Raw genomic sequence first — 57,671 nt, forward strand, 5'->3', positions numbered from 1 at the left:
CACGGTACTAGTTCGCTATCGGTCTGGTAGTAGTATTTAGGGTTGGAGGGTGGTCCCCCCATATTCAGTCAAGATAACACGTGTCCCGACCTACTCGTTCGTTAACCTAGTACCACATAAATATTTTCGCTTACGGGAGTATCACCCTCTATGCCGAGTCTTTCCAAACTCTTCTGCTAATAAATATGCTATCGCTAACCGCCCTAATCCCATTTCGCTCGCCGCTACTCTGGGAATCTCGTTTGATTTCTCTTCCTCTAGGTACTGAGATGTTTCACTTCCCTAGGTTCGCCCCCCGAAGGGTAACATGATTCGCACCATGCTGGGTTGCCCCATTCAGAAATCCCCGGATCAAAGCTCATTGGCAGCTCCCCGAGGCTTATCGCAGCCTATTACGTCTTTCATCGCCTCTACCAGCCAAGGCATCCACCTATGGCCCTTAATATCTTTTTTTTTCTAATTTGCGTTCACTACCTTATTTAATGTATCTCTACACTTCAATAAGATGAATGATCTGTTTATTGTAGTTATTTAGTTTAATTATATTTCTATAATTAAGTTGTTGACTTTAACAATTGTAATTTAATGAACTTTTTGGTTTAAAAACCAAATATAAACTTTCTATTTAAAAGCTTATATTTAATTTTAAAACTTGTTTTTGTGCTAGTTGTGCTTTAAAAGGTGACGAAGCATCCTTGAGGATGTGAGTTAACTTTTAAAGTGCAAATAGTGCAAAAAATGGTGGGCCTACCAGGACTTGAACCTGGGACCTCACCCTTATCAGGGGTGCACTCTAACCAGCTGAGCTATAGGCCCTAAAGTGTCTATTAATAGTCCGATTAAGGAATGAAATCCCTTTATCTCGCTTGGACCGCTGTGGTCACTAAAGCTTAACTCTAAAGAGTTAGAATACTAATTTCTATTTCAAATGAACATAGATCACTGAAGACTAAGCAAGTAGAAGAACTAAATAATAACATCTCTCGTGAGATTTTCTTTGTAAGATAAACAATCGAATGTTTACTCTTTACTCTAGAAAGGAGGTGATCCAACCGCAGGTTCTCCTACGGTTACCTTGTTACGACTTCACCCCAGTCGCTAATTCCACCGTAAGTGGTAGCCTCCCGAAGGTTAGCTTCCCAATTTCGGGTGAAATCAACTCCCATGGTGTGACGGGCGGTGAGTACAAGACCCGGGAACGTATTCACCGTAGCATTGCTGATCTACGATTACTAGTGATTCCAGCTTCATGAAGTCGAGTTGCAGACTTCAATCCGAACTGAGAGACGCTTTATGAGATTGGCTCCACCTCGCGGTATCGCAACTCTCTGTACGCCCCATTGTAGCACGTGTGTAGCCCTAGCCATAAGGGCCATGATGACTTGACGTCGTCCTCACCTTCCTCCTCCTTGCGAAGGCAGTCTCCTTAGAGTGCCCAGCTTAACCTGCTGGCAACTAAGGACGAGGGTTGCGCTCGTTGCGGGACTTAACCCAACATCTCACGACACGAGCTGACGACAGCCGTGCAGCACCTGTTTTCAAGTTCCCCGAAGGGCACCACTCTATCTCTAGTGTGTTCTATCAATGTCAAGGCTAGGTAAGGTTCTTCGCGTATCTTCGAATTAAACCACATGCTCCACCACTTGTGCGGGTCCCCGTCTATTCCTTTGAGTTTTAATCTTGCGACCGTACTCCCCAGGCGGAACACTTAATCTGTTAAGTGCATCACCGAGATGACTAGCATCCCGACGACTAGTGTTCATCGTTTAGGGCGTGGACTACCGGGGTATCTAATCCCGTTTGCTCCCCACGCTTTCACACCTTAGCGTCAGTAATGTTCCAGGAGATCGCCTTCGCTTTCGGTATTCCTAGTGATATCTACGGATTTTACCCCTACACCACTAATTCCATCTCCCCCTCCCATACTCTAGGTAACCAGTTTCCAATGCAGTTCTACAGTTAAGCTGTAGGATTTCACATCAGACTTGGCTACCCGCCTACGTGTCCTTTACGCCCAGTGATTCCGAGTAACGCTTGCACCCTCCGTATTACCGCGGCTGCTGGCACGGAGTTAGCCGGTGCTTATTCATAAGGTACCGTCATTTTCTTCCCTTATAAAAGGAGTTTACACACCGAAATGCGTCATCCTCCACGCGGCGTTGCTGCATCAGAGTTTCCTCCATTGTGCAATATTCCTCACTGCTGCCTCCCGTAGGAGTCTGGTCCGTGTCTCAGTACCAGTGTGGCGGATCATCCTCTCAAACCCGCTACCCGTCATTGCCTTGGTAGGCCATTACCCTACCAACTAACTGATGGGATATAGACTGATCTCTTAGCGAAAAACTTTCCCGACTTCAATTAGAAGAAGAAGGAGTATCTAGTATTAATCATCGTTTCCAATGGCTATCCCAGACTAAGAGGTACATTATCTATATATTACTCACCCGTGCGCCACTAATCCACCTAGCAAGCTAGGCTTCATCGTTCGACTTGCATGTGTTAAGCACGCCGCCAGCGTTCACTCTGAGCCAGGATCAAACTCTCCATAATTGTTGTCCGAAGACTTGATTATGTAAAGATCACATTGCTGTGATTATTTACTGATCTTTTGCCCAAGAATTAAATTCATTGGCTTTGTTTTTATTCGTACTAATCTGCTTAAAGAATTAGTCAGAAATTCTAACACTAATTAAAGTGTTAGAGTATAGTTATCTACACTATTGGGAAACCATAAAAGCTATAAAGCTAATGTGGATTTCAAAATAGAATAGACGGTTGTTGTTATATTAGTTATTTCTAAGTAATACCAACTGATTCGTTAAAATCTAGTCTTCTTACTTGCTTAGTTTTCAATGATCTTCAAACAATCTCTTAACTCTTCAACATGAAGGGTTCGTATCCTCATTTTAAACAAGGTGTCTCTGTTTGTGGATGGGAATTATAGGAGGATGTTGCTTAGAGATTGCTTAATATTAATGGGTTGAGAAAAAGAATTTTATTAAAATGCAACAGTAGCATATCCAGTTTCTGGTCTAACTATAATAGATACATTATTATCATCTGCATCTTTGAGTACTATTATACAATTATCTTGAATTAAATTATCACTTTCATATGCTTCCGCATTTCCTCCACCACTGGCTCCACCAAGTTTACCTTTTATTGGTCTACCCAGATGATCAAATGCTATTCTTGTACTTCCACTAACCTTACATGTTGATGACAATGTTATAGAATCTACTCCGTAACTTAAGCCAAGATTTAATTTTTTCATACCTATAAAATCTGCATGATTAATATCCATTTTGTTATCACCGCTATATCCACCGGTCATAAGTTGAGCAGAATTTTCAGGATTTAGTGCCACTTCTTCTTTATCTGCATCACCAGTACTACTTCCTGATGTGTCAGCATAAATAGTATATGCTGGTTGATTATCAGCTGCAGCTGATGCTGAGAATGCAATTTGCCATCTTTGCTTATACCAATTGGTATCGGTTGTACTAAACTGATCATTAACTAATGCCAAATGCTGTGTGTACCTAATATGTGAAACAAGCTGTATCGCAGCTTCTTGAAGCGGATTTGTTTTAACTGTGGGGATTATTGTTGCGGCAAGTATTCCTATAACTACAATAACGAATACTAGTTCTAACATAGTGAATGCTTTTTTCATGTTTAAAGTATATCGAAAAAGAGTGGAATTTAAAAGTATAGTAAGGATTAAAGAAAGTTATTTTTAATCAAAGAGAGTAAACTCTTAGATTAAAAATTTTATATAGTAGTAATTATATCTTTTCAGCTACAGGAACATCATATAAGATATCATCCATTGGATGTCTATACATTGGCATAGCAAGACGTTTTTCATCTAGTACATGACCGATGAAACCGATTGAACGACCAACAATAAAGAATGCGTTCAGCGTACCAGAAGAGATAAATTCATTTATATCTTCTTCAGAATAACCTAAAGCTCTCCACATATCTACCATTAAGATACCAATAGTACCATCAACATTTAAGATAAGGTTCTCTTTTTTAGATGTAGTAAGAGCTTCAACAGTTCTTGCATAGTCTAATAGTGGAGTTGATGGAAAATGCTCTGCTGCATAATTCATAAGACCAGTTACACGTAAGTCTGGATTTTTAAGTGACTTAATACGGTGACCAATACCTGGAATTGGAATACCTTCTTTTTTCATATAACCTAAGAATTCTTTTGGAGTTAGTCCATTGTCATCTGCATATTTGAAGTGCTCAGCTGCACCATCTATAGCTCCACCAAAACGTGGACCAATTGTTAAAAGACCAGTTACAAGTGACTCAACAACTGATTTACCAGCACGTGCAGTTACTTTTGCATTGTGAGCACCAGAAACAGCAGGACCATGATCTGCAACAGTTTTAATTACAGTTTCGATAAAGTCTGTAGCCCATTTTGGATACTGTTTTTTGAACCATAAAAGTGATACAACATCACCAATGCCTTTGCCAGTATCTGGAGTAGCAACTGAAGATATTGGGAAACCTGCATAAGTAGCCTCATCACCACGATCATCAGAAATAGTACAGATAAACTCTTTACTTCTTCTAACAGTAGGACATACACTCATAGCTGGCTCTGGAATATCTGCTAAGTTAAGATCAGTAAATACTTTTTTTATCATTGCAGGTAGTTCATTGAATGAGGCTGGTACATGTATACCTGCTTCAGCCATTGCTCTGTTTTTAAACTCAGCAGTTTCAGACTCAGCATTTGCAGATGCACCTGCATGACCAAACTGAACGCCAGAGTCATAATACTTAGCGATTGTACCAATACACCATGCAATAACTGGCTTAGTAATACGACCATCTTTGATAGCTTCAATTACTTTATACTCTTCCGTACCACCAACTTCACCAAGAAGAATCATATATTTAACTTCTGGATTTTTCTCCATTCTAAGAAGATTGTCAATGAAAACCGATCCAACAAATCTATCTCCACCAATAGCAACGCCCTCAGCAATACCATCAGCGTTAATAGCGATTATGTTAGAAAGCTCATTAAACAGACCACCTGAACGAGTAACAAGTCCACAAGAACCTGCACGGTGAAGTTTAGAGTTAACGATATTTGTAATAGTACCACCAATATTTGCAACTTTAAACGCACCTGGAGTTATAGCACCAACAGTTGCTGGCCCGATAACAGTTACACCTAATGCTCTTGCTTTTTCATTCATACCACGTGCTAGACGCTCAGGAATACCTTCAGCAGTAATCATTATAGATGAAAAACCACCAATTTTTAAAGCTTCCATAGTTACATCATAAGCAGTTCTAAATGATGCAAAGTTTAAAAGTACATCAGCTTGTGGCTGAGCAGCTTTAGCATCCGCAGTAGTTTTGAAAAGAGGAATCATAACTTCATCTGGTCCAAAAAAGAACTTCTCAAATTTATTTCCACTTGTTGGTGCAACAATTGCAGCTACTGAAGGAGTTTTTCTTTGAATTGTATAATCGTAATCTAACATTCTTTGGATAGCAGTTTTATTATTATTCCAAAAAATAGCTTGTGTGTCTTTTGTATATAGTTGTTCCATTATTTCTCCTTACTTCTCTAGTGCCATACGAACGATGTCTGTAACATGTGTTTCTGGTCCGTAAACTTCTATGTATAGACCTAGTCTATCTGCAGCTTCTTTAATATCTTTAAGACCTTTTTCATAGTTTGGTCCACCACGTCTTACATAAATTTTAAGATCTACTGCTTTCATTTTTTCAGCATATACTTCAAATGCTTGAATAATACCTGTAAATGTTTTTGCAACATCCGTAAAGTTTGCAATAGCTCCACCGATGATCATAACTTTACCACGACCTTGAGGATCTTTTTCTCTAGTCATTAAGTCAAGAAGTGTTTCAGCATAAAACTTTGTCTCACCAGTAGTTGGACCACCTGAGTACTCACCGTAGTTAGCAAGGTCATCAATACCCGCCATATCAGCAATAGTATCTGCATAAACAACAGAAGCACCACCACCAGCAACCATAGTCCAGATTCTAGCTTCTGGTTTAAGTAGTGTAAGTTTAAGTGAAGCACCTGTTTTAGCATCAGCTTCTTCAATAGCTTCAACTTCAGGAGATTTAGCTTCCATACCAAATGCAGTAGGATACTCAATGTCACCCCACTCCTCTACCATCATGAAACCAGCTGTATCATCAAGCTTAGCAACCATGTCTAATAGCTCGATTTTGTTACCTTGCATAACAAAAGGGTTGATCTCTAAATATGCGAAATTTAATTCGCGGTATGCTTTAAAGAAACCAATAGCAAATTCAGCATAAGCTGCTTTGTCTTTTTGGGCAACATCAGCAGGAATATTTGCCTTGATTTTACTAGCTATTTGTTCTTCAGTATCAGTAATTGCAAAAGCTACTTCAGTAACTTTATCATCCCAACCCTCTTCAACTTCCATACCACCTTCAGCAGACATATAAAGCATGTCCATATCTCCAACTACAGTTGCAGAGATATAGTACTCTTCTGCTTGTTCATGTGGAGTAAATGGCTCAACAATAAAATGTGTTAACATATCTACAGATGGCTCACCAGTTGGTGTATCTCCATCAAATGAGAAATAAACTGATTGTTTTTCACTAGATTTTTCATCAATCCATGAAGTAGCCTTAGCTAAAGAAACATCACCTGGTTTAGTATCTCTAAATAAAACTAAATCATTTTTACCACGTTTACCAAACAACATATCTGGTTTAGCAACTAGTGCTTTCTCATTTAACCACTTTTTATCTTTTGCTGCCTCAGTTAATTCTGATCCATTTTGAACCATAACTGTTTCGTATGCATAAGTAAAGTCTGGAAAATATTTATCCCAGTGTTTTGCTAAGATAGACTTAGCATCATATTCGCGTATCGCTTTTTGAGCCATAGAAACTCCCTATTTTGATATTTATTCAACATTTTATCATAATATCATTTAAATAATAAGGGTAGTTATATTTAGTATTAAATAGATTTATAGATTGTTTATTTTAGTAACGTTTGCCTTATATATATCTCTATTGTTGTAACTAATTGTTACATCTGTATTTTCATGAGTATTTAACGGCATATCTATTAGTTTATGCTCCTTACAAAAATCTATCTCATAAAATCGCAGTCTTAGTTGCATCCCTTTAGTTGTACTTACACATTTAATGCTTTTACTTTTTAAATCTTCTGAGAGCTCTTTTGCCACATGCATATTGTATGCGAAATGGCGTTTTGGATTATCGATATAGTGATATAGTTCTTTATTGTATGAGACAACAAACGTGTTTAAAAATAAAAAGATAAAAGAAAGTACAAAGGCTAGCTTGTAACTCTTTCTAAAACCCTTCAGCCTGACTCTATATGAGCTAATAAAAGATTGTGCAGCTAAAGGAAGAGCAATAATTAAATAGGGTGCAAAGTGTTCTATCGCTATTTTTTGTCTAAAAGAGAGTATCAAAGAAAGAAGCAGTGCAGTAGAAGATATATACCAGAGCATATCGACATTAGAAGTTAAGTACCTTCTAAAGAGTGTATAGGATAAGTAAATAAAGATTATTGGGGTAAATATTGCACCATATACACCTATAGTATCTAAAAAGTGTCCTTTAGGGTAGCCGTATGCATCAAATCCATATAGATAACTTGTTAAGAGGTAAAGAGCTATAGTATAGATAAAGAGTAGACTTTTTTTGTTTAAAACATAATAAACAGACAAGCCTAAAAATAAATATGCAAAACCGATATCAATAATTGAGTATAGTAAAAGTAACACATTAAGTATATATTGTGGTACTTTTTTACTCAGGTAGATAAAAAGAAGTAAGCCAAAGATTACCATACCTGCACTATTAACGACTATTGCAGAACTTACAACTCCGGGTAATAATAGAAATACCAACAAAAGCCATATCTGATTTCTCTGTTGCGATATATACTCTTTAGAGATTTCATAGACTAGTACAGCACTCATTAAATGAAAGAGTATCATCACAAAACGCAGACCTAAATCATTATTTCCTATCAGTGCTAAAGAGGCTTTTGTTAATAGTTGTAAAAATGAAAATTCTCCATAAAGAAGAGAAGCTTCAGCGGCAGAGATAGATACATTGAAAGTTTGAAGAAAAAGAATTAAGGCATCGATTCCAATAATGGAAAAGACGATGTACCTATGACTCATAGTTTTAAGAAGTTACCTATCATTTCATGGCCATATTCACTCATGATAGACTCAGGATGAAATTGAACGCCATAGATATCTTTATCTTTTATTTTGAGTGCCATGATTTCACTATCGTCCGTGCTATATGCTTTTGGTTCTATAATAATAGGCAGAGTGTTTTTATCAACTATTAGAGAATGATAGCGTGTGGCAACAAACTCCTCAGGTAAATCTTTAAATATCTCACAGCTACCATTTTGCTTCATAATTGATGTTTTTCCATGCATCATATTTTTTGCACGGACAACATCTCCACCAAAAACTTGTGCGATGCTTTGATGACCAAGACAAATTCCAAGTATAGGAAGTTTATCTGCAAAGTATTTTATAACTTCGAGTGTAACACCTGCTTCATCTGGAGAGGCTGGACCAGGTGAAATGATGATTTTTTCAGGATTTAGCTTTTCTATCTCCTCAACACTCATCTCATCATTTCTTATAACTTTTAAATCTGCACCAAGTTCACGACAATACTGAACTATGTTATATGTAAAACTATCATAATTATCAATCATTAATATCATACTATTATTCCATTCAAAAATTTATCTTTGAAGAAATTATACCAAGATATGATTAAAACTATTTTTTACACTTGCTAGCAGAGAGGTTCTTTTTATTATTATCTATAAACTTAGCCCCAATACCCTTAACTGACGTTAAGTCATTTACGCTTTTAAAACAATGCTTTTTTCTATAAGTAACTATTGCTGTAGCTTTTTTTGCACCTATGCCTTTAAGTGTCATCAACTCTTTCTCTTTTGCAGTGTTAATATCTACTGCTCCAAACAAGAAACTCGCCCCTAATGCTACAATCGCTAAAATTTTCATTTTAACCCCTTTAATTTTATTTACAAGTATTTTACATATATTTTTAATTAATCAAAAAAAATATTTCATGTTGTCAAAATAATTTGAATTTTTTTATAATAATCGAGTAGTTTAGTTACATATTTTTAAACATATTATCATTTTATTTTATGTTTTACTATTTCATTTTTTTAGATTGATATACTTTTTAGATGAAATCACTTATTTTAACTTTACTCTTTTCTACCCTTTTATTTGCTCAAAAACCTGATTTATTGCTCTTGAGTAACTATGAAGAGGAACAAAATATCAATGGTTGGTATATGAGTGAGAAGCTAGATGGTGTGAGAGCTTATTGGGATGGGAATAAACTTATTTCGAGGAGTGGCAAACTGTTTGCTACTCCCGACTTTTTTACAAAAGATTTTCCAAAGCACAACCTTGATGGTGAACTCTGGAGTAAAAGGGGCGATTTTGAGGCTATAGTTTCCATTGTAAATCAAAAGTCACCTCACCCAGGATGGGACAATATCACTTATAATATTTTCGAAGTTCCACAAAGTGATGGAAATTTAACAACAAGACTTTCCAAAGTTATACAAAGCAACTATGTAAAATTAATACTACAGATAAAAATACAAAACAAAGAACATCTAAAAGAATTTTTACACAAAATAGAAAGACTCGGAGGAGAAGGAGTAGTCATACGGGATGGATCACTCCCCTACTTCACTGGACGAGGGAAAAATGCTTCTAAAGTAAAAAGCTACATTGATGATGAATGTATTGTTGTTGGATACAACAGAGGCAATGGAAAGTTTCAAGATATGGTCGGTTCTCTCTCTTGCAGACTAAAAGATAAAAGAGTTATTAAGATAGGAAGTGGATTGAGTGAAAAAGAGCGAGTAAATCCTCCAAAAATTGGAACACTTATAACTTTTAAATATTATGGTTTGACTTCAAAAGGAAATCCTAGATTTCCCGTGTTTATGAGAGTAAGAGAATTAACTACTTCGACTGACTCCCATGAGTAAACTAATCTTAAAAATCAAGTTTCTCCTTCAGAAAATGACAAGCACATTCTTTGTACAATTTTAATAATTAAAAAGCACTAAAGCAAAGTCTCTAAGGACATCATATCTTAAAATATATAACACTATTTTTCTTAACTATCTCTCACTTGTTTGCTCTTGTAGATTTAAACAATGCTACAGCTGCTGAGCTTTTACAATTAAATGGTATAGGAAAAGCAAAATCTCAAAAAATTATAAACTACAGGGAACTAAATACTTGCTTTAAAAGTTTAGATGAACTTGGAAATATTGAAGGTATTAGCAAGAAGTTAATCGCTAGCAATAGATCTAATATAACTCTTGGCATTTGTGCAATAGTTAAAGATAAAGAGAACACTTCAAGTTCAGCCATAAAAGATGTTCTGCTAGACCCTGTAAATATCATCTTTGTCATATTTATTTTTATACTTGCACTACTTGATATAAAAACAGGTAAAGACTTTAAGAGTCAAATCGTAAGCATTGGCGTACTAGGTACATTTGTTGGTATATTTATAGGTCTGCAAGGTTTTAATCCTACTGATATAGTGAATAGTGTCAATGAAATTCTAGTTGGGCTAAAAACAGCATTTTTCACCTCTATAGTTGGTATGGGAGTGTCAACAATACTCTCTATCACTCAAAAGCTAAAGGCTAACTCTGAAAACTAGTAATAGCGAATGGATGAGTATATCTGACATGATGTCAGGACTCATGCTAGTTTTTTTGTTCATAGCTATAAGTTTTATGATAGAGGTTGAAAAAGAAAAGCAAGGAATGAAAGATATAGCCATCTCATACAGAGACACAAAAGCAAATCTAAATGAAGCTCTTTACTCTGAGTTTGAAAATGATCTGGAAGCTTGGGGTGCTACTATCACACAAGAAAACAGCATCACATTCAATTCTCCAGAAGTTCTGTTTGAAGTAAGTAAAAGTAATATCAAAAATGACTTTAAAACCATTTTGGAAGAGTTTTTCGTAAGATATGTAAAAGTTTTAACTTCAAAAGAGTATAAAGATGAGATAAAAGAACTAAGAGTAGAGGGACACACATCTGATAAGTGGGGAAATATCCTATCTGAAAAAGAGATATATCTTAAAAATATGCAACTTTCACAAAGCCGCGCCTATGAAGTTCTCTCCTACTGTTACTCTTTAGAAGATGAAACTATAAAAGAAAATAGAACTTGGCTAGAAAAACATTTCAGAGCGAATGGAATGGCGTTTTCTAAGTTAAAAAAGAATGATAAAGCCAGACGTGTTGAGTTTAGCATCCAGATGAAAAGTGAAGATAAGGTTTATGAGATATTAAAATAGCCTACTTTAACAATCTAATCTACATCCTTAAAGCAATGTATTTGCCCATAGACAACAATATCCTCTGCTTTTTCTTACCAATGCCTTTGAGAGTATTAAGCTCTTTTTTAGTTCCATTATTTATATCTACTGCAAAAAAATTGACTCATTCCTAAGAGTAAAATTATTATGATTTTCATTATAAATATTTATCAAATTTAAATTAATTATAACAAAAAAATGTGTATAAGTCATGCTATGATGTTATTAGTGGTAAGATTATAGTTAACAAAAGAACTGCAGTTTTGCACCATACAGAATTTTGCAAAGATCACCTACCTTATAGTAGAAATATTGAATCTAGAATCATTTTTAATAGCAACATGAGATTTCATAAAACAAAAAAAGTTCATATTTTAAGTGAGCTAAGTAAAAATCTTAGTGCAGAAGATGCAATTGAGATTTTATTACTTGCTGTTAACAATAATCCTACTTCAGTACACATTTACGATAAACTTATAAAACTTTTAGGTAAACTTAAACGGTACACATCTATACATTTACTTTTGGATGATGCAACAAAAAAATTGTCAGCAGAATTGCGATTACTCAAGAGGGGAAACTACGACATAACTGTGAGTTAGTTACGAGAGGGAGGTTCAACTCTTCCAAGGTCCACCAAAACTTATACTATTAAAAACTCTTGAATATTGAGTACCTCAATATTTTCAATTACTCTACTTTGATCTTCAAAATATTTATTTTTTGCACTTATTACCAACAGACAGGTACTGATTATCCATGATGAAGCAATTTACCCCCCCCCCTCCCTCTCCTTTAGAAAAGGCAATTGCTTTAAAGCCATTGACGAACTTAAGTGTTTCGAAGTGTAAGAAGTAGATTGCTTCGTCCCTCGCAATGACGGGTTTATATCACTGACAATAACGGGATGGCGTCACTGCAAGCGATGACGGGTTTGTGTCACTGATAATAACGAGATACCGTCACTGCGAGGCTTTAGCCGTGGCAGTCTAGTTACAAAGTAGATTGCTTTGTGCTACATAATGACTGCTGACTAACTATAAAGTCGTACCATCAAATATGATAGATGTAATAAATCCAAGTTTTCAATTACCGCTTACTTATCCCTGATTGAGTCAGATATAAATTAACAAAATCGTGGCTATTTAAGACTTTTACTTCGCCTTTATAAAATCCTTTATTATTCGTAATGATGAGCTCACATTCATTTTCTAGAGAACAAAGATATTGAATGTTTTCTTCTATATCAGATCAAGGAAGATATTCGTATCGACAAATATCTTCAAAGTACCATCCTATTGTACTTCTCGTCATCAGTTTTAAAATCACTGTTTAAAATTCCTGTAAATTTATTAAATGCACCTTCACTTAAATCTTTTTTCGAGATAACAGCTTTTTTAATATGAGATTTTTTATCTACTATGAGTACCGTTTGGTTTAATAACTTCGTAAATTGATTTTGCACTTGTGATATGCCTAATTCTAACATCATCACATCCTTTTACTTTAGTAGTAAACCTAAAAGCATAGAGAGTATCAATGATCTCTGAGAGTTTGCATAGGATGATATGTTTTAATAAACTCATTAGACTGCCGCGCTTCGCTCGCAGTGACAAAGGGTTGTTATCGCTCGTAGTGACGGCATCCCATTATTGCTAGTGACACAAGCCCGTTATTGTCGGTGATGCAAGCCCGTCATTGCTAGTGACACAAACCCGTCATTGCGAGGAACGAAGCAATCTCACAAGTCCGTCATTGCGAGGAACGAAGCAATCTAATCATATTAATTTGATACAATACCTTACAAAAAATCATTACACGAGTTTAAAATGAAGCAAGGCTATGTCTATATAATGACAAACAAAAAAGATGGAACACTCTATGTAGGTGTAACTAGTAACCTTGTAAGACGAGTTTATGAACATAAAAACGGATTAGTAGATGGTTTTACAAAAAAATACAACTTAAAACAGCTAGTATATTTTGAAGTATATGACGATATTAGTGAAGCTATAAAACAAGAGAAGCAGTTAAAAGCAGGTTCAAGGAAGAAGAAGAAGGTAGAGCTAATAGTTTCTGTAAATGAGTCTTGGGATGATTTGTATGGGAGTATAACCTAGACTGCCACGGCTAAAGCCTCGCAGTGACGGAGGGTTGTGTCATTGCGAGGGACGAAGCAATCTCACAAACCCATCATTGCGAGGGACGAAGTAATCTACTCTGTGCAGAACGGTACATTAGAGGAAACTCTAGCTGATGTTATAGATAAAGTATATACTCGTGATATTTTCCAAAGTGATAGTTAGAGGTTTTTGAAATCTTTTTTACCCTCAATAGAATAGTTAAAATTATTAGAATTTATAAAGTAGGTATTTGACTACCTATAAATAGGATATAGTAACTTATCTAATACCGACTAAAGGAAGTCACGATTTAAGTAGGCGCGCACATATTTTAAAAATGCATGGAATGAGTTTTAGAGAGTATTTAGAACTTATGTTAGATATAGAACTTCCAATCATTAAACTCGAAGATATATTAAAAAGTCATGAAGATATTATTTTTGATATAACGGCTAAGCTTGAAAAACTAGATGTAAGAGTTATCCCCTTGTTTAAAAGATATTTAAAAGTTGGTTATTATCCATATTCATTAGATATTGATGATGACGATGTATTTATTGATACTTTAAAACAAAATATACATATATCAATCTCTTACGACTTACTGTCCGTTTACCCTAGCTTGGATGGCAATAGTATAAAAAAATGAATTTACTTTTGAAAATTATAATGCACTCAGTTCCTTTTGTGCCTGTAATTGAAAAACTAAAAACTACTCTAGAAATTGGTGATGGAAGAACACTTAAAGAGTATTTTATAAAACTTGAAGATGCCGGAATCATAAAACTTTTAATGAAGTCATCTTCAAAAGGGCTCCAGCAATTAGAAAAACCAGAAAAAATTTATCTAGATAATACCAATTTACTAGGTATTGCAGAAAGTAATATTGGGACACTCCGAGAAACATTTTTCCTAAATGCTGTAGCAGAAGTTCACAATGTAACTTATCCAAAAAAAGGAGATTTCTTGATAGACAATAATTTCTTATTTGAAGTTGGTGGACGAAATAAGGGGTTTACTCAAATAAAAGATATTCCTAATAGTTACCTTGCCTGTGATGATCTTGAAATAGGTTATGGTAACAAGATTCCACTTTGGTTTTTTGGCTTTTTATACTAGAAAACATAATAGCTGCATATATAGATCTGCATGAGCTAATTAGTTTGACAAATAGCTCATATAATGATACGATTATTAAATTAATCAGCTCATGAGGTATAAATGAAAAATAAACAACAGTGGATTTGGCTACATCAGGACTATCCAAAGTTTCACTATAACATTCATAAACTTCTTCCTAAAGTTACACAAATAGCTCAAAATATTGGTCAAGTAAAGGCTCTTATCAGTTTACTTGATACAGATTCTCAGAACACTATAAAAGTAGATCTCTATACTAATGAAATAGTATCAACTTCTGCGATTGAAGGAGAGAAGCTCTCAAGAGAGAGTGTAAGGTCATCAATAAGAAAAAAATTAGATTCACCATTTGATACAGTACATGATAAGTCAACTGATCACACCGATGCACTTGCTGATATACTTATGGATACACTTTTAAATGCAGCACCTCTTGAGTTAGAGCGTTTACATAAATGGCATATTGCACTTTTATCTCATACACCAAGTAATTTTAACAAAGTCAAACTTGGAGAATTTCGAGACTATGACGATATGCAAATTGTCTCTGGACCGATAGGCAAAGAGAAGGTACATTATGTAGGGTTGCCCCATGGAAGAATTAGTGAGGACATTAAGTCCTTTATAGAATATATAAATAACTCTAAAGACGATATGTATATCAAAAGTGCAGTAGCTCATTTATGGTTTGTAACTATCCACCCTTATGATGATGGTAATGGTAGAATAGCAAGAATCATAAGTGATTATATAGTATCTCAAAGTTTTGGATTAGAATATAAATATTTTTCTATTTCTACAGCTATTGCGAGTGATCGTAAAAATTATTATGAAAAGTTAGAAATGTCTCAAAACCTTACAGATAATCCAAGCCTAGATTGCACATCTTGGATAGCTTGGTATTTAGATAGATTTAATGATTCACTTCAAGAAACACTAAATTCTATAGATAAAGTTATGAGTAAAACAAAATTTTGGGATAAGGTAAGACATGTTACTCTTAATCAACGCCAAATAAAAGTACTTAGTAAATTATTAGAATATAATGCAGGTGAGTTTCAAGGTTCTCTAACAACTAAAAAATATGTAGCAATAACAAAAACTTCATTAGCAACTGCAAAAAGAGATATGCAAGAGCTTCTAAAATATGGATGCTTATATCAAATTGAAGGCACACAAGGAAGAAATATTAAATATGACCTTCTGTATGAATGAAAAAATTGCAATGAATGAAAAAATTACAACCATTTTGAATTAACATCTTTACCAGCTAATCTTTTAACGTCTCCATCTGGTAAGTTCTGAATCGCAGTAAATATTTTCATAAAATAAATTTACTTTTAAAATCATCATTTGAACTAGATTCTTCAGTGACGGCCTTTCGTCATTGTCACGGACTTGAAGTGACACAAAGCCCGTGATTGCGAGGAACGAAGCAATCTACTTTGCATAGAACAGTATACTAGACTGCCACAGCTAAAGCCTCGCAGTGACGGAGGGTTTGGACTGCCGTGCTTTGCTCGCAGTGGCAATAAACCTTAAACCCCTGAAAATAGGGATATTGTCTCAAAAATCCCAAGTAAAACAAAAATAAAAATCGCTATTTTTTCTTCGAAACTTAAACGATTGAAGCAAATTCAAAGTTTGAATAGAGTATTATTCCATTACAAATATTTAATAACATCAGGAAACAAGATTTGAACCACGAAGAGCTAGAGCTTACTATACTTAAGAATGTTGAAGAGATGCATTCTCAAAAGTCTTTGGCTAGCGAGATAGGCTTTAGCGTTGGAAAAGTCAACTATGTTTTAAAAGCTCTTGTAGACAAAGGTTTTGTAAAAGCGGATGTGTTTTTAAACTCTCAAAACAAGAGAAAGTATACTTACCTTCTAACCGATGAGGGTATAAAAGAGAAGATGACTCTTACAAAAAAGTTTATAGTGAGAAAAAAAGCTGAGTATGAAGAGCTTCAAAGTGAACTCGAAGCTGATAAAGTTAAATGGGGGGGGGCAAGTTAAATGAGTAAGACTTCTCATAGTAATCTAACTGTTAAAGAACTAATTAAAAAACTTTCTGATTTGCCACAGGATGTGCCCTTGGTGACAGATGGTTATGAAGATGGCTTAGATGCAATCATAAATGTAGAATTGATTGGGATTGAAAAAAATAGCAGTGATAAATGGTGGGATGGTTTCTATGTTAACAAAGAAAATAATGAGAAAAATGCTGTTTATCTATTAAGCACAAGAGGAAGCAAGTCATGATAAATATCATAGAAAATACGCCACCAGGAAAAGGTGGAGAGATTCAGATAACGGATGTGCTACTTACTTTAGCTAAACAAGGTTTTTACTGTGGTAGCATTGATGGGTTCGTTGAAGCTACTAACTATTTTTATAAGAAGATAAACTTATAAATGGCTAAGATAAAAGTTTTAGATCAGGACATCACTATCGTAAAAGTGAATGATGAAGATTTTATATCTTTAACAGATATGCTTAAATCTAAAGATGGAGAGTTCTTCATATCTGATTGGCTTAGAAATAGGAATACTATAGAGTATTTGGGCATATGGGAAAAAATCCACAATCCAAGTTTTAATTATGGCGAATATGCCACAATTGTGTCACAGTCTGGTTTAAATAGCTACAAAGTTAGTGTAAAAGAGTGGACATCAAAAACAAATGCGATTGGTTTGATAGCTAAAGCTGGAAGGTATGGCGGTACATATGCTCATAAAGATATAGCATTTGAATTTGGAATGTGGATCAGTGCTGAGTTTAAAATATATCTTATAAAAGAGTTCCAAAGACTAAAAGATGATGAACAAAAGAAATTTGGCTGGGACATCAAAAGAAACCTAACAAAGATAAACTATAGAATCCACACAGATGCTATAAAAGAGAACTTAATACCTAAGCAGTTACAGAAATCTCAAATCAACTTTGTTTACGCAAACGAAGCTGACATACTAAACGTAGTGCTATTTGGAATGACTGCAAAACAGTGGAATGAATCAAATCCAGACCTAAAAGGCAACATCAGAGACCAAGCAGGTATGTACCAGCTAGTATGTTTAGCTAACTTGGAATCTTTAAACACGCATTTTATAAATGAAAACATAACTCAAGAACAAAGAGTACAAAAGTTAAATGAAGTAGCCATTAAACAGATGAGTATACTCTTAGATGATAGTAACATGCAAAAACTGGAGAATAAATAATGAAAATAGCAATAGCGGGAACAGGCTACGTAGGACTCTCAAACGGAATCCTTCTTTCTCAAAACAATGAAGTCATAGCCCTTGACATCATCCCTGAAAAAGTAGTAATGCTAAACAAAAAACAATCTCCCATAGAAGATAAAGAGATAGAAGAGTACCTTTTAAGAGACGACCTAAACTTCAAAGCTACACTTGACAAAGAAGAAGCCTATACTAATGCAGACTTCATCATCATAGCTACTCCAACTGACTATGACTCAGAGACTAACTACTTCAATACTAAAAGTATAGAATATGTTATAGCAGATGTACTAGCCATTAACCCAAACGCCACTATGGTTATAAAGTCTACTATACCAGTAGGTTATACTAAAGTACTAAATGAAAAGTTTAACACTACTAACATCATCTTCTCTCCAGAGTTTCTAAGAGAAGGCAAAGCACTTTATGATAATCTTTATCCATCAAGAATCATAGTTGGTGAAAAAAGTGAAAGAGCTACAACATTTGCAAATCTTTTGGCAGGTGGTGCAAAAAAAGAGAACATCGACATTCTCTTTACAGACTCAACTGAAGCAGAAGCGATAAAACTTTTTGCAAACACTTACTTAGCTATGAGAGTCTCTTACTTTAATGAGCTAGACTCATATGCAGAAACTCATGGACTAAACTCAAGAGAGATCATAGAGGGTATAGGACTCGATCCTCGCATAGGAACTCACTATAACAATCCAAGCTTTGGCTATGGTGGTTACTGTTTACCTAAAGATACTAAGCAACTTCTAGCTAACTATAAAGACGTACCATCAAATATGATAGAAGCCATAGTAAATTCCAACTCAACGAGAAAAGACTTTATAGCGGATAGCATCATAAAGATGTTAAACAAGTCTTTAACAAACCCTCACTCATCTCATAAGACTGTAGGCATCTACAGACTCACTATGAAGTCAGGAAGCGATAACTTCAGAAGCTCAGCTATTCAAGGAATAATGAAACGCATAAAAGCTAAAGGTATAGAAGTAGTTATATATGAGCCAGTAATGCAAGAAGAAGAGTTTTTTAACTCCAGAGTTATAAAAAATATAATAGAATTTAAAAAGCTAAGTGATGTCATAGTTGCCAACAGACTAGAAGAGATTTTAGACGATGTAAAAGACAAAGTATATACTCGTGATATATTTAACTCGGATAGTTAAGGAATTAATGTAGATGACAAATATAATCCTATGCGGTGGTAGCGGAACAAGACTTTGGCCTATCAGTAGAACACTTATGCCGAAGCAGTTCGTAAAGTTATTTGACTCAAAGTCACTCTTCCAACTTACAGTAGAGCGAAACTCTAAAGTATGTGACTCTCAGTTTATAGTCTCTAACTCTGAACAGTACTTCTTAGCACTAGACCAACTAGAAGAGTTACATAAAGATAACAACAGATACCTTCTAGAACCAGTAGGAAGAAACACGGCTCCAGCAATTGCATTGGCATGTATGGCACTTGATAAAGATGAGATAGTTTTAGTAACTCCATCAGACCACCTTATAAAAGACGAAGAAGAGTATGCAAAAGTCTTAAAAAAAGCACAAGCATTAGCAGGTGAAAACAACTTAGTGACTTTTGGTATTACACCATCATTTGCTGAGACTGGATTTGGTTATATTGAGTCTGGAGAAGAAAACTCAGTTAGAGCCTTTCATGAAAAACCAGACAAACAAACAGCACAAAGCTATCTTGATGCAAGTAACTATTACTGGAACAGTGGCATGTTCTGTTTTAAAGCAGGAGTATTTTTAGATGAACTTCAAAAATACTCACCTGAGATATATGAAGCATCTCTAAAAGCACTTAATAGTGCTAAAGATGAAACTACTCTCACCAGAATCAAACACGAAGATATGATAGCTATCCCTGAAGATAGTATAGACTATGCAGTAATGGAAAAATCTTCAAAAGTAAAAGTTGTTCCATCCAACATAGAGTGGAGTGATGTAGGAAGCTTTGACTCTCTTTATGAAGAACTCCCACAAGATGAAAATGGAAATACCATAAACGAAAACCATATATCTATTGACTCAAAAAACAATCTCATCTATGGTAAACAGAGAAAGATAGCTACAGTAGATATAGAAGACCTTATTATCGTAGATACTGGTGATGCTCTACTCATAAGTAAAAAAGGCTCATCCCAAAAAGTAAAAGAGATAGTTAAAGAGGTAAGAAAAACTACAGAACTTCATAACATTCACCTAACAGGTCATAGACCATGGGGAACTTACACAATTTTAGAAAGTACTCCAGGCTATAAGATAAAACGAATAGTTGTAAAACCAGGTAAACGCCTAAGCCTTCAAAAACACTTCCATAGAAACGAACACTGGATAGTAGTGAGTGGAACAGCAACAGTAACTGTGGGAGATGAGACAAAACTCATTAGACCAAACGAGTCTACATATATAAAGATGGGTGAACTTCATCGTCTCTCAAATGAGGGAAAAATACCCGTTGTTCTTATCGAAGCACAAGTGGGTGAGTATACTGGGGAAGATGACATCGTCCGAATAGATGATGATTATCAAAGAGAAACGCCATGATTCCAGATAGAGAGTTCAAGACAGTAGTAGAGCATACTCCTTTAGTCTCTTTGGATTTCATAGTTAAGTATCAAGATAATATCCTTCTAGGTAAAAGAAAAAACAAACCTGCTCTTGGGTATTATTTTACTACTGGTGGCATAATAAGAAAAAACGAAACTTTACAGATAGCGATGAAACGTTTGGCAGAAGTGGAATTAGGTATAGAGCTACAACAAGAGCCAAAATTTATAGGAGTGTTTGAACACTTCTACGAAGATAGCATCTTTGAAGATGTATCGACTCACTATGTTAACTTAGGCTATATGCTAGAACTTACACAAGAGCCAAAAACTCTTCCAAAAGAGCAGCATACTGACTACAGATGGTTTGAACTAAATGAGTTACTTCAGAGTGATGAAGTTCATAAATATGTAAAAAATTATTTTAAAGAAGGAAATTAGAAAATGGCAGATAAAAAAGTAGCACTTATAACAGGGATAACAGGACAAGATGGTTCATACTTAGCAGAATTTTTACTAAAAAAAGGTTATATCGTTCATGGTGTAAAAAGAAGAAGTTCACTCTTTAACACCGATAGAATTGACCATTTATACCAAGATGTGCATGAAAACAATGTTAACCTGCATCTTCACTTTGGAGATATGACAGACTCTATGAACCTTACTCGTATTATCCAAGAGACTCAACCTGACGAGATATATAATCTTGCAGCAATGAGTCATGTAGCAGTTAGCTTTGAAACGCCAGAGTATGTAGCAAATGCAGATGGAACAGGGACACTTAGAATACTTGAAGCTGTAAAACTTCTAGGCCTGACAAACAAAACTAGAATCTATCAAGCATCTACAAGTGAGCTCTACGGAAAAGTTCAAGAGACTCCACAAAGTGAAACTACTCCTTTTTATCCAAGAAGCCCTTATGCAGTAGCAAAGATGTATGCATACTGGATAACAGTAAACTATAGAGAAGCTTATGGAATGTTTGCATGTAACGGTATCCTTTTTAACCATGAGTCTCCTGTTCGTGGAGAGACATTTGTAACAAGAAAGATTACTCGTGCCGCTTCTAAGATAGCTTTAGGACTTCAAGATAAACTCTACCTTGGAAACCTAGATGCTAAACGCGATTGGGGACATGCAAAAGACTATGTAAGAATGATGTGGATGATACTTCAAGCAGATGAGCCAGAAGACTGGGTAATAGCAACAGGACAAACTACAACTGTTAGAGATTTTGTAAAAATGGCGTTTAAATATGCAGGTATAGAGCTAGAATTTAAAGGCAAAGGTGTAGATGAGAAAGCTTATGTAGTAAGTTGTTCAAACCCTGAGTACCAAGTAGAGATAGGCAAAGAAGTAGTAGCAGTAGACCCAAGATACTTCAGACCTACAGAAGTTGACTTACTCTTAGGTGACCCAAGTAAAGCAGAGCAAAAACTAGGCTGGAACAGAGAATACAACTTAGAAGAGTTAGTATTTGATATGATGAAGTCTGACTTGAAACTCATGACAAAAGATGTTTACCTTCAAGAGGGTGGATATAAGACTATGAGTTATTACGAGTAGGATTAGAATAGTATGCGAAAAATATTGATAACTGGTTCGAATGGAATGGTTGGAAGAAATATAGTTGAATTTGAAAAATCAAAAAACTATACCCTGCTGACACCAACAAGCTCTGAGCTTAATCTTTTAGATAGAGCTTCAGTAGATAAGTATTTACAAATGAATAAACCAGATATTGTAATCCATTGTGCAGGTATTGTTGGTGGGATACAGGCCAATATGGCACAACCTGTAAAGTTTTTAGTAGATAATACACAAATGGGTCTCAATATTGTTATGGGCTCATATCAATCAGGTATAAAGCAGTTTATAAATATGAGTAGTTCATGCATGTATCCTAGAGAAGCTGTTAATCCTTTGGGTGAAGAGCTTATTTTAAAAGGCGAACTTGAACCAACAAATGAAGGTTATGCCATTGCAAAAATTACTTCAACAAGACTCTGTGAATATATCAATAGAGAAGATAGTACTTATGAATACAAAACAGTAATACCATGTAACCTATATGGTAAGTATGATAAGTTTGATCCAAAACATTCTCACATGCTTCCAGCAGTAATTAAAAAAATACATGAAGCTAAAGTAGCAAATGTTGATAGTGACATTTGGGGAAGTGGAGAAGCTAGAAGAGAGTTTATGTATGCTGAGGATTTAGCAGATTTTATCTACTATGCCCTTGAAAATTTTGCTCAAATGCCACAGAATATAAATGTTGGCTTAGGTCACGACTATACAATCAATGAGTATTATAAGGCAATAGCAGAAGTAATAGGTTTTAAGGGTGAGTTTATACATGACCTAACTAAACCAATAGGTATGAAACAAAAACTTATAGATGACACTAAGCTTAAAGAGTTTGGTTGGAAATATAAGACATCTTTAGAAGATGGGATTGAAAAAATATATAAATATTATTTAGAAGAGGTAATAAATGACAAGTAGTTATCCACTAGCAACATCTACATGGGATGATAAAGAACTAGATGCAATTCAGTCTGTAATAGATAAAGATATTTTTACAATGGGTGATAGTGTAAAACAGTTTGAAGAAGATTTTGCGAAATTTTTAAATAAAAAACATTGTGTTATGGTGAGTTCAGGCTCTACTGCTAACCTGATAGCTACAGCTGCGCTCTTTTATACAAAGAATCCTATGCTCAAACGTGGTGATGAAGTAATAGTTCCAGCTGTGTCTTGGTCTACGACTTACTTCCCACTTCAGCAGTATGGACTAAAACTTAAGTTTGTAGATATTGATTTAGAAACTCTAAACTATGACTTAGCAGCATTCGCATCTGCAATATCATCTGATACAAAAATGATAATGGTAGTAAATTTACTTGGTAATCCAAATGACTTTGATGCAATCAATAAACTCATAGTAGATAAAGATATTTTTATACTAGAAGATAACTGTGAATCTATGGGAGCAGAGTATAAAGGTAAGCAAGCTGGAACATTTGGAGTAATGGGAACATTTTCAACATTCTTTTCTCATCACATGGCGACTATGGAGGGTGGATTTGTAACGACAGACGATGAAGAGTTATATCATATTCTTCTTTCGATGAGAGCACATGGATGGACAAGGAATCTTCCTAAAGAAAACAGAGTTTCAAATAAAAACGATGACTGGTTTACTGAGTCTTTTAGATTTGTGCTTCCAGGATATAATGTACGTCCTGTGGAGATGAGTGGAGCAATAGGAGTAGAACAACTTAAAAAGCTACCAAGTTTTTTGAAACAAAGAAGAGAAAATGCAAAGCTATTTGTAGAACTTTTTGACAACCATCCTGATTTTATAATCCAAAAAGATATAGACAATAGCTCATGGTTTGGATTTTCACTTATCATAAAACCCACTTCAAAATTAAAAAGAACAGATGTGATTAAAAAACTACAAGAAAACAACATTGATTGTAGACCTATAGTTACAGGAAACTTCACAAGAAATGAAGTAATGAAGTTTTTTGACTATGAGATACATCAAGAATTAAAAAATGCAGATTATCTACATGATAATGGTTTGTTTGTAGGGAACTCTCAGGTTTGTTTAGAGAAAGAGATTAAATTTTTAGGAGAGGTGTTATCATGAAAGTATTACTATTAGCAGGTGGATTTGGAACTAGACTTAGTGAAGAGACTGATGTAAGGCCTAAACCAATGGTGGAAATAGGCGGTAAACCAATACTTTGGCATATCATGAAGACATATTCAAAATATGGCTTTAATGATTTTGTGATTCTTCTTGGATATAAAAGTTACTTTATAAAAGAGTATTTTGCAAACTATTTTCTTCATCAAAGCGATGTGACCATTGACATGACAAATGGAAAGATGGAAGTTTTAAATAACTCTAGTGAACCTTGGAAAGTAACACTTCTTGACACAGGAATAGACACTATGACAGGTGGAAGAGTTAAGCGTGCTCAAGACTTTATTGGTGATGAACCTTTTATGCTGACTTATGGCGATGGTGTAAGCGATATAAATATAAAAGAGTTAGTAGAGTTTCATAAATCACATGGTAAATCTATGACAATGACTTCAGCTCAACCTGACGGTAGATTTGGAGCATTAAATATTACTGAAGATAACCAAGTTACAAACTTTTTGGAAAAACCAAAAGGCGATGGTGGTTGGATAAACGCTGGTTACTTTGTATGTGAACCTAAAGTATTTGATTACATTCTAGAAGGAGATAGTACTGTGTTTGAACAGTCACCTCTTCAGAACCTAGCAAAAGATGGTGAAATATTTACATTCAAGCATGAAGGTTTTTGGAAACCAATGGACTCACTAAAAGATAAAAATGATTTAAATAAATTATGGGATAATAAACAAGCACCTTGGAAAGTTTGGTAATGCAAAACCTTTTCTCTGGAATTTACAAAGATAAAACTGTTTTAGTTACAGGTCATACTGGTTTTAAAGGTTCATGGCTTGTATATTGGTTAAAGCAAATGGGAGCCAATATTGTTGGTTACTCTCTTGAAGCACCAACAAGTCCAAATCATATAGAACTTTTAGATTTAGACATTATTTCCATTGTAGGTGACATAAGAGATTTAGACAAACTAAATGAAACTTTTACAAAACATCAACCGGATATTGTATTTCATCTAGCGGCTCAGCCTTTGGTAAGGCTCTCGTATGAAAACCCAATAGAAACATATGAAACAAACGTGATGGGAACGCTCAAGGTATTTGAAGCATGTAGAACTGCTAAAGTAAAAGCAATAGTAAATATCACAAGCGACAAAGCATACGAAAATAAAGAATGGATATGGGGTTATAGAGAAAATGATCCAATGGGTGGATACGATCCATATAGCTCATCTAAAGGTTGTGCAGACTTATTAGCTAATTCATATAGAAATTCTTATTTCAATACGAATGATTACAAAAAAACTCATAATACTCTCATTGCATCTTGTAGAGCAGGAAATGTTATAGGTGGTGGAGACTGGGCGCAAGACAGACTTATCACGGACATTATGCTTTCTGTTTCACAAGATAAAAAAGTAAGTATACGAAACCCATATGCTACAAGACCTTGGCAACACGTACTTGAACCACTAAGCGGATATTTACACATTGGTCAAAAACTATTAGAAGAAAAAGTAGAATTTGGCGAAGCTTGGAACTTTGGACCATCAGATGAGGGAAGCATTAACGTTGAAGAAGTTGTAAAAAATGTTAAACTCCATTGGGATAAGATTGATTATGAAATAAATAGAGACCCACATCAACTTCATGAAGCAAATTTACTTAAGCTAGATTGTTCAAAAGCGCATATACTTCTAAAATGGAAAGACGTATGGAATAGCGATACAACTTTTGAAAAAACAGTAAAATGGTATAAATCATATTATGAAGACAATAAAAAAATATCAACAAAAAAAGATTTAGAGTCTTATGTGAATGATGCAAAATTAAATAACATTAAGTGGGCTCAATAATAATGACTATCTTGATATCTGGCTCAACAGGTTTTTTAGGAAGCTATTTATTAAAATCATTTATCCGAATGGGACATAAAGTCATAGCGCTTAAAAGATCAACTTCTGATACTTATAGGATGGACAATAAGTTAAATGAATGCACTATTTGCGATATAGATAAAATAGCATTAAAAAACATCTTTGAAAATCATAAAATAGATATAGTAATAAATACAGTTACAAACTATGGAAGAAGTGACAGTAAAATATCTTCAATTCTTGATACAAACTTAATATTTGGATTAAAACTATTAGAAGAATCTGTGTCAAACAATGTTAAAGCTTTTATAAATACTGACACACTATTAGAAAGAGATATAAACGCATACGCCTTATCAAAAGCTCAACTAGTGGATTGGATGAAGTTTTTATCAGATAAGTCTACAAAGATGATTAATATAAAGATTGAACATATGTATGGTTTACAAGACGATGAGAATAAATTTATATATTGGTTAATTAACCAACTAAAACAAAATATTCAAAAGATAGACTTAACAAGTGGTACTCAAAAAAGAGACTTTATTTATATAACTGACATTGTAAATGCATATGAAATTATAGTTCAGAATATAGAAAAGTTATCAAACTACGAAGAGTTTGAGTTAGGTAATGGTGATTCTATAGAAGTTAAAAAGTTTATAGAACTTATTTATAAAGAGTTATCAAAGAAACAAACTGTAGAAACACTTTTAAATTTTGGAGCTGTAGAATATAGAGCTAATGAAAATATGAATATACAAGCTGACATTTCAAAACTAGAAAAACTTGGATGGGAATCAGTAGTTTCAATGGAAAATGGAATAAAAAAAATAATAAACGGAGAAGTCAAATGACTAAACAAGAACAATTAAAAGAAGAGATACTCAATAAAACAAAAGAGTACTATGAACTAGTTCATAAACCACAACAAGATAAAAAATTTGTAGATGGCGAAAGCAGAGTGAACTATGCTGGTCGTGTATTTGATGAAACTGAAATGCAATACCTTGTTGATAGCTCGTTAGACTTTTGGCTTACTTATGGAGATTATTCTAAAAAGTTTGAAAAAGATTTAGCTAAGTTTTTAAATGTAAGATGGTCTTTTTTAGTAAACTCTGGAAGTTCTGCAAATCTTTTAGCATTTTATGCTCTAACCTCTCCACTTCTAAAAGAGAGACAAGTAAAACGCGGTGATGAAGTTATAACCGTTGCCGCATGTTTCCCAACAACAATTGCTCCTATAGTTCAGTATGGTGCGGTTCCAGTATTTGTAGATATGGAAATGACACATATAAATATGGATGTTACTCAGTTAGAAAAAGCACTCTCACCAAAAACAAAAGCTATTATGATTGCACATACTCTAGGAAATCCATTCGACATTAAATCGATAAAAGAGTTCTGCGATAAACACAATCTTTGGCTCATAGAAGACAACTGTGATGCTCTTGGAAGTATATATGATGGAAAGCCGACGGGAACTTGGGGCGACATAGGAACAAGTAGTTTTTACCCTCCTCACCATATGACAATGGGTGAAGGTGGAGCTACTTACACTGACAATCCTCTTTTACAAAAAATCATGCTTAGTATGAGAGACTGGGGGAGAGACTGCTGGTGTGAAAGTGGTGTAGACAATACATGTGGAGCTAGGTTCTCTAAAAGTTTAGGAACACTTCCAAAAGGGTATGACCATAAGTATGTTTACTCTCACTTTGGATTTAATCTAAAAGTGTCAGATATGCAGGCAGCAGTTGGTGTTGCACAACTTGAAAAGTTTCCATCGTTTGTTCAAAAAAGAAAAGATAACCATAAAAGACTTCTAAATGGATTAGAAGGACTTGAAAAATATATCTCTATTCAAAAAGCGACTCCAAACTCTGATCCTAGCTGGTTTGGATTTTTAATTACCGTAAATGAAGGTATGAAGTTTTCAAGAAACGATATGTCTATGTTCTTAGAAGAAAATAATATTCAAACAAGAAACTTATTTGCTGGAAATGTACTCAGACATCCTCTATTTGATAGTATGACTGAGAATGAAGACTATAGAGCTGTTAGTGAACTTGAAAATACTGATAAAATAATGAATGATAGTTTCTGGATAGGTCTTTACCCTGGTATGGGTGATGATGCTATTGACTATATGGTTAAAAAAATTAAAGAATTTTTAAAGGCTAACTAATGAAATATTTAATAACAGGTGGATGCGGTTTTTTAGGCTCAAATATAGCTAGTGAAATACTTAAGCAGGGCGATGAACTTATAGTCTTTGACAGTCTTTATAGACATGGTTCTTATCAAAACCTTGAATGGCTAAAAACTCAAGGTACATTTGAATTTATTCATGGTGACATTAGAAATACAAACGATGTAGAGCGAACTATTAAAACTCATAAACCAGATGTTATCTATCATTTGGCTGGGCAAGTTGCAATGACTACCTCTATAGCTGATCCTAGAATGGATATGGAAGTAAATGTAGGTGGAAGTTTTAACCTATTAAACGCAGTAAGACTTTATAGTCCAGAGAGTGCAGTAATTTACTCATCTACAAACAAAGTATATGGTGATTTAGAACAATTTACTTATGAAGAAACAGCTACAAGATACAAATGTATAGAAAAACCGAATGGATTTGATGAGAGTGTCAATCTTGATTTTCACTCACCATATGGAACTTCCAAAGGAAGTGCAGATCAATACATGCTAGACTTTGCAAGAATCTATGGACTAAAAACCGTAGTGTTTAGACACTCGTCCATGTTTGGGGGAAGACAGTTCGCTACTTATGACCAAGGATGGATAGGTTGGTTTACACAACAAGCCATCAATATCAAAAATGGAAATCAAAAAGAGCCTTTTACTATCTCTGGAAATGGGAAGCAAGTAAGAGACATAGCTCATGCTGAAGATATGGTTACTCTATATCTGAAAGCCTCAACTAAAATAGACAGTATTAAAGGTCAAGCTTTTAATGTAGGTGGTGGAATAGACAACTCTTCATCTCTTCTTGAACTATTTAGCTTTTTAGAAAAAGAACTAAGTATAAAGATGGAATATAAAGAACTTCCAGTAAGAGAATCAGACCAAAGAGTATTTGTGGCAGACTTATCAAAAGCTAAAGAATTGATTGGATGGGAACCTAAAGTGAGTAAAGAAGAAGGTATATGCAAAATGATTGAATGGATTAAGGGATAAGTATGATACCAGAAATTTTATTTGTGATTCCTACTTATAATAGGATAGATACAATCATGAAAACATTACCCGTGAATATGGATATATGTGAAAGATATAATGTTGATATTGTCGTTATTGATAATTGCTCTACAGATAATACAGGTGAAGAAATAAAATCCATATATCCAAGATTAAATATAATTATTAATTCAATAAATATTGGTTTAAAGGGTTCTTTTAAAAAAATAATCACAGAATATTGTGATCTAGATAAAATTGTTATAATATTATCAGATGAAGATATTATATTTGAATCAGGACTTGTACAATTATTAGAAAAAATTAAATCTGATGATGTACTTTATTCAAAGGAAATAGAATCGGTTTTATATTTTAACTATATAAATAAGGCAGGGAAAGATTTTAACTTCAGGAGAAATAAAAAGAAAATAATCACTTGGAATGATATTGAAATTTTTTCATTTGGTTTGATAAGTGCAGTTGGCTTTAAGGTATCATCTTTAACAGCATCAAATATTGACTGGGAAACACATTTAGATGCTAGAAATGTTTACCCTCACTTTACTTTATTTAAGCATAAAAATGTCTTTACAAATGTTGTAGGACTTCCAATAGCAGCACTTTATAAGGAAGAAAAAGTTTCTTTTTTACATAGTGAATGGGCTTCTAAATCACATCATTTTTCTAAGGAAGCTGTTTCGGATTATCTATCATATCACGAAGAAAATTTTGATACACAAGATGCTAGAAAATTTAGAAGGGTGTATAAAAATATAGCATTTATTTTTACAAGTCAGGATGAATGGAAGTCACTGAAAATGCTTTATAACTTTATTTCGTTATTCATACTTTCACCTAAATTTGGTTTTTATTATGTATTACGAAAATTTGGTTACTAGCTAATAAAAATGGATATTATAATATTAATTTTATTTTATATGGGTGTTTTTATTACATGGGGTACTGAAGCAGTAGGTTCAATCATTAAAAAAATTGGTATGATTTCTAAAAAGAACTTACTCTCATCATCTTTTGTACAATCTTTAAGTATTCTCGCAAGGTTTGGTTTTTTCTTACAATTACTAGTTGTTTCTTGGATTGTTGACGAAAAATTATATTTAGAATCTAGAGGGTCTCTTGCTTTAGGATATACAGTTATGGTCTTATTATCTATTATGATAGTACAAAAGATTGGTCCAAAATCACTTTTTTATCTATTTAACTTGATTATGAATAAGTTTAATTTTGAAACCCATGATAATGCAAATACAGGTGATGTACATATAAGCTTAGTTGCACCTACAATAACTCAAGTATCAGGATATTTATTATTATATACAGGGGGTATGCTACCATTATTAATTCAACTTGCTTTTCCTGAATTTTCTGCAAGAGGTCTTGCCATTGCAGGTGTAGTTAATGGTTTGTCAACGATATTATTAATTGCGATTAATGATACAAAAATGTCCATGCAGATTCATAAAAATGGTTTTAGTAAAATACCAGATCAGCTATATGTTGCAAGATATATAGCTATTTCTATACTTATTATAGTATTAATTGTGTTTAATTTAATTTTTAATTAATATAATGAAATTTAATTCTTCAAAGATTTTTCTAGAATCTCTAAGTTCTGAAAAAATGATATTATTTATTAACAAATTCATATTTATATTATTTTCATATTTAATATTTTTTCCGTCAGTTACTTTTTCTTTAATTAGTGCAGAAATATTTCCTTGGGCAATACTATTTACTTTAATATATATCAAAAGAATAAACAAATTTTTTATATCTATAATTATATTGTTATTATTATCTACAGTGTATGGATACTATTTAAGTGATGGTACGAGTTTATTTGAATCTATTCGTTCTTTTAGCGCATATATGAATACTTTACTAATATTTACATTTTTATTAAATGTTGATTATACTTTTATTAAAAAAATACTTCCTATAGTGCCAAAAGTCTTTTATTTTTTAACAGTTTTAGGATTATTTCAATATTTTAGTTTAATTGATTTTTTAGATCCTTTTTTTAAGTTTTTGGCTCCACGTGCAAGTGCAGAATCACTTGCATATATGGGTAATAGAGGTGTAACCTTGTTAGCCTCTGAACCATCAAGGGCTTCCTATGAGTTTCTATTTATTTATATTGCATATAGAACTATATTTTTAAATCAAAAATTTTATTTATTATCTGACTTATTTTTGATTATATATATGATGTTTATTATCAAATCTGGGGTCGGTCTTATTCTTTCAATTATTTTTTTAATTATTTTTTATAGATTAAAGTTTATATTGTTAGGTGCTGCATTGGTGTTAACAGCATTACCTTTTATGGATGAACTTGGAGGTAGATCATTTGACTTACTGATTAATATTTTGACGATAAATAGTATAGACTCATTATTCGAGATGCTTTTAAATGCTTCAGGCTTCCGATTAATATCAATAATAGCATCATTTAATTATGGGATTATGGAACTTATTGGTGGTGGTATAGGTAATTGGGAACAAAGCTCTATAGTAGCACTTGGTTTAACGGGTTTAGATCCAATGAATATTTCATATTTTAAATGGTTTGGGGGTGGGAATTGGATTAGCATTCGACCTACTTCATATTTTTTTGCATTTATGTTAGACACAGGTATTGTGGGGATTGGCATACTAAGTATATATTTGTATAGAAATTTAATAAATTATTTTAAAATAAACAAAACGAGTCGTAATATTATTGTTTTTTTTGTATTATATTTTTTTATTATAGGCTCTGTTGGAAATCCTATACCATTTGTTTGCCTTGTGGTTACATTAAGGTTTTTAAAAAAAAAGAGATTAAAATATGATTATTATTAGATTAGCTAATGTTTTAATAAACCAAATATTTGAACTTGCTCTAGCCCAAAAAAATGAAATAAGGATATAAGCATGAAAGCTTTAATTTCAATAATCACACCTTCATATAATTCTTCAAGGTTCATTGCTCAGACTATTGAATCAGTATTAGCACAAACTTATAAAAATTGGGAAATGATAATCGTAGATGATGTTTCAGCTGATGGCTCAAATGAGATAATAGAAGAATATTGTAAAAAAGACAATCGTATTAAACTAATCAAACTTGAAAAAAATAGTGGTCCAGCAGAAGCAAGAAATAGAGCTATTCAAGAGGCTCAAGGACGATATATTACTTTTTTAGATGCAGATGATTTATGGATATCAGAAAAATTGGAAAAGCAGATAAAGTTCATGAATGAGAATAACTTGCCTTTTACATATAGTTCTTATTACTTAATAGATGAAGATAATAATAATTTAGGTAAGTTTATTACCAAAGGTGAAATATCTTATAGTAGTATGTTAAAAACCTGTAGTGTCGGATGTTTAACAGCTATCTATGATACTCAGAAACTCGGAAAAGTTTATATGCCGTTAATTCGAAAAAGACAAGATTATGGGTTATGGTTGAAAATCCTTAAAGATATAAAAACTTCAAAAGGTATGTTAGAGCCATTAGCCACGTATAGAATACTTGAAAATTCCGTATCTTCAAATAAGATAAAAGCTGCACAGTATCAATGGAAAATATACAGAGAAATTGAAAAGATAAGTTTGCTTAAAAGCATATATTATTTTATTCAATATTCCTATAATGGTATTATAAAATACAAGTAAATTTAATAAAAGAGAAAAATTAATGCAAGGATTAAGAATATGATAATAGTAAGATTGGCTGGTGGATTAGGTAATCAGATATTCCAACTGGGGGCTGCCCTTTTAATGGCAAATGTGACAAAAATAAAAAAAATTAAAATTGACGACAGGGCCTTAGGAAGTTATGAGGCGAAACATAAAAATGAATTATTTGATTTTTTTGATTTGAATAAGATTGACTTAAGTTTTGATGTTGGTTCTAGTTTATTAACAAAGATTAGGATAGCAAAAGTTTTTCCATTTAAAGTTTATAAGTATCCTTTTGTGAGTGATTCAAACTTTTCATTAGCTCTTAAAAGACCGAATAAATCATTTATTTTATTAGATGGTTATTTTCAAAAATCCTTAAAACAAGAAGATTTTAATAGAGAAGTTAGTCTCTTAAAAAAGATTATTATACCTAATAATATGAAGCAAAAAGATGAGTGTGTAGTACATATTAGAGGGGGGGATTTTGTAAAACTAGGATGGAATAGTGTAACACCAATTGGATATTATATAGAAGCAATTAAAAAAATGATTAATGATTATGGCATAAATAAATTCAATATTGTAACTGACGACAGAGATTATGCGAACAGTATCTTAAATGAATTGAATGATTTGAATTTTAGTTATTCTTATATAGGTGGTAGCTTAAAAGAAGATTTTAATTTGATTGGTAGCTTTAATTATAGAATACTTTCATCTAGTACATTTGCACTTTGGGCAAGTGCATTCGGTGCAAATGATGAGAGTACTGTAATTGCTCCTGAATATTGGTTACCAAACAAAAAAAGAGAAATTTATTTACCAAATGAAATTAGAGTAAGCTATAAATAATTTTTTTATTATTACTCCATCATATAATATATAGTAAAACTATTAATACAGTTTTATTGTAAACATAAATCAATTTAAATTCGATGATAGTTGATGGGATAAATAGGAATTTTTAATTATAAAGGATTTTAAAATATTATTCAATAGCTACGAATTCATATTTGCTTTTTTACCAATAACATTTTTTCTATACTTCTATCTAAATCATAATAGACTTACAGAAGCCAGTAAAGCTTTTTTAGTCTTTAGCAGTTTGTTCTTTTATAGTTGGTGGAATATTGCTTATCTTCCTATTATATTATCATCAATGCTTTTTAATTATATTATTGGGACAGCTCTTAATAAAGATAATGAGGAGCGACTTCATAGATTCTCTAAAAAAACACTCTTAACTTTTGGTATAGTCTCAAATTTAGCACTACTTGGATACTTCAAGTATATGGATTTCTTTATAGAGAATATTAACTTACTAAGTGCTGCTTATATACCTTTACTTCATTTAGCTCTACCATTAGCAATTTCATTTTTTACATTTCAACAGATAGCCTATCTAGTAGATAGTTATAGACAAGAAACTGCGGAGTATGACTTCTTAAACTACTCACTATTCGTAACATTTTTTCCTCAACTTATAGCAGGTCCAATTGTTCATCATAGTGAGATGATGCCACAGTTTGCTAAAACAAAAAACAAAGTAAAGAATTACAGAAATATAGCAATGGGAGTGTTTATCTTTTCACTAGGCCTATTTAAAAAAGTTGTTATCGCTGATACTTTTGCCGTATGGGCTACACAAGGTTTTGATGTGGCTACAACTCTTAATTTGTTTGAGGCATGGGCTACATCTCTTTCTTATACTTTTCAGCTCTACTTTGATTTTAGTGGCTATACAGATATGGCTATTGGTATTGCATTGCTTTTTAACATAAAACTACCTATTAACTTCAACAGCCCCTATAAAGCTACAAGCATACAAGACTTCTGGAGAAGATGGCATATAACACTTAGTAGATTTCTAAGAGATTATATTTACATACCTCTTGGTGGATATAGAAAAGGGGAGTTTAGAACTTACACTAACTTAATGGCTACTTTTATACTAGGTGGTATTTGGCACGGTGCTGGTTGGACTTTTATGTTTTGGGGATTTCTTCACGGTATAGCATTGGTTATAAACAGAGCTTGGAGTAAATTAGGTTTTAAACTTTGGATTTGGTTGGCTTGGTTGATTACGTTTAACTTTGTGAATATTGCCTGGGTGTTCTTTAGAGCAAAAGAGTGGGAGGATGCTGTTAAGGTTTTGAGCTCGATGCTTAGTTTGGATGATATTATATTACCAGGATTTATGTCATCGAAGTTTTATTTTTTATTTCAGTATGGTTTTCAATTTGGTGGATTTGTTGATAATATTAAAGGTGGGAAAGACACTTTTGCTTACTTGTTTATAGCTTTTGTATTAGTTCTATTATTTAAGAACTCAACATTTCATATGAATAAAATAAAATTTAATTATTTAACGATATTATTTGTAAGTCTTTGCTTGTCAATTAGTATTCTATCACTAAATCAAGTGTCTGAATTTGTATATTTTAATTTTTAGGAATAACATGAACATAAAAAAATGGGTGCAATTAACTTTACTGTCGTCAATTATTATGATATTCTTAATGGGAATGACTAATTATATTGTTGACCCGTATAATATATACAATCATGAATATTTTAAGTTTAAAAAATCGTGTCAAGACAACAAGTTAAGATTGGTTAAAATAATTAAAACCGAGGAAATAAAACCCAAAAGTATTTGTTTAGGAACTTCGAGGGCATTAACTGGATTAAATCCAAAACATTCATATTTTATACAGCCTTCATATAATTTAGCTACATCAGGAAGCTCCATGTATGAAAATAAACTCTACTTAATGCATGTAATAAAACAAGGTAATTTAAAAAGAGTACTCTTATCATTAGACTATATAATGTTTAACACTGATAAACAAGCCAAGTATCTTGATTTTGAATCTTACTTTGAAAAAAATAAATTTAGTCTTATTTTTAGTATAGATACCTTGTTAGATAGTGTAAATACTGTTATAGCTATGCAAGATTCCGGTATTTTATATTTAGAAAATGGTCAAAGAACACACGATTGTTTTCAAAAAAGGGTAGATTCATTAAATGGTCATTTGGGATTAATGAAAAAAGATGAATCTATATATTATAAAAATTACTCAACAGACTATATATACCAAGATACAAAGAGAAATTCTTTTTTAGATTTAGAAGATATAGTTAAGTTATGCTATGAAAATAAAATAGATTTAGACATAATATTTAATCCATCACACATTAGGCAGTGGGAAGCCTTAGACTATTATTTAAGTTATGATAAATGGTTACAGTGGAAAAAGGATGTAGTGATAACAGTGAACAAAATCGCAAAAAATTATAACAAGAGTCCATTTAGAATAGTTGATTTTGCAATATATCATCAATTTACTGCTGAAGTTATACCAAATAATAATTCTAAAATGCAATATTATTGGGAGTCTAGTCACTATAAAAATGCATTGGGTAATATTGTTTTAGATGTGCTAGAAAAAAATGGTAGTGATAAATATAAAGGTTTTGGAGTAGGACTATACTTATCTAATATAGACCAACATATAAATGAGCAAAAAGTACAAAGAAATCAATTTATTGATGCGGATAATTTTAAATATAATAATAAAGAGTATCTTAACCAAAAACAAGAGAAGTGAAAATGACTAATAGAAGCGGATAAAGTTTGTTTAAAATTTGAACTATAAAGAAAAAAGTACTCTATTTGGTTCTTTTAAAAGAACAACAAAATAATCTGCTCTTGGATTATTTTATTTTTTAAATTATCATTTAAAAAAAACGCCAGCAAAGATTCAAACGCCAGCAAAGATTCAAACGCCAGCAAAGATTCAAACGCCAGCAAAGATTCAAACGCCAGCAAAGATTCAAACGCCAGCAAAGATTCAAACGCCAGCAAAGATTCAAACGCCAGCAAAGATTCAAACGCCAGCAAAGATTCAAACGCCAGCAAAGATTCAAACGCCAGCAAAGATTCAAACGCCAGCAAAGATTCAAACGCCAGCAAAGATTCAAACGCCAGCAAAGATTCAAACGCCAGCAAAGATTCAAACGCCAGCAAAGATTCAAACGCCAGCAAAGATTCAAACGCCAGCAAAGATTCAAACGCCAGCAAAGATTCAAACGCCAGCAAAGATTCAAACGCCAGCAAAGATTCAAACGCCAGCAAAGATTCAAACGCCAGCAAAGATTCAAACGCCAGCAAAGATTCAAACGCCAGCAAAGATTCAAACGCCAGCAAAGATTCAAACGCCAGCAAAGATTCAAACGCCAGCAAAGATTCAAACGCCAGCAAAGATTCAAACGCCAGCAAAGATTCAAACGCCAGCAAAGATTCAAACGCCAGCAAAGATTCAAACGCCAGCAAAGATTCAAACGCCAGCAAAGATTCAAACGCCAGCAAAGATTCAAACGCCAGCAAAGATTCAAACGCCAGCAAAGATTCAAACGCCAGCAAAGATTCAAACGCCAGCAAAGATTCAAACGCCAACAAAGATTCAAACGCCAACAAAGATTCAAACGCCAACAAAGATTCAAACGCCAACAAAGATTCAAACGCCAACAAAGATTTTGCTATGCCCTTTGGGTACATCCCCCAAGGGGACTTCCTCGCTACGCTCACGGCGAACTCCAGCTCGACAACAAAAGCTTTTATGCAGTACAGTTCAAAGCAAAGATTTGTTTACGCCCTTGTGGTGCAAACGCCAGCAAAGATTTTGCTATGCCCTTTGGGTACATCCCCCAAGGGGACTTCCTCGCTACGCTCACGGCGAACTCCAGCTCGACAACAAAAGCTTTTATGCAGTACAGTTCAAAGCAAAGATTTGTTTACGCCCTTGTGGTGCAAACGCCAGCAAAGATTTTGCTATGCCCTTTGGGTACATCCCCCAAGGGGACTTCCTCGCTACGCTCACGGCGAACTCCAGCATCGACAACAGTTTCTGCAAAGATTTTCCTATCCCCCTTGTGGGGATGTTGATGCCCTTGCGGTGCAAACGCCAGCAAAGATTCATCCCCCCAAGGGGACTTCCTCGCTACGCTCACGGCGAACTCCAGCTCGACAACAAAAGCTTTCACTCCACACAGTTCAAAGCAAAGATTTGTTTACGCCCTTGTGGTGCAAACGCCAGCAAAGATTTTGCTATGCCCTTTGGGTACATCCCCCAAGGGGACTTCCTCGCTACGCTCACGGCGAACTCCAGCTCGACAACAAAAGCTTTCACTCCACACAGTTCAAAGCAAAGATTTGTTTACGCCCTTGTGGTGCAAACGCCAGCAAAGATTTTGCTATGCCCTTTGGGTACATCCCCCAAGGGGACTTCCTCGCTACACTCACGGTGAACTCCAGCTCGACAACAAAGGTACAAATGTAATAGTAACTAGATTGCTTCGTTCCTCGCAATGACGGAGGAAGTTCCTCACTATAGTGGGAGAAGTCAAACATCGCTGTCATTGCGAGGAGCTTGCGACGAAGTAATCTAGGTGCTTAAGTCATTATCTCTCGAGTGCAGTAACAATAACAGTCGTAGCAAGTAGATTGCTTCGTTCCTCGTAATGACCGAGGAAATTTGTTCTAATGATATGAGGAAGATTCTCTCAATGATGAAGGGGACTTCCTCGCTTCGCTCATGGCGAACTCCATCATCGACATCAAGAGCTTTCATGCAGTACAGTTCAAAACAAAGATTTTCCTATCTCCCTTGTGTGACAAACTGTGATGCCAAAAGGCGAGGCTGAAGCCACATATCCGAAGAGCGAGTTTTGGATTTACTACTTCAGCCACAGCTTAAGAGGTTGAAAAAGTTTGAGCTTTAGATGAGGCCGCAGATAAATTTAGATATAATTACCTAATATGAAAAAGTCATGGGAGAATCAAATAGTATGCCTAGAATAGATTTATTGAAAGAAGAATTAGCAGTCCTAAGAGAAGAATACAAAAATTTATTTTTATTTCTCTTGGCAACCTTAACAGGGACTGTGACTAGTTTTTATTAAGTTTTAGCTGGAAAAGTTGAAATGTATATTCTAATTGTATCTATTTTAGGTTTTGTGTCTTCTGGATTTATCATGATTCTAATTAAAAAGTTAAGATTAAAAATGGATCAAAATATAAAAGAATTAGGAGAAATAAAATGATGACAATAATAGCACTTGTTGGAAGTATAATGATTGCAGGTTTAATAATGTATGCCGCCAAAGTTATGGTGAGTGTATAGATTTAAAGTTCTAAGTATATTTAATATTAGCAAAGATTTACTTACACCCTTGTGGTGCATCCCCAAGGGGACTTCCTCACTCCGCTCACCGAGAACTCCAACATCGAAAACAAAGGTACAACTGTAATAGTAACTAGATTGCTTCGTTCCTCGCAATGACGGAGGAAGTTAGATGTCGCTGTCATTGCGAGGAGCTTGTGACGAAGTAATCTACTTTCTTAGGCCTTTCGCTTTCTAGGTTTGCTTGCACCCTTTATAATGGCCTGAATATTTAAGACATAAATTCAGCGAAGTTAATTTCTAAAATAGATAAAATATTACGAAGTTAATGGAGAAATTATGAGTCGAAAAAAAGGTCAAACCTATAGTGCCGAGCAGAAGACGAAAATAGTGTTAGAGTTACTAAAAGAAGAAGAGACTATTGCACAGATAGCCGCTAGGTATAAAATCACTTCTCAATCCATTACAAAATGGAAAAAGCAATTCTTGGAAAATGCTTCACTTGCATTTGAACCAGCCAAAGCAGTACAAGAATTTAAAAATGAGATAAAAAATAAAGATGAAGAGATAGAAGAGCTTCAAAAACAACTGGGTAAATCAGTTGTTGAAAAGGAATGGCTAGCAAAAAAGCTAGAGAGCTCGGTCTCATTTAAAGAGAGAAAAACTCTTATCGAGAACGGGCTTGAACTAACAAAGATTTTGCTATGCCCTTTGGGTACATCCCCCAAGGGGACTTCCTCGCTAGCGCTCACCGCGAACTCCAACATCGACATCAAGAGCTTTAACTCAGTTAAGTATAGTATTTAATCAACTTATGCTAAAATACCTAAAAACTCATAAGGAAAGATGATGTTAACACTTAAAATTCAGAATCCAGAGATAGAAAAAATATTTTTAGAAGGTTTTAGCAGTAATAAAGAGATGTTTTTTGACTTTGTAAAAGAAAATTACAACAAAATGGTTCTTCTTAAAAGCTTAGAAAAATCTGCTCAACAAGCAAAACTGCAAAACTCACAGGAGTTAGATGAAACAACTTTAGATGATTTGATAGCTGATGTTAAAAATAGTTCCAACTCCTGAGTTTATAAAGCAAGTAAAAAAACTCGCAAAATCTTATAAAAAAATACCTGATGATTTAGAATCATTAAAAACACAATTAGTTCAAAATCCTAGAGCAGGAACTGATCTAGGAAATAACTGCTTTAAAATAAGACTTAAAAACTCTTCAATTCCTGTTGGAAAAAGTGGTGGTTTTCGTGTAGTCACCTACTATATTGACAGGGACAATACCATACGACTTCTTCTTATCTACACAAAAACTCAAAAAGACAACATAACAGATAAAGAGCTAAGCGAAGTACTTAATAACAACAACTTATAGCCTTACCGGATGTTTCCATTCTTATGCTGTAAACGCCATCAAAGATTCAAACACCAACAAAGCCGTATAACCCCGAAGAACTTCGGGGTTCCTAAAGAAGCACCTTCTCTTCGCTCACCTCGAACTCCAGCTCGACAACAAAAGCTTTTACTCAGTACAGTTTATGCCCTTATGGTGTAACTTATATTTGAAGTGAAGTTTAGATATAATAATTAAAACCAAGAATTAGGAAGGCATGTGCAGTTTATATATCGAGTTCATGCAGTTGAGAGAATGTTTCAAAGAGATATTGAAGATGTAGATGTTGAGTATGTTATCAAAAATGGTAATGTTATTGAAAGCTATACTGATGACAAGCCTTATCCATCTTATTTATCTTTAGAAAAAAATGGGGCTACTCTTGTTTTTAAAAATGTTCCTGCTCTCGTTTGTGATAATTGTGGCGAAAAGTATCTAGCGGGAAAAACTTCAAAAGAACTCCTAGTAAAAGCTAAAGAAATTGCCAAAAGTGGTGTAGAAATAGATATTCGAGATTATCAAAAAGTTGCATAAATAATCATCACACCAAAGATTTTGCTATCCCCTTTGAGGATCTTGATGCCCTTGTGCAGCAAATGTTCTTAAAAATAAACCACTACATGTGGTTGTTTCATATAAAGCAAAAATCAAGCACTCTATGGTGGAAATATCTGAATTTCCGTATCCTGATAAAAAAGTAAGTTGATATGAGAGTAGATTGCCGCACTTCGTTCGCAATGACGGGGAAGAGAAAGTATGTTGCAATGACGGGAGAGCTTACATTTGCAACAACAGAAGAAGTTAGACATCGCTGTCATTGCGAGGAGCTTACGACAAAGTAATCTACTTTCTTAGGCCTTTCGCTTTCTAGGTTTGCTTGCACCCTTGTCCTCGCTACACTCACCGCGAACTCCACCATCGACAAACTTTTTTTATAATTAGAGCAATCTGTATTGACAAGGCATCTACAAAAAAGATATACTAGTAGTCATAAAGGAAGATGTATGAGTAAGCGGATTTTGTGGAATGAAGAGAAAAACCAACTTTTACAACTTCAAAGAGGTGTCTCTTTTGATGAGGTACTTAAGCAAATTGAGTATGGTAATATACTAGGAAGAAAAGTCCATCCTAGTGAACAATACCCAAATCAAGAGATTTTTATAATTAGACTACGAGATTATGTTTACTATGTGCCATTTGTAGAAGATGATGAAAAAATCTTTTTAAAGACAATAATACCGAGTAGAAAACTCAATAAAATATATGGAGAATAGAATGAAGAAAGATAAGATTGTTCTTGATAGTGATGAGATGGAGCTTTTAGAAGAACTGGAGAACGACATTTATATAGATAAGCCCTTAAGTGAGCAAGAGTTAAAAAGTTATCAACAAGATGCAAAGTATACAAAAGCACTACAAGAGAAAAAGCAGACCACTATTCGTTTTTCTGTACAGGATTTAGCTATTGTCAAATCTAAAGCAAAAGAGTTAGGAATAGGATATCAAAACCTTATACAAGCGCTTGTTCATAATTATGCAACTGGAAAAGTGGATCTTCATGTGTAACTAAGTTTTGAAAATTGGAAAGTGATTTTAAAACCAGAGGGAGTCAAAAGTGAAATGTATAATCTGAAAAAATGGCGAGACCAAAGATGGTTTTACAACAATAACATTAGAAAAAATGCTAAAAGGAGTATAGAAATAGATATTCGCGATTATCAAAAAGTTGCACTCTCGTCCTCGCTTCTATCAGGGCGAACTCTACAATCGACCAGATGGACTTTTCGCTTGCTTCATTGGAACTTAATTTATGATAGTTAAAACTCTCATGCCATATCGATCTGAAAAACCTTTTTATTTCTGAGAGTTTGGAATCTGGAACTTGTTCCAGAAGAGTATGCTTTAATGCCGTGCTGCCCCGAAGAACTTCGGGGTTCCTGAGAGGCTTTGAGAGTTTTTTATAAAAGTTTAGATAGCATTGCTAACAAAAAAGATAAAAATGTACGAAAAACTTCCTCATATTAGCTTACATGATTATTATCAGTTTATTACGTTTAGAACATATGACAGCATGGATGCATTTATCTATAAAATCCAAGACAATCATAACCTCACTAGTAAAATGAAACAGTTTCACATTGATGCATATCTAGATGAGTCAAAAAATGGTGCATATCTATTTGGTGGGAACATCGCTATATTAAAAGATCATATATTATCAAAAAACAATATTTTATATGAAGTCGATACTCTTTGCATTATGCCAAATCATGTGCATCTTCTCATTAAACAAAAAGATGATTTATCTAGGATTATGAAATATATAAAAGCAAAGAGTGCCATAGAATTAAATAAAAGTTTAGGCAAAAAAGGAAAGTTTTGGTTAAGTGGCTATTTTGACAGGCTTATTCGTAATCAAGAACATTATGATTTGGTATATCGCTATATTTTAGATAATCCTTTTAAAGTAAATCTTTTGGATGCTAAAGAGAGAGTTTACTCGAAGTATGAACTTTAGCCCCGAAGAACTTCGGGGTTCCTATAAGATTTTGGAATCTGGAACTTGTGCAGAAGAGTATATTTTAATGCCGTGTTCTCCCGAAGAACTTCGGGATTCCTGAAGAGTGTTGGAATCTGGAACTTGTTCCAGAAGAGTACGCTTTGATGTTTAATGAAACATGCAATCTACAACTCCAAAAAGAAACTTAAAAGAATAATTTCTATATAATTCATCTAAACTAAAATGGTTAAATAAAGGTTTAAACTTGTATATACTTGAGCTGTTAGCGATACTCATTTTCTCATACTTTTCCGTCAAGCTGCTTATAAAATATGCCCATGCTTTAGATCTTGTCGACATTCCAAACGAACGTAGTCATCACTGTGATATTATCCCTAGTGGTGCGGGTATAGGATTTATACTTACTTTTTTTGTCTCTATGGCTCTTTTTGAGTTTAACTTGTTTATAGAAAACGCTTGTACGTTTTTAGCTATTTTTCTTGTTTTCTTGATTGGTATAGTAGATGACCGTATAGAAGTCTCTGCGAAGCTCAAGTTTGTAGTGATATTTTTAGCGGTGTTTGTTATGTCCTTTGATGATATGCTAATATTTTCACTGGGGACGTGGTATGGTTATGATCTTGTACTTCCTTGGTTTGGTGCCTTACTCTTTAGTATGTTCGCGCTAGCTGGATTTACAAACGCACTCAACCTTATAGATGGTATAGATGGGCTCTCTAGTAGTGTTTCCATCGTTATACTTCTCTTTTTTGCTTTTCTTGGAGTTGAGTATGACAACCATCTTATACTTACTATTTCTACTTTTACCATCGCCGTTATACTCGGTTTTTTATTTTTAAACTGGAACCCTGCTCATATATTTATGGGTGATAGCGGGAGTCTCTCTCTTGGTTTTATCATCAGTGTTTTAGCTGTTATGAGTCTTGAGCACATTCACCCTATCTCTGTTTTATACCTAGCAGCCATACCTCTACTAGATACTCTCATAGTAATGGTAAGAAGAATCAGACGAGGCAAGTCTCCTTTTTCTCCTGATAAAACGCATATACACCATATAGTCGTGAAGTTTTTTGATATGAATGTAAAAAGAACGGTCTTTTTCTTAAGTCTACTTCAGGTTATCTTTAGTTCCATAGGTTATATGATACTAGACTCCATAAACAAACATGGTTCACAAAATGTTCCCCTTTTTGCTCTTCTTGGCTTTATTCTTATGTTTGTGCTTTTTTATATGATATTTACCGGTATGCAAAAACGCCAACTCAGACTCGATAAACAAAATAAATCCTCTTAAGGAAATCTACCCTTGAAACATACACTTCTCTACACTACCCTACTCTGTACTATTTTAAGTGCTTCCGAGCTTTCTCACACACTTTCAAACCAAGGTTTTACAGGAGTTATAAACACTCCAAACGCACAGGTAATGAAGCAGGGTGATTTGACTGTTCACTTTGACAACCAGTTTGACTATGTTTTGAGTCGTTATAACTATGATGCCATAAACCATACAAAACAAGACTATATCTTTGGTGCGGGACTTTTTCCCTACTTTGAAGTGCAGGGACGACTATCTGAGGCTAAAGGCTATCACAGAGACCTCTCGGCAAACCTAAAGTTTCAACTCCCATATAAACACAAGTACCTTCCAAATATAGCAGTAGGAGTACAAGACTTAGGAAGTGCTGCTAGTTATTATGGAAACAAGTACATAGTGATGGACAAGGAACTCTGGTTTGTAAGAGCTTCGCTTGGCTATGGAAAGTCCGATACATCTAGTTTAACTAGAGCTGATAGAGACTTGAAAAGAATGGATGGCATTTTTGGTACGCTAGAAGTAAAAACATTTGACTGGCTCTATCTACTTGCTGAGGATGCTGCACAAGAACGGTTCGCAGGACTTAGAGTTGAGATGCCTCGTTCATGGAGTCCACACTTTAAACTTAACACTCTCATCACTTCAAACCTCTCAGATAACAACAGTATGAGTGTTGGAGTAAACCTTACATTTCCTCTTTATGAGAACAAAGAGTCCTATAGTTCAAAAACTACAAACTTATATAAACAAGAGGTACTCAAAGAGAGTGCTTCAGAAGAAACTATTGAAAGAGTAGAAAAAAAAGAGACTAAAGAGATAACAAAAGAAGATCTAAGAGTCAACTTAACTCTTCAAGAGATAAAACAGAAGCTAGTCTCTTTTGACATAGAAAATGTTAGCATAGCTACTAAGGATGAGAGTGTTTATCTTGCATATGAAAACAGCGTCTTTTTACATAATGACCTCGATGCCATAGGAATCATACTCGGACTACTAAGTCAAACAGAGTATAAAAAGTTTATACTTGAGCAAAAACGAAGTAAGACCACCGTCATAACTTTAGAGGGGAGTTTAGAAAAAGCGAGAGAGTTCTTTCAAAACCCTACCCTAACAAACAAAGAGCTCTTTGCAAGTAGCATAAAAAAAGTTTCTCCTAAAAACTTAGATGGCTTCGAGATGGATAAAATTGTAGCTAATCCTTCTACTTTTAGACCAAAGATAACTCTTAAACCATTTATGAAAACATTTATAGGAAATGAGTTTGGTCTTTTTAACTATATGCTATGGCTAAGAGCTCAGGCTCAGGTAAATATCTACAAAGGTATAGACCTTACTGCAGTAGCGGACATTCACATCCATGACTCTGAGATAGACGACCATCAATATGACGCATTTATGATGCTCTACTCTGATGGCTCTTATCTAAGTAGTGTGATGCTAAATAGCTCAAACAATATACTCGGAGCTATAAACACACTCAGTGTTGGTACTCTAGAGCAAAACTATGTTGGCGTTATGGATCAGCTTGTCTATAACAAAGGAAATCATACGCTTAAACTAAAAGCTGGCTATTTTGAGCAGTATAGAGATGGTGATGCATTTAAAGAGTACTGGCTTGGGAAGTTTATAAGCCGTAGAGTTCTTTTAGTAAAGTATAGCTATTTTGTCGACTCACTCGATACTCTTTTAGAGATAAAAGCAGGTCAATACTGGAACCAAGACCAAGGTTTTGAAGTAAGGTTTAAACGCTACTTCGGAGACACTGCCGTCTATTTAACATATGATCAGAGTAAGGCATACCAAAGAGATAGTTCATACTCTGAGCAGACTGATCGTTATGCTGGCATAGGAGTTGAGATACCACTTACGCTAAGACATACTCCCTCTTTTAAAGCTGTTCAGTTAAAAGGAACAAATGCGTTTAGCTATAAAGTAAAAACAACTATACTTAGAGAAGATGGAACAAACAACCTAGTTCCAGGTGGAAACTATGACCCATCTATGGTTATCTCTTCAGAAGAGTACTACCTTAATAGAAACAGACTGCAACTCTCATACATCAAGTCCCATCTATTTAAAATGAAAGAGGCTTTTGATGAGTATGTAGTGGGAGAATAAAAAATCTCTTTTAGCTATTTATAACAAAAAAAGGGGTAAAATACCCTAATTTTATTATAAAGGCATTTCACCTATGTTCTATCGTTCACTCACATTTTTTACTCTTCTTTTAACATCCCTTTATGCTCAGCCAAATATGGCACAGATACAACAAGCTGTCTCAGCAAATCCAGCTCTGCTTAATACTCCTCAGGCAAAAGCTGCAATGGCGGAGAAAGGAGTAACAGTGGAGCAAGTAAAGCAAAAGCTCTCTGAGACTGGAACAACTGTTTCTACTACTGAGGCAACAACTGAGAGTGCTCAAAATGAGATAGATATGGCAGAGACTGAGCAGAAGATAGATGAAAATTCTGCAACAACTGATGAAGTAGTACCTAAAGAAAATATTTCACTTACTAAAAGAGTAAACCCTTTTGCTTATAAGACTAATGCCGACCTTAAAAATGAACTTGACACGAAACAGCAGTCTCTTATAACTACAAAACTTGCTCGCTACTCTACAAGCTTTTTTGCAAATAAAAACAACATAGACATATCATCACTCCCTACTCCAGAGAACTATCTTGTATCTACTGGTGACGTTATACGAGTTCATGTTTATGGTGATAGAAATAAAGAGTATAGTTTAACAGTGAAAAATGATGCAACGGTTGAGATAGAGTTTATAGGACCGGTGAAAATAGGTGGTCTTACTTTTAAAGATGCGAAGAAGTCTCTGCAGAACAAGCTAAAAGCACACTTTAAAATGAGTAGCTTCAACATTAGCATGAGTAACTATAGCACCATACAAGTGACACTCATAGGTGACGTTAAATCTCCTGGTATCTACAATCTCTCTTCATTTTCTACAGTCAAAGATCTACTTATAGCTTCTCATGGTGTAGCACAGACTGGATCAGTCAGAGACATTACTATACGAAGAGGATCAAAAGTCATAGCAAAAATGGACTTCTACGACCTATTATTTAAGGCAAAACAGTTTAGCACTACACTTCTAAAGCAAGGCGATGTCATAAGCGTAGGCAAGGCAAAAAAATTAGTAAGTATAGATGGCTTTGTAAATCATGCCGCAATATTTGAGTTAAACAGAGATGAGACATTAAGTAAACTTATAGAGTATGCTGGCGGTATGAAACCAAATGCGTCAAAGCACAACATCAAGATATCGCGTTACTCGCAGAACCTAAAAACTGAAGTACTGACGGTTAGCTATCAAGAGTCAAAAAATATCAAAATGAAAGATGGAGATAGCATTTATATCTATCCACTAGACTTTACGGCAAAAAGCAGCATTAATATTTATGGAAATGTTATAAGACCTGGTGCATATAGAATTGTAAATGGTGAAACTCTCAATAAGTTTTTAAGTAGATCTATAAAAGATGGGTACAAAAAGTTCTTTCTTCCGCATACATATTTTGAGTATGGCGTTATAAAGAGTTACTCTAAGGACCTTACATACAAATCGAAATCTTTTAATCTTGCAAATGTTTTAAATGGAAGTGAAGAGGTAAACATTCAAGCTAATGATGAACTCTATATCTTCAACCAAAATGACATCTATACGTCATCATACGTTACTACGGTTGGATCTTTGCTCATAAAGAGTGGAAAACTTAACTTTTTAGAGGGTATGACCATAGAAGATGCAATCAATGCATCGGGAATAAATGGAGTAGTGGATGATAGAGTAAGAGTTACTACTTATAATACTGACAACTTTATGCCAAAAACTACTTTTTACTCACTCAAAAATGAAGGCAACATGAAACTAAGTGCTTATGATGAAGTAGAAGTGTATGACTACTACTCTAAGCATATACTAGAGCCTGTAAGCATTAGTGGAGAAGTGGTAAAAAACAGTACTGTTTATCATGAGAAGGGTATGACTCTTCAAAATATTTTGGATATAGCTGGTGGATATACAAAAAAAGCGTATACAAAATCACTGAGCATAACAAGGTACTATGTTGACAAAACGCAAACAAGACAACAAAAAATCATCACTGTAAACTTAGAAAACACGCAAGCCAAAGATGTCATCCTTGAGCCATACGATGAGATAACAGTCTCTCCTATCTTAGGATGGGGTGCACAGGACTATGAGACTGTTACTATCTCAGGTGAAGTGAACAATCCTATAACTGTGAAATATGGTAAAGGCATGAGACTAAATGATCTCTTAGTAATGGCTCAAGGTCTTACTAAAACCGCTTACACTAAAAAGCTTGAAATCATAAGATACCATATTGACAAAAACCAAACGAGACAAAGAGAAGTGATTGTAATTGAAGCGCCTATAAAAGAGTATGCAAACATTACACTTGATCCTTATGATGAAGTAAGAATATTTAAAATTCCTAAATGGGGCGAAAAGTGGAGCGTTACTCTTGGTGGTGAAGTAAAATTTCCTGGAACTTATACAATAGATAATGGAGAGAAACTCTCTAGCATTATAAAAAGAGCCGGTGGATACACAGACAATGCTTTCATAGAAGCGGCCGTCTTTACGAGAGAGAGTATACGTGCAAACCAAATACAACAGTACAACCAATCACTCTCAAGAATAAAAAGACAACTAGCGGTCTTTAACGCAATGCCCGCAAACTCAAAAGCGGCCGTTGGATCAGCTGCTACTATGGACTCACTCAATGAAGTTGTAAAAGAGGCTGAGAAGTACCAACCAATAGGGCGAATAAGCATAGAACTTGATGCTAACTTAACGGAGTTTGAGCAGAGTCCATTTAACGTAACGCTCAAAGATAAAGACTCTATCTTCATCCCGGGCAATATCGATACCGTTACAGTCTTTGGAGAGGTGTTTAACCCTACTTCATTTGTATACAATGAAAATAAAGATAGCTATGACTACATAGAGATGGCGAGTGGGCTTGCTCGTGCTGCTGATGAGAGTAGAATCTATGTTATCCATGCAAATGGCACGAGTGAGCCTGCGACAAGTGGACTTTTTAGCTCAAGCATAGATATACAAAGAGGTGATACTGTCGTTGTCCCTATCTATGTCAAAGAGTACAATACACTTGAACTTTGGGATAGTGTAGCTAAAATCATGTCAAGTTTTGCTCTTACTGCAGCGGCTGTTAATAGTCTAGGAGTCATCTAATGTCTGATGTTGCAACAACAAATCAAGATTCTCACTATATAGAAGAAGATGAGATAGACCTTAGAGAGTTATGGCAAACTATACTGAAGGGTAAGAAGATTATAGCAATTGTTACGGTTGTAATAGTTGCGCTTACATTTGTTTACGCTCTAAAACAGCCAAATGTTTACAAGTCAGAGTCGATTTTAATCCCTACAGAGAGTGCTAGTGGTGGTCTAGGGAGTCTTGGTGGCTTAGCCGCTATGGCAGGAGTAAGCGTTGGTGGTGGGAGCATGACCCCTGATGTTGCGTTTAACTCACTTTTAAACAACTACGAGTTTATGAAAAAGTTTGTTATAAAAAACAAAATCTATGAATACTACTCAAGAGATGAGTTTGATAAGAACTATGTCTTTGCCTTGGGGTTTAGAGGTTTTTATGAGATGTTTAAGTCATCTAAAAATCCTGAAGATGAAATCGATTATGACTCAGAGATATTTGAACTTGTAAAATCTATAAAGTCAAATTTCTCAATCTCTAGTGATAAAAAGACAGCACTTATAACAGTCACATATAGTGACAGTGACAGAAGTTATCCACCAGTTATCATCAACGCCTTTTTAAAAGACGCAAGTAAATACCTAGTGGATAACAATCTTAAAATCATAAATAGTAAACTGAGCTATTTTGAAAAAGAGCTTATTAAGGCTGATGGTTTTGAACTGCGTCAAAGTCTCTCACAGATGATTTCGGACATTCTTAAAGAGAAGGTGATGATACAGTCAAAAGTATATTATCAGTGTGATGTTTTAACACTTCCCTCCAAAGCTTACGTAAAAGACAAGAGTAAGCCTAAACGCGGACTTATTTTAGTTGTCTCGTTTGTTACAAGCATTATCCTTGGCATGTTCTTAGTTTTCTTTTTAGAGTTTATAAGAAAAGAGGAAGATTAAGAGGAGCAGGAGAGCCCGATGTTTTTATGCTCTTCTGGTGTCTCCTGCGCAAAGTGTTCATACTCAGGTAGTTCATCATAAGGATGCTCAGCAATATGAAGCAATGTTTGCGCCATAGAAAAATCTCCCAACTCTGCATGAGTAATGGCCTCTTGAAGCATATAGTTTTTCAAAACATACTTAGGGTTACTCTTTAACATAGCTTTTTTACGTTCAGACTCACTAACTACTTCTTGCTCTAGTCTCTTATCATACATCTTCAACCAGTTATCTATAGCTACAGGATTCATAGCGATATCATAGAGTGCAGATCTATCACCATCATAGTGGCTCAGTGTTCTAAAGAAAAGCGTATAGTCAACATAGCCATCTTGCAAGGCGACTAAAAGGTCCTCTATAAGTTCAAGATCATTATCTAACTTCAACTCTAACCCAAGTTTCTCTCTCATACTCTCTATGTAAGCATTTGGATATAAAGACGAGCCAAACTCATCGAGTTTTTTCTGCATCCTCTCTTTTGAGATAAGTGGAACGAGAGTTTCTGAGAGTTTAGTAAGGTTCCAGTAGGAGATGTTTGGCTGTTCGGCATAGCTATAGCGGCCAATTTTATCTGTGTGGTTACAGATGTATCCATACTTAAAATCATCCATCATTGCAAAGGGGCCGTAGTCTATAGTTAGCCCTGCTATAGACATATTGTCAGTATTCACAACGCCATGGCAAAAGCCTATCGCTTGCCACTTAGCGATTAAACTTGCGGTGGATTCCACTACTTCGCAAAACATTTTGTAAAATCTATCTTCATCATTTTTAAGGTGAGGATAGGACTCTTCTATAACATGCTCACAAAGTGCTTTTAGTTTATCATGCTCTTTTCTGTAAAAAAAGTACTCAAAAGTACCAAAGCGAACCCAGCTCTTTGACATTCGCATTACCATCGCCGCTTTTTCCATCTGATTTCGTATGATTTTTGTCTTCGAGCCAATGATGCCCAGAGCTCTTGTAGTAGGAATGCCTAGGTGATGCATCGCTTCACTCATAAGGTATTCGCGTATCGATGAACGTAGAGCCGTTCTACCATCTGCCATACGAGAGTACATAGTCTCTCCGCTCCCTTTTAGCTGTAAGTTCCAGCCATTTGTTCTACCTAAGTTACTAGCTCTTCCATCACCTAACCATGGGTTATAGTGACCAAACTGATGTCCCGAGTAACACATAGCAAAAGGCTTTGCTCCTTTAGGAGTAAAACTACCATTTAATAGTGACACCAAAAGAGGATCATCTACACTTTTAGTATCTAAATCTATTAGCTTTGCAGCCTCTTTACTAAAACTAACAAGATAGGGCTCATCAAGAGGAATGGGATCACTCAAGTCGTAAAATTCACTATCAAGAGAGAGGTAAGGAGTTTCTAGGTTTATATTTTCTATATTCATAACCCGATTTTACATTTGTAGTTCTAAATAGTAGCTAGTGATAAAAAAATAATTTATATCTTAAGTTTAACTAGATAAAATCCATATTTATTAAAGGGGAGCAAAATGTTTATAGGAATGATATATCAGTTTAATGAAGTAGAAGGTTATGGTCTTATAATGCTCTCTAACGGGGAGACAAAAGAGTTCACTACAAATGAGTGGATAGATACAACTAACTCTCCATATGTAGGTTTAGAAGTCTTATATGATGAGAGTAGTAGTGGTATAAAAATTAAAGTGCCAAGTTCAGAAGAAAAAGATAAAACCCTTGCAACAAAAAAGGTAAACGATCAAGAAGAAAAACCAAGTAGAGAAGAAAACAAAACTGACTTCGAATCTCTTGACGAGTGCATTTTTTACTTTGAAGAGGATGGGTATAAAATCGTAAAAAATATTAAAAATGATAACTTAGGTCAAATAACCCTACGTCGCTATGTAATGGACGAGCATAGTGAAATAACTATTGACAATAGTGGTGCAAAAATAACTATTACAAAAACCGTTAATGGCAAAGTAGTTAACTAAAAAACTACTCTTATCTAATGCCTAGTTTTGTAAGAAGAAATATAACGCTGTAGTATGCAAAGATTGTCAATGCAACAGAGATAGCTAAACTCGGATAAAAACTTAATCCTCTTTTAATGAGAATCGGAAAAGAGATAAAGAGTGTCATAGATGGGGCTATCAACCAAACTATAGAGTTTGAGAACTCCACAGCGCTTTTACTCTCATTTGTATCTACGTACATCCATATCATAGCAAGTATGGAAACTAAAGGAATAGCCGCTAACATTGCACCTGCCAAAGAGTTTCTCTTTGCAATCTCTGAAATTAGAACTATTAAAAACGTTGTAATAAGTAATTTTATAACATAGTAAACCATTAATTTTGAACCTGTTTTTGATTTGTTATCTGCTGTAGATAGTTAGAGATGTTAATAAGTGAGAATGTCACTAAAAATATCATAAGACCTGGGAAAAAACTCACCCACCAAGCTATCTCTACTACGTCTTTTCCACCACTTAAAATTGTCCCCCAACTCATTTGTGGAGCGACAATCCCTAAACCTAAAAAACTAAGACCAGACTCTGCAAGTATCGCACCCCCTACTCCAAAAGTAAAGCTAACGAAGTATATCGGTGCGAGTATAGGTGCATAGTATTTAAAAAGTATTTTAGTTTTACTTACCTTAGCAATATCTAAGATTTTTATATAGGGCTGCGACTTTATCTTAAAACTCTCAGAACGTATAAGTCTCGCTGTTGTCATCCATCCTGTTATAGATATAATGACTATGAGAACCCATGTTGAAGCGTTTACGTAACTTACAAGTGCAAGTAGTAAGAAAAATGTAGGAAAAGTTAAAAAGAGATCAACTGCAACAACAAACGCCTTATCAACATTTCCTCGAAAATATCCTGCAGTAGAACCGAGTATAAGTCCTACTAAAGAAGCTATAAATGCACTTCCAACACCTATGCTTAAAGAGACTTTTCCACCTTCCATAAGCCGTGCCAATATATCGCGACCTAGTCTATCTGTTCCTAGTAGGTTGTCTAGAGAGGGTGGAAGTAAAATACTACTACTGTTGAGGGTATATGCATCATGTATGTAAAAGTATCCACCAAAAAAAGAGAAAACAAATACAAAAAGAAGAACAGCTATGCTAAATTTTGGCATAGCTATTACTGTTTTATTCCTAAGAGAGTCTGCATCATCTGATCTACAGTTGTTATGATTTTAGCTGCTGCACCATAAGATGTCTGGTACTTTATAAGATTTGTCAACTCTTCATCTATGCTTACTTTTGATACTGACATATATTCTAATTCTGTCGCGTTATACTGAGTCGAGACAGTTTCAGACTTAGTGATTGCCGCGTTTGTAGAGACTCCTATATAGGTCGAAGTTATGTCAAACATGCCATAGATTGTGGAGTTATATGTCTCATTAGCTACTTGAAAGTCATATGATTCAAACTGCTGTTGCACCATTGCTAATGCCATTTTATTATCACCCGCTAAGCCAGAAAATCCAGAAGATATTGATGTAGGGTTTGTCTCAAATTCAGAAGCGAGTCTTATATTTGTAGCACTATCACCATCTAAAAATTTTCCAAGTCCAATCGCTCCTGCAAAATTACTTCCTGATGCAAATGATGTATCTTCAAGTTGATCAGAAATTGCAAAAGTATAGCCTTGAGATTCAAAAAGATTGTCCATTGCGAGATCTAACTTAAGATCGCCATTCGCATTTGCCTTGTAACTGAAGTTTATAAAATCATCTATATTGTTGTTCGCGTTTCCATCACCATTATCATCACCATTTGCTAAAATCTGTCCCTCTATCGAGTTACTCCCAGAAGCTCCACTCATAGACGTGTATACATCTATTTCTATACTTCTTCGTGCAACCTCATTCCCATCTATGTCATAAACGATCATGTCAAACGCACCCTCATTAATATTTAGGTTTGAGCTAAGAAGTGAGTCATTTGCATCTAACTCAATATAACTTGATTCCATTTTTGTGCGAGAACTCTGAGCATAAAGATTATTTGTAGATTCAACTAAACCTTTTGAAAAAGCATTTAACTGTGTTATAACATTTTGTATAGTTCCATCTACAGGCATACCACTCGTAGTGTCTATCGCTCCACCACGTAAAGAGAGAATTGCACCGACTTTACCACCTTTTATGACATCAGACATTGGGAGCAGTGCACCATCTTGTCTCTCATAAGATATCTCATTAAACCCGAGAGGATTTTGATCATTGTTTATATGAATAGGGTGAAATGTACTTCCATCCACGATATTAAAACCACCAACATTGAGTGTATAACTTCCTGTTCTAGTATTTGCATTAGAATCAAAACTAATATCAGATTGAAGTTGACCTTGAGAAACTTTTGAGCCTATAAGCTGAGAGAGACTTTTTTCTATAACATTTCTCTTATCACGTAGATCATTTGCAGCATAGTTTCCTGCTACTTCTGCATTGTCTATAGACTTGTTTACTTCTGCGAGTTGCTTTGCTAAGTCATTTACTTGGTTTATAGTTGCGCTTAACTGATCATCTAGCTGAGACTGAAGTTTCACAACTTGATCTTGTGTGTCATTTATATGTCTTGTAAGAGTCTGCGTTTGTTGTGAGAGTGCTACTTTTATTGAGTCATTTCCAGGATTATCTGCAAAAGTTTGCCACATATTGTAGTACTCTGAGAGATCGTTTTTTATACCAACACCGTCTATCTCTGGAAAATAAGTCGAGAGTTGCTCTAGAGTTTGTTGCTCAAACTGACTATACTCTTTTTCAGCAGATACAGTTGAAAATCTATCAAATACAAAGTTATCAAAAACTCTTTTTATATCTTGAACATCAGTACCATTACCAATATTACCAATTCGTGAGTTAATTGGAGTTGCTGCACTTGTTACGACTCTTTGTCTTGTATAGCCCTCTGTCTCAGCATTAGCAATATTATGTCCAGTAGTATTAATACCTACTTGAGCAGCGTTTAATCCGGTATAGCCTGTGTGAAGCGTGTTAAAAAGTGAGCCAGCCATCTTATGCTCTCACTTCCAAAATTGAAGAGTCTTTAGATGCTACTTTATTATATCCTTGCATCTCAGTTGGAACTAACCTTTCTAAAAATGTATTGTAAAGATTACTTACAACTAGAACCAATTTTGCATAGTGCTTATTTACCTCTCTGAGTTTAGAGAGTTCAACCTTTAATTCATCTAGAAGTTTATGTTGTTCTGGATTTAAAAGGTTTGGAAGTTGTGTATCAGGGTTAGATGTCATCAGATTAGATATTTCATAGTCGATAATAGCTTTTTTTGCTTCAAAACTTTTTAATTTTTCTTCTTTTAAAGAGAGTCTGTCAAATTGAGTATCGTGACTTGCTTTTTTTATATCTTCGATATCTGATTCAGTTATTTTAATGATATCCCTTAAATCTTTTAAGGCATTTTGTAGATGATGAGACAACATATCTAACTCCTGTTTCTTTAATTTTTAAAGTAAACTCTCTGCAATCTTTTTAGATAAAGCTTCTATATTTACTTTGTACTCCCCAGAGTTTATTGACTCTCGAAGTTGTTCTACCTTGCTCATATCACCCTGTTTAGTGATATTTACACCCTGTTTTTGTTCTTTGGTTTCATTTGTTTTACTTGCATAAGCACCCTGTAAAACTGAACTATTTGTTTGTGAAATCATAATAAGTCCTTTAGTCTCTCATATTAGTTTATTAGTTATACAACTATATCGACTAAAAAATAAAAACATAAAGACAAATTACGCCTAATTTAGAGAATTCTTTTGACTTAGATAATCATAAAGCATTTGCGAAAAACCAAACCCGCCAGCACTAGCTTTACTGAGTTCGTCTCGGTACATTGATTTATATATTTTATCGCCTGGATCGTTTTGAGATGAGAAGAGATTTTTCTCATCTTTCATCGCGTTATCCATAAGCATTTTTAGTATTACAGACTCAAACGCGTCGGTTTGCTCACGGAGTGATTTATCCTCTGCGTTTACGTCTATCTTTGGGATAGCATTTTGAGTGGCCATCATCTGCGCTTGCGTTCCAATAGCGTTCATACCGTAACTCATTATATTACCTTTAAGTCGGCAGATATGCTTCCTGCCGTTTTCATCGCCTCTAATATAGAAATGATATCTTTAGGAGAAGCCCCTAACTTTTGTAAAGATCTTACAAGGTTTGCAACTGTCGTTGTCCCCTCTTTTGTATAGATCTGGTTTTCATTAAGCCCTATAACCATGTTATCATCAACAGCCATTGAACCTTCAGGTTGTGATAGGTTTTCTTGTTCTACTATCTTGATAGTAATGTCGCCATGAGTGATGACGACAGGCTTAAGCGTTATATTTACTCCTGCAACTATTGTTCCAGTTCTCTCGTTTATTATTATTTTGTTAGCAGTTGTGTAGTCCATATCTATCTCTTGAACCTCTGCTAAAAACTCTATCATTGAGCGATTTTGTGGACATTGGAGTCTTATGCTTCTAGAGTCTTTTGCTACGGCTACAGGCGTGCTGTAGAACTTATTTATAGCATTTTGAACGCTAATGGCGTTTTTAAACCCTGACTCTTTTAGAGAAAGAGTTGCATACTCTTGGTTAAAAAGGTCTATATTTATCTCGCGTTCTATAAAACCGCCATCAAAGACCGTACCGGTAGTTGGATGGGACTCATTTGCGCCACCTGAGTTTTTTCCACCTATACTGATAGAGCCTTGCGCAAGCGCGTAAATCTTTCCATCGACCCCTTTAAGAGGTGTCATAAGCAGTGTTCCGCCCTCAAGTGATTTTGCATCACCTATGGAAGAGACGTTAACGCTAAACTTATCACCCTGTCTTGCAAAAGGTTTCATTGTTGCAGTTACTACAACCGCTGCAACGTTTTTTGACTTAATGTCTATGGCGTTCATGTCAATGTTCATAGCTTTTAGCATGTTTGAGATTGATTGCAGAGTAAATTTTGAAGTTGTTCCATCACCAGTTTTTTTGAGACCTACTACAAGTGAGTAGCCTATAATCTGATTTTCACGCACGCCTACGATGTT

General features: G+C 34.5%; 58 protein-coding genes, 1 tRNA gene, 2 rRNA genes and 2 pseudogenes (2 of these 63 only partly in view). 42 read left to right on the plus strand and 21 right to left on the minus strand.

All coding sequences use genetic code 11. The features are described 5' to 3' along the window. From GJV85_RS09535 to GJV85_RS09575, 10 genes and pseudogenes are all read right to left on the minus strand, one after another. Positions 1-453: ribosomal RNA gene (locus tag GJV85_RS09535) — 23S ribosomal RNA — on the minus strand (it extends 2,434 nt beyond the left edge of the window). Positions 454-739: 286 nt separating this feature from the next. Continuing rightward, positions 740-816 (minus strand) — tRNA-Ile (locus GJV85_RS09540). A 220-nt stretch (positions 817-1,036) separates the two neighbouring features. Next, positions 1,037-2,550, minus strand: a 16S ribosomal RNA gene (locus GJV85_RS09545). Together the 16S and 23S rRNA genes with 1 tRNA gene alongside form the textbook arrangement of a ribosomal RNA operon. Before the next feature lie 448 nt (positions 2,551-2,998). Then, entirely contained in the window at positions 2,999-3,529 is a 531-nt protein-coding gene (locus tag GJV85_RS09550) for a type II/IV secretion system protein (RefSeq protein ID WP_242689884.1), read from the minus strand. 81 nt (positions 3,530-3,610) lie between these two features. Then, positions 3,611-3,676: pseudogene (locus GJV85_RS13790) on the minus strand (prepilin-type N-terminal cleavage/methylation domain-containing protein); the annotation flags it as partial. A gap of 112 nt (positions 3,677-3,788) precedes the next feature. Then, entirely contained in the window at positions 3,789-5,591 is a 1,803-nt protein-coding gene (locus tag GJV85_RS09555; RefSeq protein ID WP_207561155.1) for a citrate/2-methylcitrate synthase, read from the minus strand. 9 nt (positions 5,592-5,600) lie between these two features. Beyond that, positions 5,601-6,938 (minus strand): ATP citrate lyase citrate-binding domain-containing protein, encoded by a 1,338-nt coding sequence (locus tag GJV85_RS09560; protein WP_207561156.1) that lies wholly within the window; start codon positions 6,936-6,938, stop codon positions 5,601-5,603. Between the two features lie 87 nt (positions 6,939-7,025). Next, the gene (locus tag GJV85_RS09565) at positions 7,026-8,219 is read right to left on the minus strand and encodes a hypothetical protein (protein WP_207561157.1); all 1,194 of its coding nucleotides are present in this window, start codon (positions 8,217-8,219) and stop codon (positions 7,026-7,028) included. Next, the gene (locus GJV85_RS09570) at positions 8,216-8,785 is read right to left on the minus strand and encodes an aminodeoxychorismate/anthranilate synthase component II (RefSeq protein WP_207561158.1); all 570 of its coding nucleotides are present in this window, start codon (positions 8,783-8,785) and stop codon (positions 8,216-8,218) included. Before GJV85_RS09570 ends, GJV85_RS09565 begins: the two co-directional genes overlap by 4 nt. A 58-nt stretch (positions 8,786-8,843) precedes the next feature. Further along, positions 8,844-9,092, minus strand: a complete 249-nt coding sequence (locus GJV85_RS09575; protein ID WP_207561159.1) for a ComEA family DNA-binding protein — start codon at positions 9,090-9,092, stop codon at positions 8,844-8,846. A gap of 191 nt (positions 9,093-9,283) precedes the next feature. Between GJV85_RS09575 and GJV85_RS09580 the strand changes: the two genes are divergently transcribed. The 4 genes from GJV85_RS09580 (at position 9,284) to GJV85_RS09595 (ending at position 12,066) form a co-directional block, all read left to right on the plus strand. Further along, complete coding sequence (locus GJV85_RS09580) at positions 9,284-10,105, plus strand: DNA ligase (RefSeq protein WP_207561160.1); 822 nt, start codon at positions 9,284-9,286, stop codon at positions 10,103-10,105. 146 nt (positions 10,106-10,251) lie between these two features. After that, complete coding sequence (locus GJV85_RS09585; RefSeq protein ID WP_207561161.1) at positions 10,252-10,794, plus strand: ComEA family DNA-binding protein; 543 nt, start codon at positions 10,252-10,254, stop codon at positions 10,792-10,794. Between the two features lie 13 nt (positions 10,795-10,807). After that, positions 10,808-11,443 (plus strand): OmpA family protein, encoded by a 636-nt coding sequence (locus GJV85_RS09590; protein ID WP_207561162.1) that lies wholly within the window; start codon positions 10,808-10,810, stop codon positions 11,441-11,443. A gap of 362 nt (positions 11,444-11,805) precedes the next feature. Next, positions 11,806-12,066, plus strand: a complete 261-nt coding sequence (locus GJV85_RS09595) for a hypothetical protein (protein WP_207561163.1) — start codon at positions 11,806-11,808, stop codon at positions 12,064-12,066. A gap of 680 nt (positions 12,067-12,746) precedes the next feature. On the opposite strand, the gene GJV85_RS09600 is transcribed toward GJV85_RS09595, so the two are convergent. Beyond that, positions 12,747-12,953 (minus strand): hypothetical protein, encoded by a 207-nt coding sequence (locus tag GJV85_RS09600; RefSeq protein WP_207561164.1) that lies wholly within the window; start codon positions 12,951-12,953, stop codon positions 12,747-12,749. A 340-nt stretch (positions 12,954-13,293) separates the two neighbouring features. Here GJV85_RS09600 and GJV85_RS09605 point away from each other — a divergent pair, with 340 nt between their 5' ends. From GJV85_RS09605 to GJV85_RS09730, 26 genes and pseudogenes are all read left to right on the plus strand, one after another. After that, positions 13,294-13,584 (plus strand): GIY-YIG nuclease family protein, encoded by a 291-nt coding sequence (locus tag GJV85_RS09605; protein WP_255550544.1) that lies wholly within the window; start codon positions 13,294-13,296, stop codon positions 13,582-13,584. Positions 13,585-13,933: 349 nt separating this feature from the next. Further along, positions 13,934-14,236 (plus strand): hypothetical protein, encoded by a 303-nt coding sequence (locus GJV85_RS09610; RefSeq protein ID WP_207561166.1) that lies wholly within the window; start codon positions 13,934-13,936, stop codon positions 14,234-14,236. Next, on the plus strand, positions 14,233-14,706 hold the full coding sequence (locus tag GJV85_RS09615; RefSeq protein ID WP_207561167.1) for an ATP-binding protein: 474 nt from the start codon (positions 14,233-14,235) through the stop codon (positions 14,704-14,706). Before GJV85_RS09610 ends, GJV85_RS09615 begins: the two co-directional genes overlap by 4 nt. Before the next feature lie 102 nt (positions 14,707-14,808). Then, positions 14,809-15,942, plus strand: a complete 1,134-nt coding sequence (locus tag GJV85_RS09620; RefSeq protein ID WP_207561168.1) for a Fic family protein — start codon at positions 14,809-14,811, stop codon at positions 15,940-15,942. Positions 15,943-16,424: 482 nt separating this feature from the next. Beyond that, a complete protein-coding gene (locus tag GJV85_RS09625; protein WP_207561169.1) occupies positions 16,425-16,745 on the plus strand; it encodes a MarR family EPS-associated transcriptional regulator in 321 nt (106 codons plus the stop codon). Beyond that, entirely contained in the window at positions 16,746-16,991 is a 246-nt protein-coding gene (locus GJV85_RS09630) for a hypothetical protein (protein WP_207561170.1), read from the plus strand. Further along, a pseudogene (locus GJV85_RS09635) lies at positions 16,988-17,143 on the plus strand (UTP--glucose-1-phosphate uridylyltransferase); the annotation flags it as partial. The gene GJV85_RS09630 and the pseudogene GJV85_RS09635, both read left to right, overlap by 4 nt. Continuing rightward, positions 17,144-17,950: a KilA-N domain-containing protein gene (locus GJV85_RS09640; RefSeq protein WP_207561171.1), complete on the plus strand. Its 807-nt coding sequence runs from the start codon at positions 17,144-17,146 to the stop codon at positions 17,948-17,950. Beyond that, positions 17,950-19,149 carry a nucleotide sugar dehydrogenase gene (locus GJV85_RS09645; protein WP_207561172.1) on the plus strand — a complete coding sequence of 400 codons (1,200 nt, stop codon included), beginning with the start codon at positions 17,950-17,952 and terminating at the stop codon, positions 19,147-19,149. The genes GJV85_RS09640 and GJV85_RS09645 overlap by 1 nt, the downstream gene beginning before the upstream one ends. Before the next feature lie 13 nt (positions 19,150-19,162). Then, the gene (locus tag GJV85_RS09650) at positions 19,163-20,542 is read left to right on the plus strand and encodes a mannose-1-phosphate guanylyltransferase/mannose-6-phosphate isomerase (RefSeq protein ID WP_207561173.1); all 1,380 of its coding nucleotides are present in this window, start codon (positions 19,163-19,165) and stop codon (positions 20,540-20,542) included. Then, positions 20,539-20,985 (plus strand): GDP-mannose mannosyl hydrolase, encoded by a 447-nt coding sequence (locus tag GJV85_RS09655; protein ID WP_207561174.1) that lies wholly within the window; start codon positions 20,539-20,541, stop codon positions 20,983-20,985. Before GJV85_RS09650 ends, GJV85_RS09655 begins: the two co-directional genes overlap by 4 nt. 3 nt (positions 20,986-20,988) lie before the next feature. After that, positions 20,989-22,110: a GDP-mannose 4,6-dehydratase gene (gmd, locus tag GJV85_RS09660; RefSeq protein ID WP_207561175.1), complete on the plus strand. Its 1,122-nt coding sequence runs from the start codon at positions 20,989-20,991 to the stop codon at positions 22,108-22,110. Between the two features lie 12 nt (positions 22,111-22,122). Then, positions 22,123-23,052, plus strand: coding sequence for a GDP-L-fucose synthase family protein (locus tag GJV85_RS09665; protein ID WP_207561176.1), 930 nt, complete (start codon positions 22,123-22,125; stop codon positions 23,050-23,052). After that, entirely contained in the window at positions 23,042-24,205 is a 1,164-nt protein-coding gene (locus GJV85_RS09670; protein ID WP_207561177.1) for a DegT/DnrJ/EryC1/StrS family aminotransferase, read from the plus strand. Before GJV85_RS09665 ends, GJV85_RS09670 begins: the two co-directional genes overlap by 11 nt. Beyond that, positions 24,202-24,975 (plus strand): glucose-1-phosphate cytidylyltransferase, encoded by a 774-nt coding sequence (rfbF, locus tag GJV85_RS09675; RefSeq protein WP_207561178.1) that lies wholly within the window; start codon positions 24,202-24,204, stop codon positions 24,973-24,975. The genes GJV85_RS09670 and rfbF overlap by 4 nt, the downstream gene beginning before the upstream one ends. After that, the gene (rfbG, locus tag GJV85_RS09680; protein WP_207561179.1) at positions 24,975-26,072 is read left to right on the plus strand and encodes a CDP-glucose 4,6-dehydratase; all 1,098 of its coding nucleotides are present in this window, start codon (positions 24,975-24,977) and stop codon (positions 26,070-26,072) included. The genes rfbF and rfbG overlap by 1 nt, the downstream gene beginning before the upstream one ends. A gap of 2 nt (positions 26,073-26,074) precedes the next feature. After that, entirely contained in the window at positions 26,075-26,950 is an 876-nt protein-coding gene (locus tag GJV85_RS09685) for an NAD-dependent epimerase/dehydratase (RefSeq protein ID WP_207561180.1), read from the plus strand. Next, a complete protein-coding gene (rfbH, locus tag GJV85_RS09690) occupies positions 26,947-28,281 on the plus strand; it encodes a lipopolysaccharide biosynthesis protein RfbH (protein WP_207561181.1) in 1,335 nt (444 codons plus the stop codon). The genes GJV85_RS09685 and rfbH overlap by 4 nt, the downstream gene beginning before the upstream one ends. Beyond that, on the plus strand, positions 28,281-29,297 hold the full coding sequence (locus GJV85_RS09695) for a GDP-mannose 4,6-dehydratase (RefSeq protein WP_207561182.1): 1,017 nt from the start codon (positions 28,281-28,283) through the stop codon (positions 29,295-29,297). Before rfbH ends, GJV85_RS09695 begins: the two co-directional genes overlap by 1 nt. Positions 29,298-29,299: 2 nt before the next feature. Beyond that, positions 29,300-30,199: a glycosyltransferase family 2 protein gene (locus tag GJV85_RS09700; protein WP_207561183.1), complete on the plus strand. Its 900-nt coding sequence runs from the start codon at positions 29,300-29,302 to the stop codon at positions 30,197-30,199. Positions 30,200-30,208: 9 nt separating this feature from the next. Further along, the gene (locus tag GJV85_RS09705; protein ID WP_207561184.1) at positions 30,209-30,886 is read left to right on the plus strand and encodes a hypothetical protein; all 678 of its coding nucleotides are present in this window, start codon (positions 30,209-30,211) and stop codon (positions 30,884-30,886) included. 304 nt (positions 30,887-31,190) lie between these two features. Beyond that, positions 31,191-32,165 (plus strand): hypothetical protein, encoded by a 975-nt coding sequence (locus tag GJV85_RS09710; protein ID WP_207561185.1) that lies wholly within the window; start codon positions 31,191-31,193, stop codon positions 32,163-32,165. A gap of 72 nt (positions 32,166-32,237) precedes the next feature. Continuing rightward, entirely contained in the window at positions 32,238-32,984 is a 747-nt protein-coding gene (locus GJV85_RS09715) for a glycosyltransferase family 2 protein (protein WP_207561186.1), read from the plus strand. Positions 32,985-33,023: 39 nt separating this feature from the next. Further along, a complete protein-coding gene (locus GJV85_RS09720) occupies positions 33,024-33,845 on the plus strand; it encodes an alpha-1,2-fucosyltransferase (protein ID WP_207561187.1) in 822 nt (273 codons plus the stop codon). 133 nt (positions 33,846-33,978) lie between these two features. Then, the gene (locus tag GJV85_RS09725) at positions 33,979-35,445 is read left to right on the plus strand and encodes an MBOAT family O-acyltransferase (protein ID WP_207563182.1); all 1,467 of its coding nucleotides are present in this window, start codon (positions 33,979-33,981) and stop codon (positions 35,443-35,445) included. A gap of 7 nt (positions 35,446-35,452) precedes the next feature. Continuing rightward, on the plus strand, positions 35,453-36,607 hold the full coding sequence (locus GJV85_RS09730; RefSeq protein ID WP_207561188.1) for a hypothetical protein: 1,155 nt from the start codon (positions 35,453-35,455) through the stop codon (positions 36,605-36,607). A gap of 74 nt (positions 36,608-36,681) precedes the next feature. Here GJV85_RS09730 and GJV85_RS09735 read toward each other — a convergent pair whose 3' ends face one another. Together GJV85_RS09735 and GJV85_RS09740 are read right to left on the minus strand one after the other, a co-directional pair. Then, positions 36,682-37,587 (minus strand): hypothetical protein, encoded by a 906-nt coding sequence (locus GJV85_RS09735; protein WP_207561189.1) that lies wholly within the window; start codon positions 37,585-37,587, stop codon positions 36,682-36,684. 175 nt (positions 37,588-37,762) lie between these two features. Continuing rightward, positions 37,763-37,912, minus strand: a complete 150-nt coding sequence (locus GJV85_RS09740; RefSeq protein ID WP_207561190.1) for a hypothetical protein — start codon at positions 37,910-37,912, stop codon at positions 37,763-37,765. Positions 37,913-39,520: 1,608 nt separating this feature from the next. Between GJV85_RS09740 and GJV85_RS13715 the strand changes: the two genes are divergently transcribed. From GJV85_RS13715 to GJV85_RS09795, 11 genes are all read left to right on the plus strand, one after another. Continuing rightward, a complete protein-coding gene (locus GJV85_RS13715) occupies positions 39,521-39,988 on the plus strand; it encodes a transposase (protein ID WP_242689779.1) in 468 nt (155 codons plus the stop codon). A 42-nt stretch (positions 39,989-40,030) separates the two neighbouring features. Then, entirely contained in the window at positions 40,031-40,261 is a 231-nt protein-coding gene (locus tag GJV85_RS09750; protein ID WP_207561191.1) for a hypothetical protein, read from the plus strand. Further along, positions 40,236-40,562, plus strand: coding sequence for a type II toxin-antitoxin system RelE/ParE family toxin (locus tag GJV85_RS09755; RefSeq protein WP_207561192.1), 327 nt, complete (start codon positions 40,236-40,238; stop codon positions 40,560-40,562). Before GJV85_RS09750 ends, GJV85_RS09755 begins: the two co-directional genes overlap by 26 nt. A gap of 237 nt (positions 40,563-40,799) precedes the next feature. Continuing rightward, complete coding sequence (locus GJV85_RS09760; protein WP_207561193.1) at positions 40,800-41,114, plus strand: DUF4258 domain-containing protein; 315 nt, start codon at positions 40,800-40,802, stop codon at positions 41,112-41,114. A gap of 470 nt (positions 41,115-41,584) precedes the next feature. Further along, complete coding sequence (locus GJV85_RS09765; RefSeq protein ID WP_207561194.1) at positions 41,585-41,854, plus strand: BrnT family toxin; 270 nt, start codon at positions 41,585-41,587, stop codon at positions 41,852-41,854. Between the two features lies 1 nt (position 41,855). Continuing rightward, positions 41,856-42,146: a hypothetical protein gene (locus GJV85_RS09770; RefSeq protein WP_207561195.1), complete on the plus strand. Its 291-nt coding sequence runs from the start codon at positions 41,856-41,858 to the stop codon at positions 42,144-42,146. A gap of 433 nt (positions 42,147-42,579) precedes the next feature. Next, complete coding sequence (locus GJV85_RS09775) at positions 42,580-43,098, plus strand: transposase (RefSeq protein WP_207561196.1); 519 nt, start codon at positions 42,580-42,582, stop codon at positions 43,096-43,098. 247 nt (positions 43,099-43,345) lie between these two features. Then, on the plus strand, positions 43,346-44,395 hold the full coding sequence (locus GJV85_RS09780; protein WP_207561197.1) for a glycosyltransferase family 4 protein: 1,050 nt from the start codon (positions 43,346-43,348) through the stop codon (positions 44,393-44,395). Between the two features lie 12 nt (positions 44,396-44,407). Next, positions 44,408-46,537: a YjbH domain-containing protein gene (locus GJV85_RS09785; protein WP_207561198.1), complete on the plus strand. Its 2,130-nt coding sequence runs from the start codon at positions 44,408-44,410 to the stop codon at positions 46,535-46,537. Positions 46,538-46,610: 73 nt separating this feature from the next. Next, positions 46,611-49,661, plus strand: a complete 3,051-nt coding sequence (locus GJV85_RS09790; protein ID WP_207561199.1) for an SLBB domain-containing protein — start codon at positions 46,611-46,613, stop codon at positions 49,659-49,661. Beyond that, positions 49,661-50,593: a Wzz/FepE/Etk N-terminal domain-containing protein gene (locus tag GJV85_RS09795; RefSeq protein WP_207561200.1), complete on the plus strand. Its 933-nt coding sequence runs from the start codon at positions 49,661-49,663 to the stop codon at positions 50,591-50,593. The genes GJV85_RS09790 and GJV85_RS09795 overlap by 1 nt, the downstream gene beginning before the upstream one ends. Here the strand turns inward: GJV85_RS09795 and GJV85_RS09800 are convergent. Further along, positions 50,590-52,029 (minus strand): protein adenylyltransferase SelO, encoded by a 1,440-nt coding sequence (locus GJV85_RS09800; RefSeq protein WP_207561201.1) that lies wholly within the window; start codon positions 52,027-52,029, stop codon positions 50,590-50,592. The genes GJV85_RS09795 and GJV85_RS09800 overlap by 4 nt on opposite strands. A 105-nt stretch (positions 52,030-52,134) precedes the next feature. On the opposite strand from GJV85_RS09800, the gene GJV85_RS09805 reads away from it, so the two are divergent. Further along, positions 52,135-52,596 carry a hypothetical protein gene (locus GJV85_RS09805; protein WP_207561202.1) on the plus strand — a complete coding sequence of 154 codons (462 nt, stop codon included), beginning with the start codon at positions 52,135-52,137 and terminating at the stop codon, positions 52,594-52,596. A gap of 10 nt (positions 52,597-52,606) precedes the next feature. Here the strand turns inward: GJV85_RS09805 and GJV85_RS09810 are convergent, their stop codons facing one another. The 7 genes from GJV85_RS09810 to GJV85_RS09840 all read right to left on the minus strand — a co-directional run. Then, complete coding sequence (locus GJV85_RS09810) at positions 52,607-52,954, minus strand: DUF3147 family protein (protein ID WP_207561203.1); 348 nt, start codon at positions 52,952-52,954, stop codon at positions 52,607-52,609. Continuing rightward, positions 52,954-53,751, minus strand: coding sequence for an ABC transporter permease (locus GJV85_RS09815; protein ID WP_207561204.1), 798 nt, complete (start codon positions 53,749-53,751; stop codon positions 52,954-52,956). The genes GJV85_RS09810 and GJV85_RS09815 overlap by 1 nt, the downstream gene beginning before the upstream one ends. A 5-nt stretch (positions 53,752-53,756) precedes the next feature. Further along, positions 53,757-55,640 carry a flagellar hook-associated protein FlgK gene (gene flgK / locus GJV85_RS09820; RefSeq protein WP_207561205.1) on the minus strand — a complete coding sequence of 628 codons (1,884 nt, stop codon included), beginning with the start codon at positions 55,638-55,640 and terminating at the stop codon, positions 53,757-53,759. Between the two features lies 1 nt (position 55,641). Continuing rightward, positions 55,642-56,070: a hypothetical protein gene (locus tag GJV85_RS09825; RefSeq protein WP_207561206.1), complete on the minus strand. Its 429-nt coding sequence runs from the start codon at positions 56,068-56,070 to the stop codon at positions 55,642-55,644. A gap of 24 nt (positions 56,071-56,094) precedes the next feature. Continuing rightward, on the minus strand, positions 56,095-56,298 hold the full coding sequence (locus GJV85_RS09830; protein WP_207561207.1) for a flagellar biosynthesis anti-sigma factor FlgM: 204 nt from the start codon (positions 56,296-56,298) through the stop codon (positions 56,095-56,097). Positions 56,299-56,382: 84 nt separating this feature from the next. Then, positions 56,383-56,697, minus strand: a complete 315-nt coding sequence (locus GJV85_RS09835) for a rod-binding protein (RefSeq protein WP_207561208.1) — start codon at positions 56,695-56,697, stop codon at positions 56,383-56,385. Then, on the minus strand, positions 56,697-57,671 hold the 3' portion of the coding sequence (locus tag GJV85_RS09840) for a flagellar basal body P-ring protein FlgI (protein WP_207561209.1). It continues 69 nt past the right edge of the window; 975 of the gene's 1,044 nt are visible here — the last part of the coding sequence; the start codon falls outside the window, past its right edge; the stop codon is at positions 56,697-56,699. Before GJV85_RS09840 ends, GJV85_RS09835 begins: the two co-directional genes overlap by 1 nt.

It is taken from the genome of Sulfurimonas aquatica (assembly GCF_017357825.1).
Lineage (GTDB): Bacteria > Campylobacterota > Campylobacteria > Campylobacterales > Sulfurimonadaceae > Sulfurimonas > Sulfurimonas aquatica.

Coding starts and splice junctions, on each gene's coding strand:
- GJV85_RS09555 (WP_207561155.1), bottom strand. CDS start 5,591: ATGGAACAACTATATACAAAAGACACACAAGCTATTTTTTGGAATAAT.
- GJV85_RS09560 (WP_207561156.1), bottom strand. CDS start 6,938: ATGGCTCAAAAAGCGATACGCGAATATGATGCTAAGTCTATCTTAGCA.
- GJV85_RS09565 (WP_207561157.1), bottom strand. CDS start 8,219: ATGAGTCATAGGTACATCGTCTTTTCCATTATTGGAATCGATGCCTTA.
- GJV85_RS09570 (WP_207561158.1), bottom strand. CDS start 8,785: ATGATATTAATGATTGATAATTATGATAGTTTTACATATAACATAGTT.
- GJV85_RS09575 (WP_207561159.1), bottom strand. CDS start 9,092: ATGAAAATTTTAGCGATTGTAGCATTAGGGGCGAGTTTCTTGTTTGGA.
- GJV85_RS09580 (WP_207561160.1), top strand. CDS start 9,284: ATGAAATCACTTATTTTAACTTTACTCTTTTCTACCCTTTTATTTGCT.
- GJV85_RS09590 (WP_207561162.1), top strand. CDS start 10,808: ATGAGTATATCTGACATGATGTCAGGACTCATGCTAGTTTTTTTGTTC.
- GJV85_RS09595 (WP_207561163.1), top strand. CDS start 11,806: ATGAGATTTCATAAAACAAAAAAAGTTCATATTTTAAGTGAGCTAAGT.
- GJV85_RS09600 (WP_207561164.1), bottom strand. CDS start 12,953: ATGTTAGAATTAGGCATATCACAAGTGCAAAATCAATTTACGAAGTTA.
- GJV85_RS09605 (WP_255550544.1), top strand. CDS start 13,294: ATGAAGCAAGGCTATGTCTATATAATGACAAACAAAAAAGATGGAACA.
- GJV85_RS09610 (WP_207561166.1), top strand. CDS start 13,934: ATGAGTTTTAGAGAGTATTTAGAACTTATGTTAGATATAGAACTTCCA.
- GJV85_RS09615 (WP_207561167.1), top strand. CDS start 14,233: ATGAATTTACTTTTGAAAATTATAATGCACTCAGTTCCTTTTGTGCCT.
- GJV85_RS09620 (WP_207561168.1), top strand. CDS start 14,809: ATGAAAAATAAACAACAGTGGATTTGGCTACATCAGGACTATCCAAAG.
- GJV85_RS09630 (WP_207561170.1), top strand. CDS start 16,746: ATGAGTAAGACTTCTCATAGTAATCTAACTGTTAAAGAACTAATTAAA.
- GJV85_RS09640 (WP_207561171.1), top strand. CDS start 17,144: ATGGCTAAGATAAAAGTTTTAGATCAGGACATCACTATCGTAAAAGTG.
- GJV85_RS09645 (WP_207561172.1), top strand. CDS start 17,950: ATGAAAATAGCAATAGCGGGAACAGGCTACGTAGGACTCTCAAACGGA.
- GJV85_RS09650 (WP_207561173.1), top strand. CDS start 19,163: ATGACAAATATAATCCTATGCGGTGGTAGCGGAACAAGACTTTGGCCT.
- GJV85_RS09655 (WP_207561174.1), top strand. CDS start 20,539: ATGATTCCAGATAGAGAGTTCAAGACAGTAGTAGAGCATACTCCTTTA.
- gmd (WP_207561175.1), top strand. CDS start 20,989: ATGGCAGATAAAAAAGTAGCACTTATAACAGGGATAACAGGACAAGAT.
- GJV85_RS09665 (WP_207561176.1), top strand. CDS start 22,123: ATGCGAAAAATATTGATAACTGGTTCGAATGGAATGGTTGGAAGAAAT.
- GJV85_RS09670 (WP_207561177.1), top strand. CDS start 23,042: ATGACAAGTAGTTATCCACTAGCAACATCTACATGGGATGATAAAGAA.
- rfbF (WP_207561178.1), top strand. CDS start 24,202: ATGAAAGTATTACTATTAGCAGGTGGATTTGGAACTAGACTTAGTGAA.
- rfbG (WP_207561179.1), top strand. CDS start 24,975: ATGCAAAACCTTTTCTCTGGAATTTACAAAGATAAAACTGTTTTAGTT.
- GJV85_RS09685 (WP_207561180.1), top strand. CDS start 26,075: ATGACTATCTTGATATCTGGCTCAACAGGTTTTTTAGGAAGCTATTTA.
- rfbH (WP_207561181.1), top strand. CDS start 26,947: ATGACTAAACAAGAACAATTAAAAGAAGAGATACTCAATAAAACAAAA.
- GJV85_RS09695 (WP_207561182.1), top strand. CDS start 28,281: ATGAAATATTTAATAACAGGTGGATGCGGTTTTTTAGGCTCAAATATA.
- GJV85_RS09700 (WP_207561183.1), top strand. CDS start 29,300: ATGATACCAGAAATTTTATTTGTGATTCCTACTTATAATAGGATAGAT.
- GJV85_RS09705 (WP_207561184.1), top strand. CDS start 30,209: ATGGATATTATAATATTAATTTTATTTTATATGGGTGTTTTTATTACA.
- GJV85_RS09710 (WP_207561185.1), top strand. CDS start 31,191: ATGAATACTTTACTAATATTTACATTTTTATTAAATGTTGATTATACT.
- GJV85_RS09715 (WP_207561186.1), top strand. CDS start 32,238: ATGAAAGCTTTAATTTCAATAATCACACCTTCATATAATTCTTCAAGG.
- GJV85_RS09720 (WP_207561187.1), top strand. CDS start 33,024: ATGATAATAGTAAGATTGGCTGGTGGATTAGGTAATCAGATATTCCAA.
- GJV85_RS09730 (WP_207561188.1), top strand. CDS start 35,453: ATGAACATAAAAAAATGGGTGCAATTAACTTTACTGTCGTCAATTATT.
- GJV85_RS13715 (WP_242689779.1), top strand. CDS start 39,521: ATGAGTCGAAAAAAAGGTCAAACCTATAGTGCCGAGCAGAAGACGAAA.
- GJV85_RS09750 (WP_207561191.1), top strand. CDS start 40,031: ATGTTAACACTTAAAATTCAGAATCCAGAGATAGAAAAAATATTTTTA.
- GJV85_RS09755 (WP_207561192.1), top strand. CDS start 40,236: ATGTTAAAAATAGTTCCAACTCCTGAGTTTATAAAGCAAGTAAAAAAA.
- GJV85_RS09765 (WP_207561194.1), top strand. CDS start 41,585: ATGAGTAAGCGGATTTTGTGGAATGAAGAGAAAAACCAACTTTTACAA.
- GJV85_RS09770 (WP_207561195.1), top strand. CDS start 41,856: ATGAAGAAAGATAAGATTGTTCTTGATAGTGATGAGATGGAGCTTTTA.
- GJV85_RS09775 (WP_207561196.1), top strand. CDS start 42,580: ATGTACGAAAAACTTCCTCATATTAGCTTACATGATTATTATCAGTTT.
- GJV85_RS09790 (WP_207561199.1), top strand. CDS start 46,611: ATGTTCTATCGTTCACTCACATTTTTTACTCTTCTTTTAACATCCCTT.
- GJV85_RS09795 (WP_207561200.1), top strand. CDS start 49,661: ATGTCTGATGTTGCAACAACAAATCAAGATTCTCACTATATAGAAGAA.
- GJV85_RS09800 (WP_207561201.1), bottom strand. CDS start 52,029: ATGAATATAGAAAATATAAACCTAGAAACTCCTTACCTCTCTCTTGAT.
- GJV85_RS09805 (WP_207561202.1), top strand. CDS start 52,135: ATGTTTATAGGAATGATATATCAGTTTAATGAAGTAGAAGGTTATGGT.
- GJV85_RS09810 (WP_207561203.1), bottom strand. CDS start 52,954: ATGGTTTACTATGTTATAAAATTACTTATTACAACGTTTTTAATAGTT.
- GJV85_RS09815 (WP_207561204.1), bottom strand. CDS start 53,751: ATGCCAAAATTTAGCATAGCTGTTCTTCTTTTTGTATTTGTTTTCTCT.
- flgK (WP_207561205.1), bottom strand. CDS start 55,640: ATGGCTGGCTCACTTTTTAACACGCTTCACACAGGCTATACCGGATTA.
- GJV85_RS09825 (WP_207561206.1), bottom strand. CDS start 56,070: ATGTTGTCTCATCATCTACAAAATGCCTTAAAAGATTTAAGGGATATC.
- GJV85_RS09830 (WP_207561207.1), bottom strand. CDS start 56,298: ATGATTTCACAAACAAATAGTTCAGTTTTACAGGGTGCTTATGCAAGT.
- GJV85_RS09835 (WP_207561208.1), bottom strand. CDS start 56,697: ATGAGTTACGGTATGAACGCTATTGGAACGCAAGCGCAGATGATGGCC.